At 72.9% G+C, this 55,859-nt stretch carries 50 protein-coding genes and 1 tRNA gene (1 of these 51 running past the window's edge); 20 read left to right on the forward strand and 31 right to left on the reverse strand.

Annotation, left to right across the window (positions count from 1 at the left end; translation table 11 throughout):
• Positions 1 to 986: MFS transporter (locus tag AC07FJ_RS04890; RefSeq protein ID WP_479045318.1), on the reverse strand; the 986-nt coding region annotated here is incomplete at its 3' end.
• Positions 987 to 1,235: 249 nt separating this feature from the next.
• Between AC07FJ_RS04890 and AC07FJ_RS04895 the strand changes: the two genes are divergently transcribed.
• Positions 1,236 to 2,159, forward strand: a complete 924-nt coding sequence (locus tag AC07FJ_RS04895) for a helix-turn-helix domain-containing protein (RefSeq protein ID WP_479045321.1) — start codon at positions 1,236 to 1,238, stop codon at positions 2,157 to 2,159.
• A 51-nt stretch (positions 2,160 to 2,210) separates the two neighbouring features.
• Here the strand turns inward: AC07FJ_RS04895 and AC07FJ_RS04900 are convergent, their stop codons facing one another.
• Both AC07FJ_RS04900 and AC07FJ_RS04905 read right to left on the reverse strand, forming a co-directional pair.
• Positions 2,211 to 3,362, reverse strand: coding sequence for a baeRF2 domain-containing protein (locus tag AC07FJ_RS04900; RefSeq protein ID WP_479045323.1), 1,152 nt, complete (start codon positions 3,360 to 3,362; stop codon positions 2,211 to 2,213).
• A gap of 149 nt (positions 3,363 to 3,511) precedes the next feature.
• Positions 3,512 to 4,681: a hypothetical protein gene (locus tag AC07FJ_RS04905; RefSeq protein WP_479045325.1), complete on the reverse strand. Its 1,170-nt coding sequence runs from the start codon at positions 4,679 to 4,681 to the stop codon at positions 3,512 to 3,514.
• A gap of 175 nt (positions 4,682 to 4,856) precedes the next feature.
• On the opposite strand from AC07FJ_RS04905, the gene AC07FJ_RS04910 reads away from it, so the two are divergent.
• Entirely contained in the window at positions 4,857 to 6,137 is a 1,281-nt protein-coding gene (locus AC07FJ_RS04910; RefSeq protein WP_479045328.1) for an alpha/beta hydrolase family protein, read from the forward strand.
• Positions 6,138 to 6,159: 22 nt separating this feature from the next.
• Here the strand turns inward: AC07FJ_RS04910 and AC07FJ_RS04915 are convergent, their stop codons facing one another.
• From AC07FJ_RS04915 to AC07FJ_RS04950, 8 genes are all read right to left on the reverse strand, one after another.
• Entirely contained in the window at positions 6,160 to 7,161 is a 1,002-nt protein-coding gene (locus AC07FJ_RS04915) for an arabinan endo-1,5-alpha-L-arabinosidase (protein ID WP_479045330.1), read from the reverse strand.
• 33 nt (positions 7,162 to 7,194) lie between these two features.
• Positions 7,195 to 8,094, reverse strand: coding sequence for a carbohydrate ABC transporter permease (locus AC07FJ_RS04920; protein WP_479045332.1), 900 nt, complete (start codon positions 8,092 to 8,094; stop codon positions 7,195 to 7,197).
• Positions 8,052 to 8,954, reverse strand: coding sequence for a carbohydrate ABC transporter permease (locus AC07FJ_RS04925; protein ID WP_479045335.1), 903 nt, complete (start codon positions 8,952 to 8,954; stop codon positions 8,052 to 8,054). The genes AC07FJ_RS04920 and AC07FJ_RS04925 overlap by 43 nt, the downstream gene beginning before the upstream one ends.
• Positions 8,951 to 10,288 (reverse strand): extracellular solute-binding protein, encoded by a 1,338-nt coding sequence (locus tag AC07FJ_RS04930; RefSeq protein WP_479045338.1) that lies wholly within the window; start codon positions 10,286 to 10,288, stop codon positions 8,951 to 8,953. Before AC07FJ_RS04930 ends, AC07FJ_RS04925 begins: the two co-directional genes overlap by 4 nt.
• A 75-nt stretch (positions 10,289 to 10,363) precedes the next feature.
• Positions 10,364 to 11,899 (reverse strand): arabinosylfuranosidase ArfA, encoded by a 1,536-nt coding sequence (gene arfA / locus AC07FJ_RS04935; RefSeq protein ID WP_479045341.1) that lies wholly within the window; start codon positions 11,897 to 11,899, stop codon positions 10,364 to 10,366.
• Between the two features lie 52 nt (positions 11,900 to 11,951).
• Complete coding sequence (locus tag AC07FJ_RS04940; protein ID WP_479045343.1) at positions 11,952 to 12,965, reverse strand: arabinan endo-1,5-alpha-L-arabinosidase; 1,014 nt, start codon at positions 12,963 to 12,965, stop codon at positions 11,952 to 11,954.
• A 224-nt stretch (positions 12,966 to 13,189) separates the two neighbouring features.
• Positions 13,190 to 13,627 carry an ATP-binding protein gene (locus AC07FJ_RS04945; protein WP_479045346.1) on the reverse strand — a complete coding sequence of 146 codons (438 nt, stop codon included), beginning with the start codon at positions 13,625 to 13,627 and terminating at the stop codon, positions 13,190 to 13,192.
• A gap of 100 nt (positions 13,628 to 13,727) precedes the next feature.
• Entirely contained in the window at positions 13,728 to 14,177 is a 450-nt protein-coding gene (locus AC07FJ_RS04950) for a flavin reductase family protein (RefSeq protein ID WP_479046878.1), read from the reverse strand.
• A gap of 150 nt (positions 14,178 to 14,327) precedes the next feature.
• On the opposite strand from AC07FJ_RS04950, the gene AC07FJ_RS04955 reads away from it, so the two are divergent.
• The 4 genes from AC07FJ_RS04955 to AC07FJ_RS04970 all read left to right on the forward strand — a co-directional run bounded on the left by AC07FJ_RS04955 (position 14,328) and on the right by AC07FJ_RS04970 (position 19,085).
• The gene (locus AC07FJ_RS04955; protein WP_479045348.1) at positions 14,328 to 15,893 is read left to right on the forward strand and encodes an amidohydrolase family protein; all 1,566 of its coding nucleotides are present in this window, start codon (positions 14,328 to 14,330) and stop codon (positions 15,891 to 15,893) included.
• 181 nt (positions 15,894 to 16,074) lie between these two features.
• The gene (locus AC07FJ_RS04960; protein ID WP_479046880.1) at positions 16,075 to 17,550 is read left to right on the forward strand and encodes an AlkA N-terminal domain-containing protein; all 1,476 of its coding nucleotides are present in this window, start codon (positions 16,075 to 16,077) and stop codon (positions 17,548 to 17,550) included.
• 21 nt (positions 17,551 to 17,571) lie between these two features.
• Entirely contained in the window at positions 17,572 to 18,069 is a 498-nt protein-coding gene (locus tag AC07FJ_RS04965) for a methylated-DNA--[protein]-cysteine S-methyltransferase (RefSeq protein ID WP_479045351.1), read from the forward strand.
• Positions 18,070 to 18,167: 98 nt separating this feature from the next.
• On the forward strand, positions 18,168 to 19,085 hold the full coding sequence (locus tag AC07FJ_RS04970; RefSeq protein ID WP_479045353.1) for a PhzF family phenazine biosynthesis protein: 918 nt from the start codon (positions 18,168 to 18,170) through the stop codon (positions 19,083 to 19,085).
• A 36-nt stretch (positions 19,086 to 19,121) separates the two neighbouring features.
• Here AC07FJ_RS04970 and AC07FJ_RS04975 read toward each other — a convergent pair whose 3' ends face one another.
• Both AC07FJ_RS04975 and AC07FJ_RS04980 read right to left on the reverse strand, forming a co-directional pair.
• A complete protein-coding gene (locus AC07FJ_RS04975) occupies positions 19,122 to 19,844 on the reverse strand; it encodes an SIR2 family NAD-dependent protein deacylase (protein ID WP_479045356.1) in 723 nt (240 codons plus the stop codon).
• A gap of 62 nt (positions 19,845 to 19,906) precedes the next feature.
• Positions 19,907 to 20,398 carry an NUDIX domain-containing protein gene (locus AC07FJ_RS04980; RefSeq protein ID WP_479045359.1) on the reverse strand — a complete coding sequence of 164 codons (492 nt, stop codon included), beginning with the start codon at positions 20,396 to 20,398 and terminating at the stop codon, positions 19,907 to 19,909.
• Positions 20,399 to 20,497: 99 nt separating this feature from the next.
• Between AC07FJ_RS04980 and AC07FJ_RS04985 the strand changes: the two genes are divergently transcribed.
• The 3 genes from AC07FJ_RS04985 to AC07FJ_RS04995 all read left to right on the forward strand — a co-directional run bounded on the left by AC07FJ_RS04985 (position 20,498) and on the right by AC07FJ_RS04995 (position 23,640).
• Positions 20,498 to 20,567, forward strand: a tRNA-Asn gene (locus tag AC07FJ_RS04985).
• Positions 20,568 to 20,777: 210 nt separating this feature from the next.
• Positions 20,778 to 22,385 carry a TROVE domain-containing protein gene (locus AC07FJ_RS04990; protein WP_479045362.1) on the forward strand — a complete coding sequence of 536 codons (1,608 nt, stop codon included), beginning with the start codon at positions 20,778 to 20,780 and terminating at the stop codon, positions 22,383 to 22,385.
• 100 nt (positions 22,386 to 22,485) lie between these two features.
• Positions 22,486 to 23,640, forward strand: a complete 1,155-nt coding sequence (locus AC07FJ_RS04995) for a glycerate kinase (protein ID WP_479045365.1) — start codon at positions 22,486 to 22,488, stop codon at positions 23,638 to 23,640.
• 137 nt (positions 23,641 to 23,777) lie between these two features.
• Here AC07FJ_RS04995 and AC07FJ_RS05000 read toward each other — a convergent pair whose 3' ends face one another.
• Together AC07FJ_RS05000 and AC07FJ_RS05005 are read right to left on the reverse strand one after the other, a co-directional pair.
• Entirely contained in the window at positions 23,778 to 24,071 is a 294-nt protein-coding gene (locus tag AC07FJ_RS05000; protein WP_479045368.1) for an SCO0607 family lipoprotein, read from the reverse strand.
• Between the two features lie 86 nt (positions 24,072 to 24,157).
• Entirely contained in the window at positions 24,158 to 25,345 is a 1,188-nt protein-coding gene (locus AC07FJ_RS05005) for an RsbRD N-terminal domain-containing protein (RefSeq protein ID WP_479045371.1), read from the reverse strand.
• Between the two features lie 179 nt (positions 25,346 to 25,524).
• On the opposite strand from AC07FJ_RS05005, the gene AC07FJ_RS05010 reads away from it, so the two are divergent.
• Genes AC07FJ_RS05010 through AC07FJ_RS05035 form a run of 6 tightly spaced genes read left to right on the forward strand, consistent with a single transcriptional unit; the run spans position 25,525 to position 30,934 of the window.
• Entirely contained in the window at positions 25,525 to 26,322 is a 798-nt protein-coding gene (locus AC07FJ_RS05010; protein ID WP_479045374.1) for an ABC transporter ATP-binding protein, read from the forward strand.
• Positions 26,319 to 27,089 (forward strand): ABC transporter ATP-binding protein, encoded by a 771-nt coding sequence (locus AC07FJ_RS05015; protein ID WP_479045376.1) that lies wholly within the window; start codon positions 26,319 to 26,321, stop codon positions 27,087 to 27,089. Before AC07FJ_RS05010 ends, AC07FJ_RS05015 begins: the two co-directional genes overlap by 4 nt.
• Entirely contained in the window at positions 27,086 to 27,976 is an 891-nt protein-coding gene (locus AC07FJ_RS05020) for a branched-chain amino acid ABC transporter permease (protein ID WP_479045378.1), read from the forward strand. Before AC07FJ_RS05015 ends, AC07FJ_RS05020 begins: the two co-directional genes overlap by 4 nt.
• On the forward strand, positions 27,969 to 29,063 hold the full coding sequence (locus tag AC07FJ_RS05025) for a branched-chain amino acid ABC transporter permease (protein ID WP_479045380.1): 1,095 nt from the start codon (positions 27,969 to 27,971) through the stop codon (positions 29,061 to 29,063). The genes AC07FJ_RS05020 and AC07FJ_RS05025 overlap by 8 nt, the downstream gene beginning before the upstream one ends.
• A 2-nt stretch (positions 29,064 to 29,065) precedes the next feature.
• Positions 29,066 to 30,328, forward strand: a complete 1,263-nt coding sequence (locus tag AC07FJ_RS05030; protein ID WP_479046882.1) for an ABC transporter substrate-binding protein — start codon at positions 29,066 to 29,068, stop codon at positions 30,326 to 30,328.
• A gap of 54 nt (positions 30,329 to 30,382) precedes the next feature.
• The gene (locus tag AC07FJ_RS05035; RefSeq protein WP_479045382.1) at positions 30,383 to 30,934 is read left to right on the forward strand and encodes a GNAT family N-acetyltransferase; all 552 of its coding nucleotides are present in this window, start codon (positions 30,383 to 30,385) and stop codon (positions 30,932 to 30,934) included.
• 67 nt (positions 30,935 to 31,001) lie between these two features.
• On the opposite strand, the gene pssA is transcribed toward AC07FJ_RS05035, so the two are convergent.
• The 9 genes from pssA to AC07FJ_RS05080 form a co-directional block, all read right to left on the reverse strand.
• Complete coding sequence (pssA, locus tag AC07FJ_RS05040; RefSeq protein ID WP_355363306.1) at positions 31,002 to 31,865, reverse strand: CDP-diacylglycerol--serine O-phosphatidyltransferase; 864 nt, start codon at positions 31,863 to 31,865, stop codon at positions 31,002 to 31,004.
• A complete protein-coding gene (locus AC07FJ_RS05045) occupies positions 31,858 to 32,514 on the reverse strand; it encodes a phosphatidylserine decarboxylase (RefSeq protein ID WP_355363238.1) in 657 nt (218 codons plus the stop codon). The genes pssA and AC07FJ_RS05045 overlap by 8 nt, the downstream gene beginning before the upstream one ends.
• A 168-nt stretch (positions 32,515 to 32,682) precedes the next feature.
• Positions 32,683 to 33,888: an acyl-CoA dehydrogenase family protein gene (locus AC07FJ_RS05050; protein ID WP_355363236.1), complete on the reverse strand. Its 1,206-nt coding sequence runs from the start codon at positions 33,886 to 33,888 to the stop codon at positions 32,683 to 32,685.
• A 2-nt stretch (positions 33,889 to 33,890) separates the two neighbouring features.
• Entirely contained in the window at positions 33,891 to 34,403 is a 513-nt protein-coding gene (locus AC07FJ_RS05055) for a MaoC family dehydratase (protein WP_361416820.1), read from the reverse strand.
• A 5-nt stretch (positions 34,404 to 34,408) separates the two neighbouring features.
• Positions 34,409 to 35,371, reverse strand: a complete 963-nt coding sequence (locus AC07FJ_RS05060; RefSeq protein WP_356645562.1) for an HpcH/HpaI aldolase/citrate lyase family protein — start codon at positions 35,369 to 35,371, stop codon at positions 34,409 to 34,411.
• Positions 35,368 to 37,389, reverse strand: coding sequence for a protein meaA (locus tag AC07FJ_RS05065; RefSeq protein ID WP_479045385.1), 2,022 nt, complete (start codon positions 37,387 to 37,389; stop codon positions 35,368 to 35,370). Before AC07FJ_RS05065 ends, AC07FJ_RS05060 begins: the two co-directional genes overlap by 4 nt.
• A gap of 17 nt (positions 37,390 to 37,406) precedes the next feature.
• On the reverse strand, positions 37,407 to 38,744 hold the full coding sequence (gene ccrA / locus AC07FJ_RS05070) for a crotonyl-CoA carboxylase/reductase (protein ID WP_479045388.1): 1,338 nt from the start codon (positions 38,742 to 38,744) through the stop codon (positions 37,407 to 37,409).
• A gap of 421 nt (positions 38,745 to 39,165) precedes the next feature.
• On the reverse strand, positions 39,166 to 39,999 hold the full coding sequence (locus tag AC07FJ_RS05075) for a TetR family transcriptional regulator (RefSeq protein ID WP_479045390.1): 834 nt from the start codon (positions 39,997 to 39,999) through the stop codon (positions 39,166 to 39,168).
• A 103-nt stretch (positions 40,000 to 40,102) separates the two neighbouring features.
• Positions 40,103 to 41,884: a 3-hydroxyacyl-CoA dehydrogenase family protein gene (locus AC07FJ_RS05080; protein ID WP_479045392.1), complete on the reverse strand. Its 1,782-nt coding sequence runs from the start codon at positions 41,882 to 41,884 to the stop codon at positions 40,103 to 40,105.
• Positions 41,885 to 42,266: 382 nt separating this feature from the next.
• On the opposite strand from AC07FJ_RS05080, the gene AC07FJ_RS05085 reads away from it, so the two are divergent.
• Positions 42,267 to 42,857 (forward strand): adenylosuccinate lyase, encoded by a 591-nt coding sequence (locus AC07FJ_RS05085; protein ID WP_479046885.1) that lies wholly within the window; start codon positions 42,267 to 42,269, stop codon positions 42,855 to 42,857.
• Positions 42,858 to 42,882: 25 nt separating this feature from the next.
• Here the strand turns inward: AC07FJ_RS05085 and AC07FJ_RS05090 are convergent, their stop codons facing one another.
• Positions 42,883 to 44,454 (reverse strand): alpha/beta hydrolase, encoded by a 1,572-nt coding sequence (locus AC07FJ_RS05090; protein WP_479045394.1) that lies wholly within the window; start codon positions 44,452 to 44,454, stop codon positions 42,883 to 42,885.
• Between the two features lie 114 nt (positions 44,455 to 44,568).
• On the reverse strand, positions 44,569 to 45,576 hold the full coding sequence (locus AC07FJ_RS05095) for an Rv2578c family radical SAM protein (protein WP_479045396.1): 1,008 nt from the start codon (positions 45,574 to 45,576) through the stop codon (positions 44,569 to 44,571).
• Positions 45,577 to 45,717: 141 nt separating this feature from the next.
• On the opposite strand from AC07FJ_RS05095, the gene AC07FJ_RS05100 reads away from it, so the two are divergent.
• Positions 45,718 to 46,161 (forward strand): SRPBCC family protein, encoded by a 444-nt coding sequence (locus AC07FJ_RS05100; RefSeq protein WP_361415829.1) that lies wholly within the window; start codon positions 45,718 to 45,720, stop codon positions 46,159 to 46,161.
• A gap of 242 nt (positions 46,162 to 46,403) precedes the next feature.
• Positions 46,404 to 48,737: an MFS transporter gene (locus AC07FJ_RS05105; protein WP_479045398.1), complete on the forward strand. Its 2,334-nt coding sequence runs from the start codon at positions 46,404 to 46,406 to the stop codon at positions 48,735 to 48,737.
• A 13-nt stretch (positions 48,738 to 48,750) separates the two neighbouring features.
• On the opposite strand, the gene AC07FJ_RS05110 is transcribed toward AC07FJ_RS05105, so the two are convergent.
• The 4 genes from AC07FJ_RS05110 to AC07FJ_RS05125 form a co-directional block, all read right to left on the reverse strand.
• The gene (locus AC07FJ_RS05110) at positions 48,751 to 49,170 is read right to left on the reverse strand and encodes a peptidoglycan-binding domain-containing protein (protein WP_479045400.1); all 420 of its coding nucleotides are present in this window, start codon (positions 49,168 to 49,170) and stop codon (positions 48,751 to 48,753) included.
• A gap of 33 nt (positions 49,171 to 49,203) precedes the next feature.
• Entirely contained in the window at positions 49,204 to 50,256 is a 1,053-nt protein-coding gene (locus tag AC07FJ_RS05115) for a peptidoglycan recognition protein family protein (protein WP_479045402.1), read from the reverse strand.
• Positions 50,256 to 50,507, reverse strand: coding sequence for a hypothetical protein (locus tag AC07FJ_RS05120; protein ID WP_479045404.1), 252 nt, complete (start codon positions 50,505 to 50,507; stop codon positions 50,256 to 50,258). The genes AC07FJ_RS05115 and AC07FJ_RS05120 overlap by 1 nt, the downstream gene beginning before the upstream one ends.
• 80 nt (positions 50,508 to 50,587) lie before the next feature.
• Positions 50,588 to 50,959, reverse strand: a complete 372-nt coding sequence (locus AC07FJ_RS05125) for a peptidoglycan-binding domain-containing protein (protein WP_479045406.1) — start codon at positions 50,957 to 50,959, stop codon at positions 50,588 to 50,590.
• A gap of 335 nt (positions 50,960 to 51,294) precedes the next feature.
• Here AC07FJ_RS05125 and AC07FJ_RS05130 point away from each other — a divergent pair, with 335 nt between their 5' ends.
• Complete coding sequence (locus tag AC07FJ_RS05130) at positions 51,295 to 55,104, forward strand: WD40 repeat domain-containing protein (protein WP_479045408.1); 3,810 nt, start codon at positions 51,295 to 51,297, stop codon at positions 55,102 to 55,104.
• A gap of 49 nt (positions 55,105 to 55,153) precedes the next feature.
• Here AC07FJ_RS05130 and AC07FJ_RS05135 read toward each other — a convergent pair whose 3' ends face one another.
• Positions 55,154 to 55,714 (reverse strand): hemerythrin domain-containing protein, encoded by a 561-nt coding sequence (locus tag AC07FJ_RS05135; RefSeq protein ID WP_479045411.1) that lies wholly within the window; start codon positions 55,712 to 55,714, stop codon positions 55,154 to 55,156.
• Positions 55,715 to 55,831: 117 nt separating this feature from the next.
• On the opposite strand from AC07FJ_RS05135, the gene AC07FJ_RS05140 reads away from it, so the two are divergent.
• Positions 55,832 to 55,859, forward strand: partial view of a hypothetical protein gene (locus tag AC07FJ_RS05140; protein ID WP_479045414.1) — the 5' end (the start) only. Its footprint extends 497 nt past the window's final position; 28 of the gene's 525 nt are visible here — the first part of the coding sequence; its start codon is at positions 55,832 to 55,834; the stop codon falls past the right edge of the window.

Genomic DNA, 55,859 nt, shown 5'->3' on the forward strand with positions numbered 1-55,859 from the left:
AGGGTCTGCTTGGTGCCGATTTTGCCGATGACCTTCGCGGCGATGGATCCGCCGATGACGGTGCCGATGCCCAGGACACCGAAGGACAGCCCCGCCGCGAGGGGGGAGAAGCCGAGGACTTCCTGGAGGTAGAGGGTCATCAGGAAGACCAGGGATGTTTCGGTGACGAAGGCGATCAGTCCGGCGATGTTGCCCCAGGCCACGGTGCGGCGCTTGAGGACGGTGACCGGCACCAAAGGAGAAGCCGACTTCGCTTCGACGGCGTAGAAGACGACGAGGAGGGCGAGTCCGGCGAGCAGGAAGCCGGCGGCGACGGGCGAGGTCCAGCCGTGTTCGCCGGCCTGGGTCAGGCCGAAGACCAGGGCGAGCAGACCCGCGGTGACGGTGATGGCACCGGGCGCGTCGAGCTTGGGACGCTCGGTGGGACGGGACTCAGCGATGATCGCGGGGGCGATGAGCAGGACCGCCAGGGCGACGGGGACGTTGATGAAGAACGCCCAACGCCAGGAGAGCAGGTCGGTCAGGACGCCGCCGAGGATGGCGCCGGTGGTGAACCCGGCCGACATCAGTGCGCCGTTCAAACCGAGGGCTTTGTCGCGCAGGGGGCCTTCGGGGAAGGAGGTGGTCAGCAGGGACAGGCCGGCCGGGGTGACGGCGGCGGTGGCAAGGCCCTGGGCGACGCGGGCGGCGATCAGCACCTCTGGGGTGGTGGCAAGACCACCCACCAGGGACGACACACCCAGCAGGGCCAGGCCGAACAGGAACAGCCGGCGCCGGCCGAACAGGTCGGCCACCCTGCCGAACAGCAGCGTGAACCCGGCCGCGCACAGGGCGAACGCGGTCGCGATCCACTGCAGGTTCGCCAGCGAGAACCCCAGCCCGTTACCGATCACCGGCAACGCCACGTTCAGGATCGAGAAGTCCACCGCCAGCATGAACTGCGCGACCAGCAACACCACCAGCACCAACCGCTGCCGCCCCGTCATCCGGGACGGACCAACCCTCCTCCCCTCACCAACCGACTTCACCTCTTCGACAACGGCCGACATGTCCGGGCTCCCTTCGCTTCGTCTCGTCCAACCAGGCGGTGACGGAACAACCTTGGCGCCGGCGCCACCGGCTACCCAGACCTCTCTTCTGGCTAGGCGGGGGGAGACCACGAGGCCGGAGACTACTCATGACGTGAGTAGCCTCAGCGCTCGCAACCGGCGTGCCCGGCGGGGAGACTGGACGGCATGGGTACTCAATCGGAACTCGGAGCCTTCCTGCGCAGCCGCCGCGCCCGACTGCGCCCGGAGGACGTCGGCCTGCCGCCGCACGGCACCCGCAGGCGCGTGCCCGGCCTGCGCCGCGAGGAGCTGGCCCTGCTCGCCGGTGTCAGCGTCACCCACTACACCCGGCTCGAACAGGGCCAGAGCACCAACGCCTCCGAGGCCGTCCTGGACGCCATCGCGCGGGCGCTGCGGCTCAGCGACGACGAGTGCGCACACCTGAAGGACCTGGCCCGCCCCGCCCGGCCCCGCCGCCCCCAGGTCCCGCGTCCCGAGCACGCCCGCCCCGGCCTCCGGAACCTGCTGAACGCGATGGGCGAGGTGCCGGCCGTCGTCCTCGACCGGCGCAACGACGTCCTGGCCTGGAACCCCCTGGGACACGCGCTGCTCGCCGGGCACATCGACCCCGACAGCCCCGACAGCCCCACGCAGCGGCCCAACCTGACCCGCATGCTCTTCCTGGACGCGCACACCCGCGAGCTCTACACGGAGTGGGAGGAGGAGGCGAGGACGGCGCTCGCCGCGCTGCGCCTGACCGCCGGCCGCCACCCCGACGACCGGCATCTCGCCGAACTCATCGGCCAACTGGCCATGAACAGCCCCGAGTTCGCCGCGCTGTGGTCCCGCCACCCGGTGCGCAACTGCACCTCCGGCGCCAAGCGGTTCCACCATCCCCTCGTCGGCCCGATGGAGCTCGAGTTCGAGAGCATGCACCTGTCCGACGCCTCGGGCCAGCGGCTGCTCGCCTACAGCGCCGAGCCGGGTACGCCGTCGGAGGCGGCGCTGCGCCTCCTGTCCGCCGCCACCGCCACCGCGGCCACCGCCGAGGCCGGTGGCCGGGGCGGGGCCGACGTACCGTCCGGCCTGCGCGGCAGCGGCACCGCGTAAGACAGGGCGGCGAGGCCGTACGCGTGCACGGCCGCGCCGCCCGGGATGGCGTCACATGCTCCAGCGCAGCACCGCACCCAGGCCGCCCGCCGGGCCCCGCATCCCGTCGGGGACGGTGAGCACCTCGCAGGCGGCCGCCGCGGCGGACCGCAGCAGGGCGTCGTCGGCGCGCGCACGCTCGGGCCTGGCGACCCCCATCGCCCGCACCTGGGAGCGCTGCACGGCGACCTGGTCGACGCCCGGCCCGATCCACACCTCCCGGCGTGCGTCGGAGGCGTCCGGCGTCAGCAGCAGGGTGGCCACCTGGTGTCTGCGTACGGCGTCGACGACCGCCGGCATGCCTTCGGCGGCCTGCCCGGGGCCGGTGTCGACGGAGGCGGTCTCCCGGTGTTCACCCGGCCTGCCGCGCCCCGTGTAGAAGCGTTCGAGGGCGTCCTGGAGCCGGGCGCGCGCGAACCTCTCGCACGCTTCGGCGATCTGCTGGTCGAGCACCCGCTTCGAGGCCCCCGGCGACCTGCCGCCGTTCCCGGCCTCCGCGGTGACGGCCCGGACGCGCTCCGGCAGCCGGTTGTGCACGGCCCTGCGCTCGCGCGGATCCCCGGTCAGGACCAGCAGATCGGCGCCGCACTCCTGCCAGGCGTGGACGACCTCCGCCGCGATGATGTCGGCGGTCTCGTTCCAGCTGTTCTCGATCTTGTTGCGGTAGTGCCACTCGTAGCGGTCCTCGGGGATGCTGCGGTGCCCGCGTCCCTGCCACTCCTTGCCCTGCGCCTGGCCCACGACCCGCCGGTCCTGCGCGTCGCGCAGCTCCAGATCGGCGCCGGTGTGGTCGATGTAGGCGACCAGACACCGCGGCTCGTCGCCCCGCAGGCCGGTGAGCGGCGCGATGTGCGGCAGGATCGACCAGGTCGCCTGGGTGGACGGCGGCGGCACCGAGAGCGGGACGTCCAGCACGACCTCGGCGCCCGTGGCGAAGAGCGCCCGGCCGGGTGGCGCGCCCGAGACCGGTTCACGGGCGAGCGTGTCCGTCACCGCCCGCACGGTGTAGGCGTCGGCACCCGCGTCGATGAGCTGCGACGCGGCCGCGCGGTTGCGGAGCTCCTGCATCTTCGCCGCGTCCTCGGTCGCGCGCGAGGTGTCGAGGTAGACGGAAGCCCATGGGCCTGGCCGGTCGAAGAGCGGTTTGAGGAAGCCGAGTTCCATGATTCCCCCAGGCTCTGGAGAGTGAGTACCACCAGGTTAAGTCGATATCCACCATTTCGTCCGGTGAAGCGGTCGCCCCCGGCCGGACGGGCGCCGCCCATGCCCGCGCCCTGTTCGCCGTACGCACCCGTCCGGTCGCGCAGCGTGTCTCACCGGGGCGGCGGAAGGACGATCCCGGCCGCCTGGGCGGTCTTCCCCGGGCGCAGGGTCCACGGCACGGGGGAGGTGTCGGTGAGCCATCCGTCCGCCAGCAGCCGCTCCACGACGACGGTGCGCACATGCCGGGACAGCTTCCAGCGCAGGCCGGCGCACAGCTGGGTGTAGGAGGGGCCGTGGCCGTGCTCCGCGCGGAACGCGACGGTGAACCGCGCGGCCAGCGGGCCGCGGTCGGGGTGCTTCTCCTGCCAGGCGTCGTAGGCGTCGCGTACGGACCGCGGCGCCGGGACCGAGGGGCGGGTGGCGACGAAGGCGGTCGCCACCCGCCCGAGGGGCATCCTGCACACGGCGCAGTGCTCGACGGCCTCGGCGTGCCGCCGCAGGGCCGGGCTGGCTCCGGCCTTCCACTTCTCCCACTCGGCCGGGCCGACCTCCGGCACCTCGGGGGCGCGCTGCGACGGCACCGCGGCGGGCTGATCCTGGTCGTCGGGGTGGGGCAGCAGGCCGGCGAGGTGCCGCACCCCCGGGGCGAGGCGGTAGCGGTCACCCACGAGCTCGGCGAGGAACGCCCTGCTCAGCAGGTCGGGCAGGGCGGCACGGCACGCTTCGGGCAGGTCCTCGGGCACCGTCCCGTGGAGCTCGGCGGAGGCGTGGGCGGCCAGGAACAGGGCGGCGAGCCGCGCATCCGGCGCCGTCTTCTTGACCGGCTTGGAGTTCATGGTGCGGACGGTCCAGCCCGACACCCGGGAGCGCATGAACTTGCCGAACGGCAGGGGCCGATCCGTCCCGTCGGCGAGGCCCGGCACCGTCACGGGGACGGGAACGTCCGGGTCCCCGTCGAGGAGCCGGTCGGGCACCTGCCACCCGAGGCCGCTCAGCGCGGCGACGGCCTCGGCGGGGTCGGCCAGCCTCAGCGACCGCAGGTCCATGCCCGTGATGTTGCCGATGCCGGTGCGGGCGGCCCGGATGGCGAGGACGACCGCGAGCAGCCGGGCATCGGGTGACGGCAGGGGCAGCGCGGCCACGTACGACAGGAGGGTGCGCGCCGCCCCGCCCTGCGGTGTCGTCAGCAGGAACGGCGGCGGAGCGGGCGGCGCGTCGGCGTCGCCGGCAGGAACGGCGGTGGTGGTGACGGTGGTTGTGGTGTTGACGGTCTTCGACACAAACGGCTTAACGCGCTGCGGCGGCGTGCGTCACTCACCCCCGCGGGGAAGGCCCGCCGCCACGCCATCCTTTCGGGCAGGGACTGAACGATGGCCCGCGCTCCTCTCCGGCGCGCAGCATGCGGTCATGCCCCCGCGCTCGCGCGGGACGTGACCGAGAGGACAGAGGAGAGACATGTCGCAGAACACGCCAAGGCCCGGAGGCCCCGCCGCGGTGAGCCGCCGTACCGTCTCCGCCTCGGCCGTACTGGCCACCGCGCTCATGGCCCTGGGCGGCACCACCCGGGCCCGGGCCCGGGCAGGGACGGGGACGGGGGCCGAGGGCGGCGATGTGGTCCCGCGGCTGCCGGCGCCGACCGGCCCGTACCGGATCGGGGCCGTCACGCTGCATCTCGTCGACCGCTCCCGGCGCGACCCGTGGGACCCGGGCATCCCCGTCCGGGAGCTGATGGTCACGGTGTTCTACCCGGCCCGCACCGTCCGCGCGTATCCCCGGGCCCCGCACATGACGCCGGGCGCCGCGCGGTCCTTCGCGGAGCTCGCCCCCGCGATGCGCCCGCAGCTGCCGGGCGCCGGGGTGGACTGGGCGGCCACCACGACCCACGCCCACCTGGGCGCGCCCGCGCTGCCCGTACCGCGGCCGGTGCTGCTGTACAGCCCGGGCGGCGGCGACCCCCGCACCCTCGGCACCGGGCTCGCCGAGGAACTGGCCTCGCGCGGCCACGTGGTGGTGGCCATGGACCACCCGGGCGACGCGAGCGAGGTCGAGTTCCCGGCCCCGGCCGCGTACCGGGACGACGTCCTGCGCCAGACCGTCTTCACCGGGGACCCCCGCACCGATCCCGCGCTCTTCCGGACCGTGATCGGCACCCGCGTCGCGGACACCCGGTTCGTCCTGGACCGGCTGGCGGAGCTGGCGGCCGGGCGGAACCCCGACGCGGCGGGCCGCGCGCTGCCGCCCCACCTCGGACGCGCCCTGGACCTGCGCCGCGTGGGGATCTACGGCCACTCCGCCGGCGGCACCACCGCGGCCCAGGCGCTGTACGAGGACGCCCGCCTCGGCGCGGCGGTCAACCTGGAGGGCTACCTCGACCACCCGGCCGGGGCACCCGGCCGCGAAGGGGAGCTGTTCCCGGTCGCCCGGGACGGCGTCGACCGCCCGCTGCTCCTGCTGGGGACCGACGGCTTCACCGACCGGAAGGCGCTGGAACGCTCCTGGTCGGCGATGCTCGCGCACCCGCGGGGAGGCACCGTGCGACGGCAGCTGGACGGTGCCGCACACGGCGTGTTCACCGACTACGCCGCCTTCGCGCCCCTGCTGCAGGCCGCCGGGCTGATGACCGCCGAGGGCCGGGCCGAACTCGTCGGAACGATCGACCCGGCCGTGTCCGTGCCCGCGGTGCGCCACCACGTGGCCGCCTTCTTCGGCCGGCACCTGGGCGCACGCCGGGCTTAGGGCCTGTCTTTCGGATCAGGCCCTAGTAGGCCGTCGGCCAGCCGCCGCTCCAGTTCAGCAGGTTGACGCCCAGTTTGGAGCGACCGCCGTCCTGGCCGTCGTAGTAGTGGTACACGAGCAGGTCGCCGTCGACGTCCCGCATCACCGACTGGCCGCCGGGGCCGATGTACCGGCCCTGGGTCTCCATGACCGGCGTGCCGCCGCCGTTCGTCAGCGGCGTGCCGGTCCGGTCGACGTACGGGCCCGTCACGGCGGTCGCGCGCCCCACCTTGATCCGGTAGGTGGAGTCGACGCCGGCGCAGCAGCGGTCGTATGACGCGAAGAGGTAGTAGTAGCCGTTCCGCTTCACGATGAACGGCGCCTCGATGCCGCCGCCGCCCGGCCGCGCCGCGATCGGGCGGAGCGCGGTGTCGCCCGCGAGCCGCTTGCCCGTGGCCGGATCGATCCGGATCAGCTTCAGACCGCTCCACCACGAGCCGAACGACAGCCACCACCTGCCGTCGTCGTCCACGAACAGGTGCGGGTCGATGGCGTTGTGGTCGTCGCCCGTACGGGAGGCGATGACGACGCCCCGGTCCGACCAGCTGCCGGGGCGGCCGGTCGACGACACCGCGAGCCCGATCGCGGAGGTGTTGGAGCCGAAGGAGGAGACGGAGTAGTACATCCAGTACCGCCCGCCCTGGTACGACACGTCGGGTGCCCACGCCTCCGGGACGGAGGAGTACTCCTTCCACCAGCCGGGCCGGGTGGTGAAGGCCTTCCCGGCCCGGCCGAAGGCGACCCGGTCGGTGGACGTCCGCACCTGGAGTCCCTCCCCGGTGGAGTGCAGCAGGTACCGGCCGGACGGGTCGCGCAGCATCGACGGGTCGTGGACGGCGATGTCGCCGGTGACGTGTCCGGGCGCGGGGTAGGCGGAGGCCGTCCCGGGGACGAGGGCGAGCAGCACCGCGAGGGGGAGGGTGAGCAGGGTGCGGCGCGGGCGGCGGCGGTACGGACGGGGAACGTGCGGAGAAGTGCGGCTCATGCGTTTCTCCTTGAGGGGGATGGTGAGGCGGCGTCACTGGCCGGCGAGGCCGGTGTGCGCGATGCCCCGGACGATCTGCCGCTGGAACAACATGAAGATCACCAGCAGCGGCAGTCCGGCGATCACCACGGACGCCATGATCTGCGCGTAGCGCACACCGAACGACGACTGGACGTTGACCAGTCCCACGGGCAGCGTCATGCCGTTCGGGTCGGTGGTCACCAGGAACGGCCAGAGGAAGTTGTTCCAGGTGGAGATGAAGGTGAAGACGGCCACGGCCGCCAGCACCGGCCGCGACAGCGGCAGCACGATCGTCCAGAAGACCCGCCACCGCCCGGCTCCGTCGACGAAGGCCGCCTCCTCCAGCTCGCGCGGCAGGCCCTCGAAGAACTTCACCAGGATGAAGACCATCGCCGGCACGGCCACCTGCGGCAGGATCACGCCCCAGTACGTGTCCACGAGCCCGAGCTGCACCATCTCCGCGAACAGCGGCGCGATCAGCACCTGCGGTGGGACCATGATGCCGGCGAGCACCAGCCCGTACAGCAGCTTGCGGCCGCGGAAGTCGGTGCGCGTGAAGCCGTACGCGGCCATGGCGCACAGCACCACGGTGAGCAGGGTCGTCATCACGGAGACGTACGCGGAGTTGAGCGTCCAGCGCAGCAGGTCGCCGGACTCCCACACCTTGGCGTACGCGTCGAGGGTGACCGTGGAGCCGAACCACTCCAGCGGGGTGCGGGTCGTCTCGCCCTCCGGTTTGAGGGAGGTGGCGACGGCCCAGGCGAGCGGCAGCAGCCACGCCACCGCGAGCAGCAGGCCGACGGCGAACAGGGCGGTCCGGCCCGCGGACCAGCGGGTACGGGGGCGGGGGCGGGGAACGGCGGGTGCGCTCACGTGGCGGCCTCCTCGGCTCGGCGTCGCCGGGACAGCCATGGCTGCACCAGGGAGACGGTCAGGATCAGGGCGAAGAAGAGGTAGGAGACCGCCGACGCGTAGCCGATCCGGTAGCCGGTGAAGCCCTGTTGGTAGACGTACTGCAGGATCGGCCGGGTGGAGTCGTCCGGGCCGCCGCCGGTCATCAGGTACACCTGGTCGAAGATCTTCAGCGAGGCCAGCACCTGGAGGACGACGACCAGTCCGGTGGTCCGGTGCAGCATCGGCAGCGTGATGTGCCACAACCGGCGCCACGCGCCCGCGCCGTCCAGCTCGGCCGCCTCGTACAGGTGGAGCGGGATGGCCTGGAGGGCGGCGAGGTAGAGCAGGAAGTTGAAGCCGACGGTCCACCACACGGTGGTCAGGACGATGGAGAGCATCGCGTAGCGCTCGTCGGTGAGCCAGCCGATGCCCGGCTCCAGGCCGGCCGAGGCCAGCAGCTGGTCGGCGAGCCCGAAGTCCGACGGGTAGATCATCTGCGCGAAGAGCAGGCACACCACGCCGGACGGCAGCAGGAACGGCGCGAACCAGCTCAGCCGCCACAGCCACTGCACCACCTGCAACTGGTGCGCCAGCAGCGCGAGTCCCAGGCCCACGACGACGAGTGGCACCGTGGACAGCACGGTGAACCACACCGTGTTCCACAGCGAGGACCACACCGCGGGGTCCCGCACCGCCTCCGCGTAGTTGTCCAGGCCCACGAACGCGGCGCCCGACGCGGTGATGTTCTCGCTGGTCAGGCTCATCCCGACGCCCGAGACCAGCGGCCACACCAGGAACAGCCCGTAGACGGCGAGGAAGGGCGCCACGAACACGAGCCCGTGTTCGGTCCAGCGGCGGCTCACTCCGACGGTGCTCATGAGGCCGCTCCGGAGAGGGGGTCGCGGGTGTCGAGCAGCCGCCGCAGCCGCCGCTTGGCCTCGGCCAGCGCGCCGCGCGGCGTGCGGGACCCGGTGAGGACGCCGGAGAAGACGCCGCCCAGCTCGATCCACATGCGGGAGGCGGAGCCCGTGAACCACGCCGGGTCGTCGAGCACCACGTCGTCCACCACGTCGCGGTAGGCGGACTGCGGGTGCAGCGCCAGGTACTCGGGGTCGTCCAGCACCGGCAGGTAGGCCGGTACGTGGCCGCCCTGCGCCCAGGCGACCGAGTGTTTCAGCATCCAGGCGACGAGCGTGTGCGCCGCCTCGTCGGGGGCGCCGCCCCGGCCCGCGATGTGCGGCAGGACGAAGGCGTGGCAGTCGGCCTGGGCGGTGGGCCGGCCGAAGAGCCCCGGGACGCGGGTCATCGAAAACTTCAGACCGGTGATGCGGAAGGACGTGACCTCCCACTCCCCGTTGAGGTGGAACGCGGTCTTCCCGCCGTTGAAGATGCCGACGGACGCCGCGTAGTCGGCGCGCCGCACCCACAGCCCCTCCTCGACGAGCCGGGCCATGAACTCCAGCACCGTCAGCGCCTTGGCGTCGTCCAGGACGAGCCGCCTGCCGTCCTCGGAGAGCACCCGGCCGCCGGTCTGCGAGTAGAACGTGGCGAACAGCCGCCACGGTGTGATGCAGTCCGGACCCAGGGTCTCCGTGACGAGCCCGGGCTGCCCGGTGGCCTTCTTCGCCGCCCGCAGCGCGTCGGCGAACTCGGCCGCGCTGCGGAGGGGCTTGAGCGTGCGCCGGTCACCGCCGCCCTCCAGCAGGCCCGCCTTCTCGCACACCTCGGTCTGGTAGTAGAGGACCACCGGGTGGGTGTCCAGGGGTACGGCGTACTGCTTGCCGCCGGCCTGGCCGCGCCGCCAGATGTCGGACGGGAAGTCGGCGGCGCGGACGCCGAGTTCGCCGAGCAGGTCCAGGTCGAAGGGGTCGAGCAGCCGCCCGGGGGCGAACCCGGCGAGGCGGGCGAGGTGGAGGACGGCCAGCTCGGGGGCGCGGCCGCCCGCCCCCGCCATGCCGAGCTTCGTGTAGTACGGGGCACCCCATTGCAGGGTCGCCGCCTCCAGGGCTATCCCGGGGTGGTCGGCGCGGAAGGCGTCGAGCATGGCCTGCATGGTGACGCCGTCGCCGCCGCCGAACAGGTGCCAGAAGCGCAGCCGGGTCCGGCCCCCGGCCGCGGCGGAGGGTGCGGCACAGCCGCCGGCCAGCGCGGCGGTCGTGGCGGCGGCCGCCGCTGCCAGGGCGCCGCGCCGGCTGAGGTGAGGTGGTCTCATGAAGCTCGTCTCTCGGGAACGGGACAGGGGGGACGGGGGACGGGGGACAGGGGGCGCGGGGGAGGGGGGACGAGCTCAGGCGAGCCGGAGCATCGTCCAGGACAGCGGCTCGAGGGTGACCTCCAGTGCGCCGTCGGCCACCCGGGCGCCCTCGCCCGCGTGCGGGACGACCCGCTCGGGCTCGGCGAGGGTGTTGCGCGCGTCCGGGTCGGCGTCGGCGAGCACGCTGTGCTCCACGACCCCGCCGACGCCCAGCCCGCCGAGCGCGACCCGGAGCGGCAGCGGCGCGCTCTGGCTCCGGTTGACGGCGAAGACGGTGACGGCCCCGGTCTCCGGGTCCCGTACGGCGGTGGCGTGCAGCAGCGGCACCTCGCCGTACTTCGCCGTCCGCTGGCGCGGCGCGTCCACCCGTACGTCCAGCACCTCGCCGCGCCCGTGGCGGGCGGCCTGCGCGAAGGGGAAGAAGGTGGTCTGCCGCCAGGCCGGCCCGCCCGGCTCGGTCATGATCGGGGCGATGACGTTCACCAGCTGGGCCAGGCACGCCACGGTGACGCGGTCGGCGTGCCGCAGCAGGGTGATCAGCAGCGAGCCGAACACCACCGCGTCGGTGACGCTGTAGGAGTCCTCCAGCAGGCGCGGCGCCTCGGGCCAGTCCAGCGGACTGGCGTCCGCCTCCTCCTGGAAACGGCTCATGTACCAGACGTTCCATTCGTCGAAGGAGAGGTTGATCCGCTTCGGCGACTTCAGCCGGGCGCCCACGTGGTCGCAGGTGGCCACGACGTTCTCGATGAAGGACTCCATGTCGACGGCGGAGGCGAGGAACGAGTCGCGGTCACCGTCCACTTCCTCGTAGTACGCGTGCAGGGAGATGTAGTCGACCAGGTCGTACGTCTCCTGGAGCACCGCCGCCTCCCAGGCGGCGAAGGTCGGCATGGCCCGGCTGGAGGAGCCGCAGGCGACGAGCTCCACGTCGCGGTCGATCTGGCGCATGGCGCGCGCCGTCTCGGCGGCCAGTCGGCCGTACTCCTCGGCGGTCTTGTGGCCCGTCTGCCAGGGGCCGTCCATCTCGTTGCCCAGGCACCACAGCCGGATGCCGAAGGGGTCCTTGTCCCCGTGGGACACGCGCAGGTCCGAAAGGGCCGTACCGGAGGGGTGGTTGGCGTACTCCTGGAGCGCGAGGGCGTCGGCGACCCCACGCGTCCCGAGGTTGACGGCGAGCATCGGCTCCGCCTGCGGGCCGACCTTCTGCAGGAACGCCATGAACTCGCTGAGCCCGAAGCGGTTGGTCTCGGTGGAGCGCCACGCGAGGTCGAGGCGGCGCGGCCGCGCCTCGACCGGCCCGACCGAGTCCTCCCAGCGGTAGCCGGAGACGAAGTTGCCGCCGGGGTAGCGGATCGTGGTGACGCCCAGTTCGCGGATCAGCTCCAGGACGTCGGTGCGCAGCCCCGCCTCGTCGGCGCTGGGGTGGCCGGGCTCGTAGATGCCGGTGTAGACGCAGCGGCCGAGGTGCTCGACGAAGGAGCCGAAGAGCCGGGAGCTGACCTCGCCCACGGTGAAGGCGGGGTCCAGGGTGAAGCGCGCGGTACCGGGGGCGGGGGCGGAGCGGGACATGGTGGCCTTTCGATGTCGGGGAAGGGAGGGGGAGGGAGGAGGAGAGCGGTGGTCAGCGGCCGACGGCGGGCCAGCCGGCGTCGTCCCAGCGCAGGGTGCGCAGGGCGAGCTTGGGGACACCGCCGTCCTCGCCGTCGTAGTAGTGGTGGACGAGCACGTCCCGGCCGCCCGGTTCGCGCAGGACGGACTGCCCGCCGGGCCCGACGTACCGCCCCCGCGAGGCGAGCAGCAGCTCGCCGCCGCCCTCGGTCATCGGCGTACCGTCCCGGTCGGTGTAGGGGCCGGTGGGCGAAGTGGCGCGCCCGACACGGATGTTGTACGTCGAGTCGGTGCCGGCGCAGCAGCGGTCGTACGACACGAAGAGGTAGTAGTACGGGCCCCGTTTGACGATGGCCGGGGCCTCGACGGCGTACGGCGCGTCCGGGCGGGTCGCCAGGTGGTGCACCGGGGCGCCGGGGCGCGCCTTGCCGGTGCGCGGGTCGAGTTCGACCATGCGGATGCCGGTCCAGTGCGAGCCGAAGGACATCCACAGCCTGCCGCCGCCCTGGATGACACCCGGATCGATGGCGTTGTAGTCGTCCGCGGTGCTGGACGAGAACACCACTCCCCGGTCCTCCCATGTGCCGGGCCGCCCGGTGGGGGAGGTGGCCAGGCCGATGGCGGAGTGGTTGGAGCCGAACGACGAGACGGCGTAGTACAGCCAGTACGTGCCGCCCCGGTGGAGGACCTCGGGCGCCCAGGGGTCGCTCTCGGCGGAGTACGCGCGCCACCACGCGGGCGTCGAGCGGAAGGCCGCGCCCGCCCGCCGCCAGTGGCGGCCGTCGGCGGAGGTGCGGGCCTCGATGCCGTTGTGCGTGGAGTAGACGACGTACGTGCCGTCTTTCAGCCGTATCGCGGACGGGTCGTGGACCTCGATGTCACCCGTGACCGAACCCGTCACGAGGTGGCGTGCGGTGCGGTGGTCCGCGGCGTGCGCGGTGGGCGGCGGGCCCAGCAGCAGGGCGGCGCACGCGGCGGCGGTGAGGGCGGCGCGCGGGCCGGGGGAGTGACGACGGCGTCCGGGCATGGGCAGCGACTCCTTGGGCACGGGGACGCGTCCCGGCGCCCCCGGATGTTCGATATGACGAATGCTGCTCGCGAATTCGAACGGGACCGTAGACCGGCTGAAAATGCGCCGTCAATGGTCCTGACAAAATTACGAACGATGTGCGACATACCGAACGGAGCTGCCCTGTCGAGGGCTCCTCCTCAGCCCCTCAGCCTTGGATCTCCGCCGTCACGCGCCCCGCGTCACACGCCCCCGTCCCGCGGCCCGGCGGAAGGCGGGCTCGGCGGGGTGAAACACGCCGTGATGGTCTTTCCGTCCTCCCGGGCGTGGGAGTGCCAGTGGTCGCAGACCGCGTCGACGAGCGCGAGGCCCCGGCCGCCCGGTGACGTGGTGTCAGGCGAGCGGGGCGTCGGCACGCCGCCGCCGGAGTCGTGGACGCTGACGTGCAGGCAGCGGTTGTCCCAGGTCAGGACGAGGTGCGCGGTGCTGTGGGCGTGGACGTGCGCGTTGGTGATCAGCTCCGACACGGTGAGCAGGATGTCGTCGACCGTCTCGGCGGCGTACTCCGTCCACCCCAGCGTCTCCAGGTGCTCGCGCGCCCAGCGCCGTCCCGCGCGGACGCCTCCCGTGATGGGAAACGACCTGGCCCAGCCCACCGCCCTCATCGAGGAGTCCTTCATGGTGTCTCCTTTCGCCGGTTTGTCCTCCCGCCAGCGCGCGTACCCGCGAACGCCGAGGACACCGCTCGGAACACCGACCGGAAAGCCCGAGGGTGCGGACTCAGGCCGGGTGGCCCGGCTCCAGTCCCTTCGTGTCGCCGAACATCAGCGGGCGCGGCCGGCCGCCCGGCACCGACGGCGACTCCTCCACGGGGTCCAGGAGGAAGCCCACATGGTCCCCGCCGTCGAGCCGCTCCCGCACCCGGCCCACGAACCACGCGGGGGCGTCCCGCAGCACGGGTGTGTCACCTTGCCGGGCCTCCCACGCGACCCGCGCGAACTTGTCCACGTCGTCGTCGCCCGTCCGGCTCCCGAACAGCCGCGCCAGTTCGAGCTGTTCGCGGTCGAGCAGATGCACACCGAGGTGGGTCGCGTGGCGGGCCACCCGGTACGTCCGGTTGGCGGTGGACAGCCACACCATGAAGCGAACCGGATGGATCGAGCACTGCGAGGCGAAGCCCACCAGACAGCCGGCCCGCTCCCCGTGTGCCGCGGCCGTCACCACGTACATCGGATAGTCGAGCAGGTCCGTGAAAAAGCCGAGGTCCGAATCCGCCACACGCGCGACTCTAGCCACCAACCGTCACGCGGCCGGGTAAGACGCGTCCCCCCGGCCGGAATTGGGCTTTTCCGCGCGGTGCCGGCGCGGGATATAACCCCCATGACGGAATCCCCCCGCCAGGAATCCCCCCGTCCCGCATCCCCCCACTCCGAACCCCTCTCCGCCGACTCCCTCTTCGCCGACTCCCTTTCCTCGGAGTCCGCCCACCCCGAGTCCGCCCACCCCGAGTCCCCCCACTCCGCATCCGGCCACCCGCGTCGCCGCACCGTCCTCGCCGGTCTCGGCACCGTCCCCCTCATGGGCGGACTGACGGCAGGTCTGACCGGCGCCGCCCGCCCCGCCTCCCGCAGACAGCCCCAGCAGGGAGAGCAGAGACCCGACCGGCCGCACACCACCCTGCTCCGCGGCGCGGAGCTCGTCCTCACCATGGACCCCGGCATCGGGGACGGCCCCCTCGGCACCCTCCGCCACGCCGACGTGCTGCTGCGCGACGGCGCCATCGCCGCCGTGGGCCGGCGGCTCGCCACGCCGACCGGGGCGCGCGTGATCGACGTGACCGGCCGCATGGTGCTGCCCGGATTCGTCGACATCCACAACCACCTGTGGCAGTCCAGCATCCGCGGCGGCTGCTCCAGCCAGGACCTGTACGGCTGGCTCGCCGACTGCAACAGCGCGACCCTCGCCCGTATCGGCCCCGACGACATGTACCGCTTCGTCCGCCTCGCCGCCCTCGACGCGCTCCAAGCCGGTGTCACCACCCTCGTCGACTGGGTCCACCCCATCCCGTACGCCACCAGCGAGCGCTACGTCCAGGCGCTCGACGACTCCGGGCTCCGCTTCGTCTACGCGATGATGCAGAGCGAGGCCAACGCCGACCTCGTACCCCGCGTGAAGAAGGAGCTGCTCGACCCGCTGCCGCTCGCCTCGGCGCAGGTGTCCGTCCACGCGGGCATGTACGCGGTCAACCGCCTGCGCCGCTTCCACGAGATCGCCCGCGACCTCGGGGTGATGTTCAACTCCCACGTCCTCGAACACCCCGTCGACCGCAGGGACGACCCGATCGGCGCCCTCCGCCTCGCCGGGGCCTTCGGCCCCGACCTGCTGATGAACCACGCCATCCACCTCACCGACGACGAGATCGGCCTCATCGCCGAGCACGACGTCCGCGTGGCCCACTGCCCCCTCAGCAACATGCGCCTCGCCTCCGGCATCATGCGCCTGCCCGCCCTCCACGCGCGCGGCGTGAAGGCCGGGCTCGGCCACGACGGCGGCACCAACGACACCTCCGACATGTTCAACGTGATGAAGGCGGCCGTGGGACTCCAGCGCGCCCTGCACCAGGACGCCGGGGTACACCCCACCATCCCGGCGGTGCTGCGCATGGCGACCCTGGGCGGCGCCGAGTGCGTCGGCATGGACGACCGCGTCGGCTCCCTGACCCCCGGCAAACGCGCGGACGTGGTCGTCCTCGACCCGGGCACCCTGAACTTCGCGCCCCGCTTCGACTGGATCAGCCAGATCGTCCTCAACGGCCAGCCCCCCAACGTCAGCCACGTCTTCGTGGACGGCCGCCTGCGCAAGGCGCACGGCGCGCTCGTCGACGTCGACACCGACACCGTGATCAGGGAGGCCGAGCTGGCCGCCGCACACGTACGCGACAAGTAACCCGGCGACGAGTAGCCCGGCGACAAGTCACCCGGCGACGAGTAGCCCGGCGACAGGAACCCGGGCCGGCAGCTGACCCGGAGCAGGCGACGCGCGAGCGTGCAGGCAGTGCGAGGATGGTGTCGTATTCCCGCCAGCCCCGCGCGCTCCGCTGCTGAATGCTTGGACCATGCACACCGTCATGCACACCGACACCGATCGCTGCGTGCGGGCCGTCCGCTCCAAGGACGCCCGGTTCGACGGCTGGTTCTTCACGGCCGTCCTCACCACCCGGATCTACTGCCGGCCGAGCTGCCCGGTCGTGCCGCCCAAGCCCGAGAACATGACCTTCTACCCCAGCGCCGCCGCCTGCCAGCAGGCCGGCTTCCGCGCCTGCAAGCGGTGCCGCCCCGACACCAGCCCCGGATCTCCCGAGTGGAACGCCCGCGCCGACACCGTCGCCCGTGCCATGCGCCTCATCCAGGACGGGGTCGTCGACCGCGAGGGCGTGCCCGGGCTCGCGGCCCGGCTCGGCTACTCGACCCGGCAGATCGAGCGCCAGCTCCTCGCCGAGCTCGGCGCCGGACCGCTCGCCCTCGCCCGCGCCCAGCGCGCCCAGACGGCGCGGCTGCTCATCGAGACGACCGAGCTGCCCATGGCGGACGTGGCGTTCGCCGCCGGGTTCGCCTCCATCCGCACCTTCAACGACACCGTCCGCGAGGTCTTCGCCCTCGCCCCGAGCGAGCTGCGCGCCCGGGCGGCCCGCAGCGCGGCGAAGACGCCCCACACCCCCGGCGTGATCGCGCTGCGGCTGCCCTACCGTGCCCCCCTCAACCCCGGCAACCTCTTCGGGCACCTGGCCGCCACCGCAGTCCCCGGCGTCGAGGAGTGGCGCGACGGCGCCTACCGCCGCACCCTCGCCCTGCCGCACGGCCACGGCATCGTCGCGCTCGCGCCCCGCCCCGACTACATCGCCTGCCGCCTCTCGCTCACCGACCCGCGCGACCTCACCCTCGCCATCAGCCGCTGCCGCCGCCTGCTCGACCTGGACGCCGACCCCGTCGCCATCGACGACCAACTGCGCACCGACCCGCTGCTGGCGGCCCTCGTCGACAAGGCCCCCGGCCGCCGGGTCCCCCGCACCGTCGACGCCGCCGAGTTCGCCGTACGCGCGGTCCTCGGCCAGCAGGTCTCCACCGCCGCCGCCCGCACCCACGCCGGACGGCTCGTCACGGCGCACGGCACCCCCGTCGACGACCCCGAAGGCGGCCTCACGCACCTCTTCCCCGGCCCCGAGGCGCTCGCCGCCCTCGATCCGGAGGCCCTGGCCCTGCCGCGCAGCCGCCGCGCCACGCTCACCACCCTGGTCGGCGCCCTCGCCGGCGGCTCGCTCCGGCTCGGCCTGGACACCGACTGGGACGAGGCCCGCGCCCGCCTCGCCGCGCTCCCCGGCTTCGGCCCCTGGACGGTCGAGGCCATCGCGATGCGCGCCCTCGGCGACCCGGACGCCTTCCTCCCCACGGACCTCGGCGTCCGCCGCGCCGCCGCGGGGCTCGGCCTGCCCTCGACCCCCGCCGCGCTGACGGCACGCGCCGCCGCCTGGCGTCCCTGGCGCGCGTACGCCGTCCAGTACCTGTGGGCCACCGACAGCCACCCGATCAACCACCTGCCCGCGTAACGACTCGAAGGAAGCCATCCGATGCACCGCCAGCACACCGTGGTCGACAGCCCGTACGGCCTCCTCACCCTCGTCGCCACCGACGGGGTCCTCAGCGGGCTCTACATGACCGACCAGCGCCACCGCCCCCCGGAGGAGAACTTCGGCGACCCGGACCCGCGCCCCTTCGCCGAGGCCGTCCGCCAACTCGACGCCTACTACGCGCGCGAGCTCACCGTCTTCGACCTGCCGCTGCACCTCGACGGCACACCGTTCCAGCGCAGCGTCTGGGAGCAGCTGCGGAAGATCCCGTACGGCGAGACCCGTTCGTACGGCGAACTGGCCGTGGCCCTCGGCAAACCCGGAGCCTCCCGCGCGGTCGGCCTGGCCAACGGCAAGAACCCCATCGGCATCATCGTCCCGTGCCACCGGGTCATCGGCGCGAGCGGCGGCCTGACCGGCTACGGCGGCGGCCTGGAGCGCAAGCAGCGCCTGCTCGCGTTCGAGAGCGGTGTCCTCGAGCCCGACGCGCTCTTCTAGCGGCCGTCCCCGTGGCGGCTTCGGCGTCCAGGCCCCTGTTCGGCGTCGTCGGAACAACGGTGTGGAACCTCCGCTGTCGGAGCACTAGCGTCCCTCGCATGCGCTATCTCCACGTCGACGTCTTCAGCGGCCGCCCCTACAGCGGCAACAGCCTCGCCGTCTTCCCCGACGCCTCGCGGCTGAGCGGTGATCAGATGCAGCGGATCACCAAGGAGTTACGGCACTTCGAATCCGTCTTCCTCGCCCCGGACGACACGGCGGACGGCGGCTGGACGGCGCGGGTCTTCGACCTCGTCGAGGAGCTCGACTTCGCCGGGCACCCCGTGATCGGGGCGGCCTGCGTCCTGCACGCCCTGCACGGCGCCGGCGACAGCGAGACCTGGTCGCTGCGGCTGAAGGCCCGCACCGTGGAGGTCGCGACGCGGCGGCGCGGGGCGACGCGGTACGCGAGCGTGTTGGACCAGGGGCCGGCCGCGTTCCTCGGCCGACCGGCCGTGGCGGCTGAGGCGGCTGTGGCGGACGCGGCGGCTGAGGCGGACGCTGCGGTCGCGCACGACCTCGCGTCGTGGTTCTCGCTGGACGCCGGCGACCTGGATGCGGACCTGCCGCCGGAGGTCGTGTCGACCGGCCTGCGCTACCTCGTCCTGCCGGTCCGCCCCGGCGCACTGGCCCGCGCCCGGATCGACGCGGACCTCTCGGCCCGACTGGCCGGGCTCGGCGCCCAGTACGCCTACCTCATCGACGCGGCCGCCCTGGAGGCCAGGCACTGGACCAACGACGGACGCACCGAGGACGTCGCCACCGGCAGCGGCGCCGGCTGCGCCGCCGCCTACCTGCGCCGCCACGCCCGGACCGGCGACGGCGAGGAGGTGGTCCTGCGGCAGGGGCGGTTCACCGACCGGCCCAGCCGCATGCTGGTCAGCGCGCACGGCCACGGGGAGCACATCCACTCGGTGAAGGTCGGCGGCGACGTCGCGTTCGTCGCCGAGGGCCGCCTGTTGGCGCTGCCCGACTGACCGCAGATTTCCCCCGGCTCCGCAGGACATCCCTCCTCAGCTCGGCAGCCGCCCCAGCAACTCCGGCAGCGCCGTGCCGATCGGCTCCCGTACGACCTCGTCGGCGAGTGCGTCGTACGGCGTCGGCTCGGCGTTCACGATGATCAGCCGCGCCCCGTGCTCGGCCGCGATGCCCGCCAGCGAGGCGGCCGGCTGCACCTGGAGCGTCGAACCGACCGCGAGGAAGACCTCGGCCGCCTTGGCGATCGACATCGCCTCGCCCAGCACCACCGGGTCGAGCCGCTCCCCGAACATCACCGTCGCCGACTTCAGGATCCCGCCGCACGCCTCGCACGCCGGGTCCTCCTCACCCGCCTCCACCCGCGCCAGCGCGTCCGCCATCGAGGAGCGCGCATGGCAGCGGGTGCACACCACCGCCCGCGCGGTGCCGTGCAGTTCGAGCACCTTGCGGTCGGGCATCCCGGCCAGCTGGTGGAGGCCGTCCACGTTCTGCGTGAGCACCCGCACCGCGAAGCCGGGGGTGCGCTCGAGCTCGGCGACGGCCCGGTGGGCGGCGTTCGGCTCGGCCCGCAGGGCCGCGCTGTCGCGGCGCATCCGCCACGAGCGGCGCCGGATCTCAGGATCGGCCATGTAATAGTCGTACGTGACGAGCTTCTCCGCATCCGGATCGCGCCGCCACAGGCCGTTCGGGCCCCGGTAGTCACTGATGCCCGAGTCCGTGGAGATGCCGGCACCGCTGAGGATCGCGACGAGAGTCATGCCGCGAGCGTAAGCAGCACCCGGCCGCCCCCGCGAACGCCTTTTCCGGCGGCGGTCAGCGGCTACCTCGCGCGCGGCGGGCGCCCGTGCTCCAGCTCCACCGGGCCCCCGCCGTCCGCCAGCGCGTCGAGGGCGTGCAGCACGCGCGGACCGAGCGCGCCCAGCAGGTACGTCGGCAGCTCCGCGCGCTCCACCAGCTTCCAGGAGACCAGCTCCTCCTCCTGGAGGCGGATCGCCCGGAACTGCTCCCCGCTGAGCACACCCCCGTCGTACACGTACGACACGATCGGCGGCCGCCCGGGCCCCGGCACCCAGTCCACCGCGAGCAGCGCGCCCAGTTCCACGTCGAGGCCGATCTCCTCCAGCGTCTCCCGCCGGGCCGCCTGCCGCGGGGTCTCGCCCGCGTCCGACTCGATGGTGCCGCCGGGCAGCGTCCACCCCTCACGGTAGTTCGGCTCGACGAGCAGCACGCGCCCCTCCGCGTCCCGGAAGAGCGCGGCGGCCCCGGCCAGAACGCGGGGCAGACCGGCGATGTACGTTGCGTAGTCGCTCACGACGGCCAGCCTAACCGCCGTCGACCAGGCGAAACGTTCCCGGAACCGGCTCGCGGATAATCCGTGGCGCTCGAACAGGTGACTGCCTACAGTGATCAACGTCCAGGTGCGAAGGCAGGACCTACTTCCACTGTTAATGGGGCGGCCGCGGGTTCGAGTCCCGTCACCGGCTTCGGGCCGGTGTAGCTCAGTTGGTAGAGCACCACTGTCGGTTCCGCCGACCTCGATCTCTGGACACCTGTACGTCACGCACCTCCCGGTGCGCCGGACCGCGGCTCCTTCCTGTAGAGAACGCACGCCGCGGCCACTTTGATCTCGGGAGGCGCGGCGGTGCGCTCTGCCGCGCGTCCCCACCGAATTCGGGGGGATTCACCACATCATGGCCCGCTTCAACACCCGTGCCTCGGCCGCCGTGGCCGCCGCGGTCGCCGTGGCCCGCGCGGTCTCGCCCGTGCGCTCCACCGGTAGCGCCACCACCCACCAGGGCGGCACCGGCGTGCTGCGCGACCCGCGCTCCGAGCTGTTCCTGCTGGCCGTCGCCAACTTCGTCACGCAGAACACCTTCTACGAGTCCGCCGAGGACCGCGACGACCGGTTCGCCGCGCTCGTCCGCACGCTCGCCGTCGAAGACCCCGAGTGGACCGCCGGACTGCTGGGCTGGCTGCGCGGCGAGGGCAACCTGCGGACCGCCTCCCTCGTCGGCGCCGCCGAGTACGTCAAGGCACGCCTCGACGCCGGCGCCACCGAGGGCCCCACGGGCCGCCAGGTCATCGCCTCCGTCCTGCAGCGCGCCGACGAGCCCGGCGAGCTCCTCGGCTACTGGACCTCCCGGTACGGGCGCAACGTGCCCAAGCCGGTCAAGCGGGGCATCGCGGACGCTGTCCGGCGCCTCTACACCGCCCGGTCGCTGCTGAAGTACGACACGGCCGCCAAGGGCTACCGCTTCGGCGACATCCTCAACCTCGTGCACGCCGCGCCCGACCCGGCGAAGCAGCCGTGGCAGGGCGAGCTGTTCCGGTACGCCCTCGACCGCCGCCACCACCCGGAGACCGCGCTCCCGCCCGCCTCGCACCGCATGCTCACCGCCCACCGGGCGCTGATGGAGCTGCCGGTCGCCGAGCGCCGCGCCGTGGTCACCGGGCCGGGCGGGGCCGAGCGGCTCGCGGAGGCGGGCATGACCTGGGAGGCCCTCGCCGGCTGGCTCCAGGGCCCGCTGGACGCCGCCGCCTGGGAGGCGGTCATCCCCTCCATGGGCGTGATGGCCCTGCTGCGCAACCTGCGCAACTTCGACCAGGCGGGCGTCAGCGACGAGGTCGCCGCGCGCGTCGCGGCGAAGATCTCCGACCCGGAGACCGTCGCCGCCTCCCGGCAGTTCCCGTTCCGCTACCTCGCGGCGTACCAGCACGCGCCCTCGCTGCGCTGGTCCTACCCGCTGGAGCAGGCACTCGGCCACTCGCTGGCCAACGTGCCGGCGCTGCCCGGCCGCACCCTCGTCCTGGTCGACCGCTCCGGCTCGATGTGGGAGCCGCTGTCCGCCCGCTCGGAGCTGAACCGCGCGGACGCGGCCGCCGTCTTCGGCACGGCGCTGGCGCTGCGCGCCGCCGACGCGGACCTGGTGCAGTTCGGCACCACCAGCAGCCGCGTGGAGTGCCGCGCGGGCGAGTCCGTGCTGAAGGTGCTGGACCGCTTCGGCGACCTGGGCGGCACCAACACCACCGAGGCCGTACGCGCGCACTACCGCGGCCACGACCGGGTGCTGATCGTCACCGACGAGCAGGCCACCTACAGCCACTACGGCGACCCGACCGCGCAGGTCCCGGCGGACGTGCCGGTCTACACCTGGAACCTCGCGGGCTACCGCCCCGGCCACGCGCCCTCCGGCCGGGACAACCGGCACACCTTCGGCGGCCTGACGGACGCGGCTTTCCGGATGGTGCCGCTGCTGGAGGCCGGGCGGGCGGCCCACTGGCCCTGGTCACGGGCCTGACCAGCGGGTCCGTACGCCGGACAGGGGTGGCACAGCCTCCGGCAGTACGGATAGGGTCGGCCTCGGCGCGACTGCCTGTTCGATAGCAAGGGATGCAAGGGTGACGGACGGAGCAGTAACTGAGGCCGCGCGTGTACTCGTCGCGGCTGACAAGTTCAAAGGTTCGCTCACGGCCGTACAGGTCGCGGAGCGGGTGACGGCCGGGCTCCGGCACGTCGTCCCCGGGCTCGAGGTGGAGACCCTGCCCGTAGCCGACGGCGGCGACGGCACGGTCGCGGCCGCCGTCGCGGCCGGGTTCGAACGGCGTGAGGTACGGGTCACCGGCCCGCTCGGCGAGCCGGTGACCGCCGCGTACGCGCTGCGCGACACCACGGCCGTGGTGGAGATGGCGGAGGCCTCCGGCCTCCAGCTGCTGCCCGAGGGTGTCTTCGCGCCGCTGACCTCCACCACGTACGGCTCCGGCGAGCTGCTCGCCGCCGCGCTCGACGCGGGCGCGCGCACCATCGTCTTCGGCGTGGGCGGCAGCGCCACCACCGACGGCGGCGCCGGCATGCTCGCCGCCCTCGGCGCGCGCTTCCTCGACGCGGACGGCAAGCCCGTCGGCCCGGGCGGCGGCGCCCTGCGCGACCTCGCGACCGCCGACCTGTCGGGCCTCGACGCCCGCTTCAAGGACGTGGAGCTGGTCCTCGCGAGCGACGTCGACAACCCGCTGACCGGCCCGAAGGGCGCGCCCGCCGTGTACGGGCCGCAGAAGGGCGCCTCGCCCGAGGACGTGGCCGAGCTCGACGCGGCCCTCGCCCACTTCGCCGAGGTCCTCGCCGACGCCATCGGCCCCCGGGCCACCGAGCTCGCCGCCTCCCCGGGCGCGGGCGCGGCCGGCGGCATCGGCTACGGCGCGCTGGTCGGCCTCGGCGCGAGCTTCCGCGCCGGCATCGAGGTCATGCTGGACGTCCTCGGCTTCGGCCCCGCGCTCGACCGCGCGACCCTCGTCATCACCGGCGAGGGCTCCCTCGACGAGCAGACCCTCCACGGCAAGGCCCCCGCCGGTGTCGCGGCGGCCGCCCGCGCCGCCGGCATCGAGGTCGTCGCGGTCTGCGGCCGCCTCGCCCTCCAGCCCGAGGCCCTCGGCAGGGCCGGCATCCGCCGCGCCTACCCGCTGACGGACCTGGAGCCGGACACGGCGAAGTGCATCGCGGAGGCGGGACCCCTGCTGGAGCGCCAGGCGGCGAACATCGCCCGCGACTTCCTGTCGTAACCCCTCACCGCACACGTACCGCCCCCGGACCGGCAGCCGCCGGCCCCCGGGGGCGGTGGCGTATCCGGGGGAGGGGGCGGGGGCTGGCACGACGAAGCGATCGCCGCGTTCGCCGACCTCCGGGTAGCCCTCGAACTTCAGACCGCGGGCTGCGGGACGATCCGGCCCCGCTCGTCGAGGGTCTTGTCGTCCCAGTAGCGGTCCCACTCGTCGCCTACGTACTCGGGGACCTTGCCCTCCGGGTAGCGGGCCCAGCCCTCCCCGGGTTCCTCGCCGTCGGGGACGCAGTCGCCGCCCGAGTTGTTCACCGCGAGCACGGGGTAGTGGTCGGGCGGGCAGACCCGCTCCCGGTACGCGCAGCCGGTCAGCAGCAGCGCCGCGACGGCGCCGGTGAGGGCGAGGCAGGGGAGGGAGCGGCGGTACGGCGGCATGGTGCGGGAGCCTCTCTCGTCGGTGTGCGCCCAGTGTGGCCAACCTGCCCGTCCGCGGGGTGAGTACGCGTACTCACATGGCGTACTCACCCCGCCGTCAGGCGGAACGCGTCCAGCGCCAGCGTCATCTCCGTCAGGTCCCTCGGCCGCGACAGCGACCGCGAGGTGAGCTGCTCCAGGCGGCGCAGCCGGTTGAAGACCGTGTTCCGGTGGCAGTACAGGCGGCTCGCCGCCCGCCCCGCCGAGCCCTCGCAGTCGAGCCACACGTCGAGGGTCTCCAACAGCACCGCCCGGTCCGCCGGGTCCAGCTCCAGCAGGGCGCCCAGGACCTCGGAGACCAGCAGGGACGCCAGCTCCGGCTGGCTGACCACCAGCGCCCCGGCCATCCGCCGGTCCAGCCGGACGATGGACGGGGCGTCGGGCGGGCAGGTGCGCAGCGCCAGTTCCGCCAGGCGCCGCGCCCTGCCCAGCTCCGTCAGGCCCGACACCACCGGGCTGACGCCACCGGGGCCCGGGCAGCGGCCCTCCATCAGCTCCACCAGGGCGTCGAGCCCCGTGTCGTCGGCCAGCGACACCACGCCGATCTCGCAGTCCGTCCGCATCCGCCAGACGAACCGCAGCCCCGGCCCCGCCAGCCGCCGGTGCGCCACGTCCCGCCGCTCGGTGCGCAGCACCACCACGGCGTAGCGCCCCCGCTCGGGCAGGTCCAGGCCCGCCGCGGCCCGCGCCGAGACCTCCGGCGACCGGCCGCCGTCCAGCAGGGCGTCGAGCAGCGCCTGGAGCTGTTCGTCGGTACGGCGCCGCAGCTCCCGCTCCGTGACGCGGTACGCCTCCGACGCGGTGTCGGTCTGCGCGTCCACCGCCGACCACACCATCGTCGCGGCCTGCATCAGCGCGGCGAGCCGCCCCGCGTCCGCGCCCGCGTCCTCCAGCAGCGCGTCCCACACCAGGTGCCCGGCGAGCCGGTAGGCGTGCACCACCAGCTCCAGCGGCAGCCCCTGCTCGGCGCGCCGCCGCCCCAGCCACTCCGCGTGCTCCAGGTCGCGGCGGGGCGCGGCCCGCGGCGCCGAGATCATCTCGATGCCGATGCGCATCGCGTCGCGCGCCTCCTGCCAGTGCTGGTCGTAGCCGATGATCCGCTCGTACACGGGGGAGTGCGCGTGCAGCTCCCGCAGGTGCCGGTCCACCAGCTCCGGCAGCCGCTCCAGCAGCTCCTTGCACGCCTGGCCGAGCAGCTTCCAGTCGTCTCCGGTACGTGGTCCACGGGCTCCCATGGCCGGAGGATGCCACCTCCGCACCCCATTCGGCATGCCCCTGACACGTGGTGTTGTGCGCGTGCACAACCCGCCGCCGCGCCCGCTGGGCACCGGCAGCGATTCGGACGGCCCACGTGGACGGGGGACCCGCCCCGGTGCTGGGGTGAGCGCCACCGAACAAGCATCGAGGGGGTTCCATGAGTGCTGCCGCCCTGCGGGTGCGGGGTCTGACAGCCGGGTACGGCAAGGTGCGGGCCCTGCGCGACGTCTCGCTGGACGTACCGGAAGGCACCGTCGTCGCCGTCCTCGGCGGCAACGGCGCAGGCAAGTCCACCCTGCTGCGCGCCCTGTCGCGCACGCTGGCCTTCCACGGCGGCGCCGCCACCGCCGGCACCGTCGCCTTCGCCGGCCGCCCCCTGCACGGCCTGCCGCCCGACCGGGTCGTCGCCGCCGGGCTGTGCCACGTACCCGAGGGCCGCCAGGTCTTCACCCGCATGACCGTCGAGGACAACCTGCGCGCGGGCGCCCTCGCCGCGAGCAGAGGCACGAAGGCGGAAGCCCTGCGCCGCGTCCACGCCCTCTTCCCCGTCCTCGCCGCACGCGCCCGCCAGCGCGCCGGCCTTCTCTCCGGCGGCGAACAGCAGATGCTTGCCGTCGCCCGCGCCCTCATGGCCTCCCCGCGCCTGCTCCTCCTCGACGAGCCGTCCCTCGGCCTCGCGCCCCTGATGGCCGCCCGGATCGCCGACACCGTCCGCGAGATCCACGCCCAGGGCACCTCCGTCCTCCTCGTCGAGCAGAACGCCGCCCTCGCCCTGCGCCTCGCGACCCACGCGTACGTCCTCGAAGTCGGCGAGGTCACGGCCGCGGGACCCGCCGCCGAACTCGCCGCATCCGACGAGATACGCCGCCGCTACCTCGGCGTCGTGGACGAGCGGGCGGCCGACGGCCCGTCACCCGCCCACGCCCGGCGGCTGGCCCCCTGGGAGGGGGCGTGACCACCCTCGAAGTCCGCGACCTCACCGTACGGTTCGCCGGCCTCACCGCCCTCGACGGCGTCGGCTTCACCGTGCGCCCCGGCACCGTCCACGCCGTCATCGGCCCCAACGGCGCCGGCAAGTCCACCACCTTCAACGTGCTCTCCGGCGTCTACCGCGCCACCTCCGGCAGCGTCCGCTTCGACGGCCACGAGCTCACCGGCCTGCCCCCGCACCGCATCGCCGCTCTCGGCGTCGCCCGCATCTTCCAGAACCTGGCCCTGCCGCCCCGCGCCACCGTCGCCGACGCGCTGATGCTCGGCCGCCACCGCCTCACCCGCGCCGGGTTCCTCGCCACCGGACTCCGGCTGCCGTCCGCCACCCGCGAGGAGGCCCGCCACCGCGCCCGCGTCCGCGAGATCGCCGACTTCGTGGGACTCGCCGACCGGCTCGACCAGCCGGCCGCCTCCCTCCCGTACGGGCAGCAGAAGCTCGCCGAACTGGCCCGCGCGCTGTGCATGGAGCCCAGGCTCCTGCTGCTCGACGAGCCGGTCGCCGGCATGACCGCCGACGAACGCCGCCGCACCGCCGCCGTCATCGCGGGCGTCCGCGACAGCCTCGGCATCTCCATCGTCCTCGTCGAACACGACATGGGCGTGGTGATGCGCCTCGCCGACACCGTCACCGTCCTCGACTTCGGCCGCCGCATCGCCGACGGCGCCCCCGTCGACGTGCAGAACGACCCGGCCGTCGTCCGCGCCTACCTCGGAGAGGACACCGCCGAGTGACCACCTTCACCGAACTCCTGCTCAACGGGCTCTCCCTCGGGTCCGTCTACGCCCTCATCGCGCTCGGCTTCGTCGTCATCTTCCGCGCCACCGAGGTCGTCAACTTCGCCCACGCCTCCCTGCTCCTCGCGGGCGGGTACGTCACCGCCGTCCTCCACGAGCGTCTCGGCTTCTGGCCCGCCCTCGCCGCCGGGATCGCGGGCGCCGCGCTCGTCGGCGCCGCCGTCGAGTTCCTGGTGATGCGCCGCCACCGGGGCGCCGACCACAGCGTCCTCGCCATCGTCACCATCGGCGTGGACATCCTCCTCACCACCGAGCTCACCCGCCGCATCGGTACGGAGGTGCTCGCCCTCGGCGACCCGTGGGGCGACGCGGTGGTGAGCCTCGGCCCGGTCACCCTCGCCCAGACGCGGATCGCCGCGTTCGTCGCCGCCGCGCTGCTCATCACGGCGTTCCTGCTCGCCTTCCGGTTCACCTCCTGGGGCGTCGCCATGCGCGCCGCCGCCGAGTCCCCGTCCACGGCCGCGCTGATGGGCGTACGCCTCGGGCGGGTCTCGCTCGGCGCGTGGGCGGTGGCCGGGGGCCTCGCCGCCGTCGCGGCCCTCTTCCTCACCGTCTTCCCCACACCCGGACTGGAGCGCTCCACCTCCCTCGCCGCGCTCAAGGCCTTCCCCGCCGCCATCCTCGGCGGCCTCGACTCCACCACCGGCGCGCTCGTCGGCGGGCTGCTCGTCGGCGTCACCGAGTCCCTCGCCACCGGCTACCAGAGCGACCTGGCCTTCCTCGGCCGCGGCATCGGCGACCTGGCGCCCTACCTCGTCATGGTCGCGGTCCTGCTGATCCGCCCCGCGGGGCTCTTCGGCACGAAGGAGCTCGCCCGTGTCTGACACCCTCTCGAAAAGAAGCTCCCAGGGGCTCACCCGTCCGCGTACGTACGCGTGGGTACTCGCCACGGCCCTCCTCCTCGCCCTGCCCTTCTACCTCGACCGCTTCTGGCTGCAGGCCGGCCTCTTCGCCATGGCCGCCGCGATCGGCGCCGTCGGCATCAACCTCCTCACCGGCGCCACCGGGCAGCTGTCCATGGGGCACGCCTTCTTCCTCGCCGTCGGCGCGTACGGCTACTGCGCCCTCGCCGGGGACGGCACCGACGGGCTCGCCGGACTCGGCCTGCCCGGCTGGCTCGCCGCCGTCGGCGCGGTGGCGCTGGCGGGCGCGGCCGGCGGGCTGTTCAGCCCGATCGCGGGGCGGCTGCGCGGCCCGTACCTCGGCATCGCCACCCTCGCGCTGATCTTCATCGGCCAGCACGTGCTGTTCAACGCCCACGACCTGACCGGCGGCTTCAACGGCCGCGCCGTCCCGCCGCTCAGCCTCCTCGGCGTCACCTTCGACGACACCGAGCTCCTCGTCGCGGCGGTCCCGTTCGGCGCCGCCGAGAAGCTCTGGTACCTGGGACTGGTGCTGCTCGCGGCCTCCGCCCTCTTCGCGCGCGGCGTGCTGCGCGGCAGGCCCGGGCGGGCGCTCAACGCCATCCGGGACCACCGCATCGCGGCCGGGGTGCTGGGCATCCCGGTCGCCCGCTACCGCGCGGCGGCGTTCGTGCTGTCGTCCATGTACGCCGGGCTCGCCGGGGTGCTGCTGGCGCTGGTCTTCCAGCGGACCGTGCCCGAGTACTTCGGCATGCTGCTCTCGCTGGAGTACCTCGCCATGATCGTCATCGGCGGGCTCGGCTCGGTGGCGGGCGCGGTGGCCGGCGGCGTCTTCGTCTCCCTGCTGCCGCAGCTGCTGAACCGCTACAGCGACGCCCTGCCCCTGGTCTCCGCCCCCGGCACGGGCGGCGTCGCCCCGGGCGAGGCCGCGCGCTACCTGTACGGCGCCGCCGTCGTCGCGGTGGTGCTCTTCCTGCCCGGCGGCCTGGCCGGCCTCGCCGCCCGGCGTCCCGTACGACCCTCAGGTACTCCAGCGGAGGAACGATGACCATGCTCAGACACCGGCGGCTCGCCGCCGCCCTCACCGCGCTCGTCGCCCTGACCGCCGGGGTCGGAGGATGCAGCTCCAAGGCGAAGACCGGCACGCAGGGCGCGGCCGGCGCCGACGGCGTGAAGACCGGCGAGGGCGTCGACGCGAAGACGATCCGGCTCGGCGCGCTCACCGACATGACCGGTGTGTACGCCACCCTCGGCAAGAGCATCACCCAGGCCCAGCAGCTGTACGTCGAGCAGCTCAACGCCGCGGGCGGCGTCTGCGGCCGCACCGTGGAACTCACCGTCCGCGACCACGGCTACGACCCGCAGAAGGCCCTCGCCGGGTACACCGAGCTGGAGCCGAAGGTGCTGGGCTTCCCGCAGTTCATCGGCTCGCCGTTCGTGGCCGCCGTCAAGCAGCGGATCGACGGCGACAAGGCGCTCGTCCTGCCGCAGGCCTGGTCGGCCGAGCTGCTCGGCAGCCCGCACATCCGGGTGATCGGCACCACGTACGACATCGAGACGATCAACGCCGTCGACTTCCTGATGAAGGAGAAGGGCCTGCGGAAGGGCGACAAGCTCGGCCACGTCTACTTCGAGGGCGACTACGGCGAGAACGCCCTCGCGGGCTCGCAGCACATGGCCGGGCAGGCCGGGTTGACGGTGGTCGAGCAGAAGGTCAAGCCGACCGACAACGACATGTCGGCGCAGGTCGCGGCGCTCAAGCAGGCCGGGGTCAAGGCGGTCCTCCTCAGCACGGGCCCCCGCCAGGCCGCCTCCTTCGTGGGCGTCGCCGCGGCCGTGAAGCTCGCCGTTCCGGTCATCGGCAACAACTCCGCCTTCTCCCCGCAGCTCCTGGGCACCCAGGCCGGGCCGGCGCTGGAGAAGGCGTACTACGTCGCCACACCCAGCCTGCCCATCGGCGCCGACGCCCCGGCCGCCCGCAAGCTGGCGGCGGACTACCGCGCCGCCTACCCGAAGGACTCCCTCGACAACGGCGTCGTCGCGGGCTGGTCCGCCGCCCAGGTCTTCGGCGAGGCCCTGAAGAAGGCGTGCGCGGCCAAGGACCTGACCCGCGAGGGCGTCGGCAAGGCCCTGCTGACCCTGAAGGCCCACGACCCGGGCTTCGGCATGACGCACGACTTCTCCGACCCCAAGGCGCCGTCGTCCCGGCAGAGCGCCATCCTCCAGCCCGACAAGACCGTCCCCGGCGGGGCCAGGGTGGTCCGGCAGCCGCAGGCCGCCGAGGCCGCGCAGGGCTTCACCCCGGGCGGCTGACCGGAAGGGAGGCCCCGTCACCGCGCCGAAACCCGGGCGTGTGAAGCTCGCCCCATGAGTGATCACCCCGACCCGCAGCACCGCATCGAGCCCCTCACCGCGCGGCGGATCCACGCCGACGCGGCCGAGGGGCTCGCCGCGCTCCTGGTCGACGCCGTCGACGGCGGCGCCTCCGTCGGCTTCCTCGCCCCGCTGAGCGCCGCGGAGGCGGCCTCCTGGTGGCGCGGCGCCGCCGAGGAGACCGAGCGGGGCGTACGGACCGTCTGGGCGTCGTACGGACCCGACGGCGCGGTCTCCGGCACGATCAGCCTCGTCCGGGCGGGCCTGCCCAACCAGCCGCACCGCGCCGACATCGCCAAGCTCCTGGTGCACCGCGCGGCCCGGGGCCGGGGGCTGGGCCGCCGCCTGCTGGAGACGGCCGAGCGCGCGGCCGCCGCCGAGGGCCGCACCCTGCTGGTGCTGGACACCGAGACGGGCAGCGGCGCCGAGAGCCTCTACCGGAAGGCGGGCTGGACCCGGGCCGGCTCCATCCCCGGCTACGCCCTCACCCCGGACGGCGTCCCGCACCCGACGACGTACTACTACAAGGTCCTGGACCGGCCCTGAGCACAGCGGAAGGGCCCGGGTGCTTGGGGAAAGCACCCGGGCCCTTCTCACATCCGTACGACGGGGACTACGGCAGCTGCGCCGCCCGCGCCTCCCGGCTCACGCGCCGGTTGTCGCGGAAGGTGTTCACCCGCCGGGCCGTCGCGAAGAGGGGGATCACCGCGCCCAGCACGACCTGCAGCGCGCAGCCGGTCTGGAGCAGCAGCTGGCCGCCCGGCGCGTCGAACGCCCACGCCGCCAGCAGACCCATCGCCCCGACGATCCAGCTGAGCATCGCCACCGCGAGGATGCCCCGCGGCTTGGGGTACTCGACCCGGCTGACCATCAGCCACGCCGTGCCGATGATCGCCAGCAGCGTCGGGATGAACGGCAGCTCCAGCAGCACGATCGACACGACCGTCAGCGCGCCGAACGGAGACGGCATGCCCTGGAACATGCCGTCCTTCATGGTCACGCAGCTGAATCTGGCGAGCCTCAGCACCACCGCCAGCAGCACCACGATCGCGGCCACCGCCGAGACCTTCTGGTGGGCGTCGTCCGCGACCATCCCGTACACGAGTACGAAGTACGCCGGGGCGAGCCCGAAGCTGATCAGGTCCGACAGGTTGTCCAGCTCCGCGCCCATCGGCGAGCTGCGCAGCTTGCGCGCCACCAGCCCGTCGAAGAGATCGAAGATCGCCGCGAGGAGCATCAGGATCACGGCCGTCGCGGCGCTGTGCCGCGCCATGCCGGTCTCCTGGCTCCCGGTGAGGTGCGGGATCAGGATGCCGGTGGTGGTGAAGTACACCGCCATGAAGCCGCACGTGGCGTTGCCCAGCGTGAGGGTGTCCGCTATTGAGAGACGCAGCGACAGCGGCATCTCCTCGGCTTCCTCCACGATGTCCGCCTCGGCGTCGGCCACCCAGTCGGCCCGTGTGTCGGGATCAATCACGGTCAATTCGAGTCACCCCCGCGGTCGTGGTCTGACCGACCTCGACTGCGACGTCGACACCTTCCGGAAGGTAGATGTCAACGCGCGATCCGAAGCGGATCAGACCGATGCGCTCGCCCTGCTCGACCTTGGTCCCCTGCGGGACGTACGGCACGATGCGGCGCGCGACCGCACCCGCGATCTGCACCATCTCGATGTCACCGAGCTCGGTGTCGAAGTGCCAGACAACGCGCTCGTTGTTCTCGCTCTCCTTGTTGAACGCCGGCACGAAGCCGCCGGGGATGTGCTCCACCGACGTCACCGTGCCCGCCAGCGGGGCGCGGTTCACGTGGACGTTCAGCGGGCTCATGAAGATGGCGACCCGGGTGCGCCCGTCCTTCCACGGCATGATGCTCTGCACCACCCCGTCGGCGGGCGAGATGACCCTGCCCTGCGCGATCTCGCGCTCGGGGTCGCGGAAGAACCACAGCATGCCCGCCGCGAGCGCGGTGGTGGGCACGGCGATGGCCGCGGCACGCTTGGAACGGCGCGCGCGGGCAAGACTGAGTGCTGCGGTGGCGACGGTCGGCAGAAGCCACGGCGATGCTCCGCGAGCGATACGCACGCCAAATCGGCTGTCGCGAGGTGCAGAGGTTTGGCTGTGGGGCATGGATGACCTTCGTAGCGGATGATGCCGCGCGGATGCGGGGGACGGCGGCTTTTCGGCGATGCTATCGGTTGCGGGCCGCAACTGGGCAAGCCAGAAGCCGAGTCGGCGGCCGGAAGAAGATGACAGGGTGTGATCTTCTTCGCGGCCGAACCGACCGAAAAGCGACAATCACCCCTGGAACCGGTACTCCTCGAGCAGCCGACGCCCAATGATCATTTTCTGGATTTCGGCGGTACCTTCACCGATGAGCAGCATCGGAGCCTCTCGGTAGAGACGCTCGATCTCGTACTCCTTCGAGAACCCGTAGCCACCATGGATACGGAAGGCATCCTCCACGACCTCTTTGCAGTACTCGGAGGCGAGGTACTTCGCCATCCCTGCTTCCAGGTCGTTTCGCTCCCCGGAGTCCTTTTTGCGAGCTGCGTTCACCATCATGGCATGAGCGGCCTCGACCTTGGTAGCCATTTCGGCCAGCTTGAACTGGATCGCCTGGTGCTGAGCGATCGGCTTCCCGAAAGTGTGACGTTGCTGGGCATACGAGACACCCAGCTCGAAGGCACGCTGAGCGACGCCACAGCCACGCGCCGCCACGTTCACGCGCCCCACCTCGACGCCGTCCATCATTTGGTAAAACCCTCGGCCGGTGACCCCGCCGAGCACACGATTGGCCGGAATGCGCAGTCCGTCCATGATGAGCTCGGTGGTGTCGACCCCCTTGTAGCCCATCTTGTCGATCTTCCCCGGGATGGTCAGGCCGGGCCGGACCTCTCCGAAGCCGGGCTCCTTCTCCACGAGGAAGGTCGTCATCGACTTGTGGGGGGCGGTGCCCTCGGGGTGTCCTTCATCACTTCGGACGAGGACGGCCACAAGCGTTGACGTTCCGCCGTTCGTGAGCCACATCTTCTGGCCGTTCAGGACGTACTCGTCGCCGTCCTTGACCGCCTTCGACGTGATCGCCGACACATCGGAGCCGAGCCCCGGCTCCGACATCGAGAAGGCGCCCCGCACCTCGCCGGCCGCCATCCGGGGCAGGAAGGTGTCCTTCTGCTCCTGCGTGCCGTGCTGCTTGAGCATGTACGCGACGATGAAGTGGGTGTTGATGATGCCCGAGACGGACATCCAGCCGCGCGCTATCTCCTCCACGCACAGCGCGTACGTGAGCAGGGACTCGCCCAGCCCCCCGTACTCCTCCGGGATCATCAGGCCGAAGACACCCAGCTCCTTCAGACCGTCGACGATCGCCTGCGGGTACTCGTCGCGGTGCTCCAGCTCCGTGGCGACCGGGATGATCTCCTTGTCGACGAAGTCACGGACCGTGGAGAGGATCTCCTGCTGGACATCGGTCAGACCGTGGGTCTGGGCGAGTCGGGCCATGGCTACTTCTCCTGCACCTTCGGTTCCGGGCGGCCGGGCTGCTCGCCGCCGCGCTCCTTGATGTACTGCTCCGTCGGCACCATCACCTTGCGGCGGAAGACGCAGACCAACGTGCCGTCCTGCTTGTAGCCCTTGGTCTCGACGTACACGATCCCGCGGTCGCTCTTCGACTTCGACGGCGTCTTGTCGAGGACGGTGGTCTCGCCGTAGATGGTGTCGCCGTGGAAGGTCGGCGCCACGTGGCGCAGCGACTCGATCTCCAGGTTGGCGATCGCCTTGCCGGAGACGTCCGGCACGGACATGCCCAGCAGGAGCGAGTAGATGTAGTTGCCGACGACGACGTTCTTCCCGAAATCCGTCGTCTTCTCCGCATAGTTCGTGTCCATGTGGAGGGGGTGGTGGTTCATCGTCAGCAGGCAGAAGAGGTGGTCGTCGTACTCGGTGACCGTCTTCCCGGGCCAGTGCTTGTAGACGGCACCGACTTCGAACTCTTCGTACGTACGGCCGAACTGCATGGTGCTCACGCCTCCGGGGCTTCGAACTTCGACGTACGGGTCATGCCGGCGGCGCGGCCCTTGCCGGAGATGACGAGCGCCATCTTGCGGCTGGCCTCGTCGATCATCTCGTCGCCGAGCATCGCGGAGCCCTTCTTGCCGCCCGCCTCGGACGTGTAGTACTCGTACGCGTCCAGGATCAGCTCGGCGTGGTCGAAGTCCTCCTGGGAGGGCGAGAACACCTCGTTCGCCGCGTCGACCTGACCCGGGTGGAGCACCCACTTGCCGTCGAAGCCGAGCGCGGCGGCGCGGCCGGCGACCGCGCGGAAGCCGTCCACGTTCTTGATCTGAAGGTACGGGCCGTCGATCGCCTGCAGATCGTTGGCGCGGGCCGCCATCAGGATCTTCATCAGGATGTAGTGGTACGCGTCCGCCGGGTAGCCGGGCGGCTGTTCGCCGACGACCAGCGACTTCATGTTGATGGAGGCCATGAAGTCCGCCGGGCCGAAGATGATCGTCTCGATGCGCGGCGAGGCCTGCGCGATCGCGTTGACGTTGTTGAGGCCCTGGGCGTTCTCGATCTGCGCCTCGATGCCGATCCGGCCGACCTCGAAGCCCATCGTCTTCTCGATCTGGGTGAGGAGGAGGTCCAGCGCCACGACCTGCTCGGCGGTCTGCACCTTCGGCAGCATGATGCAGTCGAGGTTCGGGCCCGCGCCCTCGACGACCGTGACCACGTCGCGGTACGTCCACTCGGTGGTCCAGTCGTTGACCCGCACGACCCGGGTCTTGCCCGTCCAGTCGCCCTCGTTGAGGAACTTGACGATGGTGTGCCGCGCCTCCGGCTTGGCGAGCGGCGCGCACGCGTCCTCCAGGTCCAGGAAGACCTGGTCGGCGGGGAGGCCCTGGGCCTTCTCCAGGAACCGCGGGTTGGAACCGGGGACCGCCAGGCACGAGCGGCGCGGGCGGAGACGGTTGACGGTCGTCATGCGGGGACCTCCGAGCTTTCTACGGGGTTGAGCTTGTTCGCTTTCCGGATCTCGTCGACGATACGGCCGATGATCTCGGTGATACCGAAGTCCTTCGGGGTGAAGACGGCGGCCACCCCCGCCCGCTTCAGTTCGGCGGCGTCGGCGTTCGGGATGATCCCGCCGACGATCACCGGGATGTCCGACGCGCCGGCCTCACGCAGCCGGGCCAGTACGTCGGGGACCAGCTCGGCGTGCGAGCCGGACAGGATGGACAGTCCCACGCAGTGCACGTCCTCCGCCAGGGCGGCGTCCACGATCTGCTCGGGCGTCAGCCGGATGCCTTGGTAGACCACCTCGAAGCCGGCGTCCCGCGCACGCACCGCGATCTGCTCGGCGCCGTTGGAGTGCCCGTCCAGGCCCGGCTTGCCGACCAGCAGCCGCAGCCGCCCCGCGCCCAGCTCGGACGCCGTCCGCGTCACCTTCTCGCGTACGGCGGCGAGCGGGGTGCCCTCCTCGGCGGCGACCGCCACCGGCGCGGACGACACACCCGTCGGCGCCCGGAACTCGCCGAAGACGTCCCGCAGCGCCCAGGCCCACTCCCCGGTGGTGACGCCCGCGCGGGCGCACTCCAGGGTCGCGGGGAACAGGTTCTCGTCCCCGGCCGCCGTCGCCTTCAGCCGGGCCAGGGCCTCCTGGGCCCGGCCCTCGTCGCGGTTGTCGCGCCACTCGTGCAGCTTCGCGACCACGCGCGCCTCGTTGGCCGGGTCCACCGTCATGATCGCGGTGTCCAGGTCGGCGGTGAGCGGGTTGGGCTCGGTCGTCTCGAAGATGTTCACGCCGACGATCTTCTCCTCGCCGGCCTCGATCCGGGCCCGCCGCTCGGCGTGGGAGGAGACCAGCTGCGACTTGAGGTAGCCCGACTCGACGGCGGCCATCGCGCCGCCCATCTCCTGGATCCGCTCGATCTCCGCGAGGCACTCGGTGACCAGGGCGTCCACCTTGGCCTCGATGACGTGCGAGCCGGCGAAGATGTCGTCGTACTCCAGCAGGTCGCTCTCGTGCGCCAGCACCTGCTGGATGCGCAGGGACCACTGCTGGTCCCAGGGGCGGGGCAGGCCCAGGGCCTCGTTCCACGCTGGGAGCTGCACGGCACGGGCGCGGGCGTCCTTCGACAGCGTCACGGCCAGCATCTCCAGGACGATGCGCTGGACGTTGTTCTCCGGCTGCGCCTCGGTCAGCCCGAGCGAGTTGACCTGCACGCCGTAGCGGAAGCGGCGCTGCTTGGGGTCCTCGATGCCGTACCGCTCGCGCGTGATCGTGTCCCAGATGCGGCCGAAGGCGCGCATCTTGCACATCTCCTCGATGAAGCGGACGCCCGCGTTCACGAAGAAGGAGATCCGCGCGACGACGTCGCCCTTCCGCTCCTCGGGCACCTGCCCGGAGGCGAACACCGCGTCGAGGACGGCGATCGCCGTGGACATGGCGTACGAGATCTCCTGGACCGGAGTGGCGCCCGCCTCCTGCAGGTGGTAGCTGCAGATGTTGATCGGGTTCCACTTCGGGATGTGGTTCACCGTGTAGGTGATCATGTCGGTGGTCAGGCGCAGGGACGGACCCGGCGGGAAGACGTGCGTCCCGCGCGACAGGTACTCCTTGACGATGTCGTTCTGCGTCGTCCCCTGGAGCCTGGTGATGTCCGCGCCCTGCTCCTCGGCGACCACCTGATAGAGCGCCAGCAGCCACATGGCGGTGGCGTTGATGGTCATGGACGTGTTCATGCGCTCCAGCGGGATGTCCTGGAACAGCCGGCGCATGTCACCGAGGTGCGAGACCGGGACCCCGACCCGGCCCACCTCGCCGCGGGCGAGGATGTGGTCGGGGTCGTACCCGGTCTGCGTCGGCAGGTCGAACGCGACCGAGAGGCCGGTCTGGCCCTTGGCGAGGTTGCGCCGGTACAGCTCGTTCGACGCCTCCGCCGTGGAGTGACCGGCGTACGTCCGCATGAGCCACGGCCGGTCCTTCTGACGCTCTGTCATCTAGGAAACCTCAGACCTCAGACGTTACGGAAGCGGTTGATGGCGTCGATGTGCTGGTCCCGCATCTCCTGGTTCTTCACGCCCAGGCCCTCCTCGGGCGAGAGGCACAGCACGCCGACCTTGCCCTGGTGGAGGTTGCGGTGGACGTCGTACGCGGCCTGGCCGGTGTCCTCCAGGGAGTACACCTTCGACAGGGTGGGGTGGATCTTGCCCTTGGCGATCAGGCGGTTGGCCTCCCACGCCTCGCGGTAGTTGGCGAAGTGGGAGCCGACGATCCGCTTCAGCGACATCCACAGGTAGCGGTTGTCGTACTCGTGCATGTAGCCGGAGGTGGAGGCGCAGGTGGTGATGGTGCCGCCCTTGCGGGTGACGTAGACGCTGGCGCCGAAGGTCTCCCGGCCGGGGTGTTCGAAGACGATGTCGATGTCCTCGCCGCCGGTGAGCTCGCGGATGCGCTTGCCGAAGCGCTTCCACTCCTTGGGGTCCTGGGTGTGCTCGTCCTTCCAGAACTTGTAGCCTTCGGCGTTGCGGTCGATGATCGCCTCGGCGCCCATGGAGCGGCAGATGTCGGCCTTCTGGTCGCTGGAGACGACGCAGATGGGGTTGGCGCCGCCGGCCAGGGCGAACTGGGTGGCGTACGAGCCGAGGCCGCCGCTGGCGCCCCAGATGAGCACGTTGTCGCCCTGCTTCATGCCGGCGCCGTTGCGGGAGACCAGCTGGCGGTACGCGGTCGAGTTGACCAGGCCCGGTGCCGCCGCCTCCTCCCAGCTGAGGTGGTCGGGCTTGGGCATCAGCTGGTTGGACTTGACCAGCGCGATCTCCGCCAGGCCGCCGAAGTTGGTCTCGAAGCCCCAGATGCGCTGCTCGGGGTCCATCATCGTGTCGGAGTGGCCGTCGGGGCTCTCCAGCTCCACGCTCAGGCAGTGCGCGACCACCTCGTCGCCCGGCTTCCAGGCGTTGACGCCGGGGCCGGTGCGCAGGACGACGCCCGCCAGGTCGGAGCCGATGATGTGGTACGGCAGGTCGTGCCGCTTGGCGAGCGGCGAGACCTTTCCGTACCGCTCCAGGAAGGCGAAGGTCGAGACCGGCTCGAAGATCGACGTCCACACGGAGTTGTAGTTGACCGAGGACGCCATGACGGCCACCAGGGCCTCGCCCGGGCCCAGTTCGGGCAGCGGCACGTCGTCGAGGTGCAGCGACTTGCGCGGGTCCTTCTCGCGCGTGGTGAGACCGGCGAACATCTCGGTCTCGTCCTTGTGCACGGTCACCGCGCGGTACGACTCGGGGAGCGGCAGTGCGGCGAAGTCGGCGGACGTGGTGTCCGGCGACTGGATCGCGTCCAGGATTTCCTTCACGGTGTTGCCTCCGGCGAAGAAGCGTCTTGAGGGGAGACGCTGGGTTGAACGTCGGGGAAGTGCTGCTGCTGGGGGGTGTGTGCCGTCGGTTCGGCGGGTGGTGCTCGGCTTGGCAGCGCTGGGTGGTGCGCGAAGAGTGCCTGTGACGCAGGCGTCCGGGCGCGCGACAACGATGTTGTGCGGGGACAGCCGGCGTGCGAGGAGTTCTCTGCACGCCGGCCGCCCGGACAACATCAACGTATGACACCGCGTGCCAGGCCGCAAGACACTGAGTGCCAACAATTTCTCTCAGATGTCATCTGCCGGTCACAGATGAGCGATGATCGATCGGAAGGCGGTTCTCCAGGCGGTTTCGGCACGCCAAACGCCCGCCGGGCTCGACGGTGACGTCGAGCCCGGCGGGCGTGGGGAAGGGGAGCGGCTAGCCGTGTTCCTTCAGGGTGCGCTCGATGCTGCGCATGATCTCCTCCAGCGGCGCGTCCGTGCGGGCCACCGTCACCAGCACGTCGCCGGTGGTGCTCGCCGTCGCGGCCGGTGCCGGGGCCGGGGTGCTCCCGGCGCCCGAGCGGCCGGCGCCTATGCCGGTGCCGAAGGTCTCCCGCACGATCGCGAAGGCGTGGTCCAGCTGGGCCTCCACGTCGCCCTGGCCGCCGGCCCGCAGCCAGCGGCGCAGCACGTGGTTGTGCGCCGTGACCACCGCCGACGCGGCCACCTCCGCCAGCAGCGGGTCGTCGTTGCCGTCGTGGTGGTCGCGTTCGTCGAAGTGGCCCAGCAGATAACGCGTGAACAGCCGTTCGTAACGGGCCACCGAGGCGATCTCGCGCTCCCGCAGGGTGGGCACCTCGCGGGTGAGGCGGTAGCGCGCGACCGAGACCGAGGGGGACGCCGCGTACATCTTCATGACTTCCTTGATGCCCCGGCAGACCGTGTCCAGCGGGTGCTCGTGCGGCGGGGCGGCGTTCAGCACCGCCTCGGCGCGCACCAGGGTGTCGTCGTGGTCGGGGAAGATCGCCTCTTCCTTGGAACGGAAGTGGCGGAAGAAGGTCCGGCGGGCGACTCCCGCCGCGGCGGCGATCTCGTCGACCGTCGTCGCCTCGTACCCCTTGGTCGCGAACAGTTCCATGGCCGCGGCCGCGAGCTCGCGGCGCATCTTGAGCCGCTGCGCGGCGGCGCGGCTGCCCGCGGCACTCTCCGGGGCGTCGGACGAGGAGGCGGCACGAGGGGGTCGGCGGGCGGCATCAGCGGGCTGGGACATGACCTGAACGTACTGCATCGGTGCAGGAGACCGCGCCTGTGGGGCCGGGCTGCCCGACCGCTCGGCCGCCCCGCCGAGCAGCCCGCCCCACTCCCCGTACGGCTCAGCGCCGGGCATATTCGCGGAAACCGCGCCCCGTCTTCCGGCCCAGGCAGCCGGCCGCCACCAGGTGCTCCAGGAGGGGGGCCGGCGCCAGGCCGGGGTCGCGGAACTCGCGGTGCAGCACCCGCTCGATGGCGAGCGAGACGTCCAGGCCCACCACGTCCAGCAGCTCGAAGGGCCCCATCGGGTAGCCGCCGCCCAGCCGCATCGCGGCGTCGATGTCGTCGAGCGAGGCGTAGTGGTTCTCGACCATCTTGATCGCGTTGTTCAGGTACGGGAAGAGCAGCGCGTTCACGATGAAACCGGCCCGGTCGCCGCAGTCCACCGGGTGCTTGCGGATCTTCGCGGTCACCTCGCGCACGGTGGCGTGGACGTCGTCGGCGGTCAGGACCGTACGGACGACCTCCACCAGCTTCATCGCGGGCGCCGGGTTGAAGAAGTGCATCCCGATCACGTCCTGCGGGCGCGAGGTGGCGCGTGCGCAGGCGACCACGGGCAGGGAGGAGGTGGTGGTGGCGAGCACCGCGCCCGGCTTGCAGACCTTGTCGAGCGTGGCGAACAGCTGCCGCTTGACCTCCAGGTCCTCGGCCACCGCCTCCACGGCGAGGTCGACGTCGGCGAAGGCGTCCAGGGAGCCGGCGGGGGTCACGCGGGCGAGCGCCTCGTCGGCCGCCTCGGCGGTCAGCCTGCCCTTCTCGACGGAGCGCGCGAGCGACTTCGCGATGCGCCCCTTGGCCGTCTCGGCCTTCTCGAGCGAGCGGGCGGCCAGGACCACGGCGTACCCGGCCTTCGCGAAGACCTCCGCGATGCCGCTCGCCATGGTGCCGGAGCCCGCGACGCCGACGGAGCGGACCTCGCGGACCTCGCCGGTGGCGGCGGTCTCCGAGGGAGTGAGCGCGTCGCGCACCACGACGCCGCTGCCCGGCTCCTCGTACGTGTAGAAGCCCCGGCCCGCCTTACGGCCCGTCAGGCCCGCCTCGCTCAGGTGCCGGAGGACCGGCGCGGGGGCGTGCAGGCGGTCGCCGGACTCGGCGTACATCGCGTCCAGGACCGTACGGGCGGTGTCGATGCCGATCAGGTCGAGCAGGGCGAGCGGGCCCATCGGCAGGCCGCAGCCCAGCCGCATCGCGGCGTCGATGTCCTCGCGGGAGGCGTACCGCGACTCGTACATCGCCGCGGCCTGGTTCAGGTAGCCGAAGAGGAGGCCGTCGGCGACGAAGCCGGGCCGGTCGCCGACGGCGACGGGCTCCTTGCCGAGCTGATGGGCGAGGTCCGTGACGGCGGCGACGGCCTGCGGGGCGGTCAGCACCGAGGACACCACCTCGACCAGCTTCATCGCCGGGGCCGGGTTGAAGAAGTGCAGGCCCAGCACGCGCTCGGGGTGCGCGGAGTCGGCGGCGAGCCGCGTGACCGACAGGGCGTTGGTGCCGGTGGCAAGGATCGCGTCCGGGCGGACGATGCCGTCCAGCTCCCGGAAGACCTGCTGCTTGAGCTCGTACGACTCGGGCACGACCTCGATCACGAGGTCGGCGTCGGCGGCGGCCCGGAGGTCGGAGAAGGTGCGGAAGCGGGCGAGGATGTCGCGCCGCTCCTCCTCGGTGATCCGCTCACGGGCCACGGAGCGGGCGGTGGCGGCCTCCAGGCAGCCGACGGCACGGCGGGCGGCGGCCTCGCTGACGTCGATGCCGATGACCTCACGGCCCGCCCGGACGAGAACCTCGGCGATGCCGGAGCCCATCGTGCCCAGACCGACGACGGCGATGGTGGAGAGAGGGGTGTCCATCACGGGACTCCAGGGATGAGTGACGACTGAATGAGGGGCGCGGGCGCGCACGGCGGCGATGCGTGCGGTGCGGTGCCTCGCGGAGCGCGTGCGTTCTCGGCGTGAGCGCGCGTGCACATGAGGTGCGTTCGCGCTGCCGCGCGTCGCGCGCGGGTCGCGGTGAAGAAGCGACGGACCCTGTCCCGGAGCCACGTCGTACAGAGGTGCCAGGTGTGCCGAACCGACGGACACGGCGCTCGCGGCGGCTGCGTCACCAGGCCGCCGTGAGTGCGTTCGCGGGTGTGTCCCGCTCACTTGAGATTAACTGGCGGGTAACGAGCGCGCCAGTCCTGGGAACTCCCCGGTCAATGTGATGCTCGCTACGCTGACGGCCATGACGGCCGTGGATGAGGAGTTCCGCTCGCTCGTGGACCGGTTGCGGGGCGAGGCGGAGGGGGCGGGCGCGTCGGACGCGTACGAACGGCTCGTCGCCGTCGACGACCCGGAGGAGCTCGCGGCGGTGCTCACGCGGGGCGGCCAGCCGCTGTGGGCGCGCGAGCTCGCGGCGTTCCGGCTGGGGCTCGCCGGTGACCGGCGCGCGTTCGAGGCGCTGGTGCTGCTGCTGAACCACCGGGACCCGGAGCGCTGCGTCTCCGCCGCGTACGCGCTGGCGCGGCTGGGCGACCCGCGGACGGCGCGGGCCGCCGCCGCCCTCGCCACCAACGAGCTGCGCGTCGCCTACGCGCTCACGCCGGTACGGCTGTTGGCCCGGCTGCGGGCACCCGAGTCCGTACCGGCGCTGGTCACGGTCCTGGAGCGGCGCCTCGCCGATCCGGCCGACCCGTACTGGCGGGTGGCGGTCGCCTGCGCGGAGGGCCTGGGCGCCTTGGGCGACGCCCGCGCCCGGCCGGTCCTCGAAGCGGCCCGCCTCCGCCCACGCCTGGCCCCGGCCGCCACGGAGGCGCTCACGCGCCTGGGGCGGCCGGGGCCGTAGAAGGTGTCTTGTCGACCAGCCCCCGTCAGACGCGGTGGGCCGGGTGGGGGAGCGGGGCGGCCGCGCGGGCCGTGCGGGGGCTCGGCTCCGGTGTCGCCGCGCAGACCGCGTCCGCGTCGGCGGCCGCGCCGGTGCCGGGGGCCGTGGCGCGGGGGACCTCGCCGGTTTGCAGGTAGCGCGCCAAGTGACCGTCGAGGCAGGCGTTGCCGGCCAGGGTGATCGCGTGGTTGCCGCCGCCCTGTTCGACGACCAGGCTGGAACCGCGCAGGGCGCGGCGGACGCTGACGCCGCCGCCGTACGGCGTGGCGGCGTCCTCCGTCGCCTGGAAGAGCAGTACCGGGGGCAGCGCGTCGTTCGCGACCTCCGGCGGGGTCTCCGACCCGACGGGCCAGAAGGCGCACGGCGCGTTGTACCAGGCGTTGTTCCAGGTGGAGAAGGGCGCCTTGGCGTGGACGGCCCAGTTGTCGCGGTGCCACACGCCCCAGTCGCGGGGCCAGGCGGCGTCCCGGCACTGCACCGCCGTGTAGACCGAGTAGCCGTTGTCGTCCGTGGGGTCGGACGCCGCCAGCGACTCGAAGGCCGACACGAGGGGCGCGGTGTCCTTCTCGTTGGCGTACGCGGAGAACGCCTCGGCGAGCGTCGGCCAGAAGCCGTTGTAGTAGCCGCCCGGCAGGTAGGTGTCCTCCAGCTCGGCCGGGCCCACCTTCCCCGCCGCCGGGGCCTTCGCCAGCGCGGCGCGCATCGCGTACCAGCGCGCCTCGACCTTCGCCGGGTCGGTGCCCAGGCGGTACGTCGCGTCGTGCCGCGCGACCCAGGCCAGGAACGCCTTGTGGCGGGCGTCGAAGGCGAGGTCCTGCGCGAGGTTGGCGTCGTACCACACCGCCCGCGGGTCGACGACGGAGTCCAGCACGGCCCGCCGCACCCGCTGCGGGAAGAGCTTGGCGTAGACGGCGCCGAGGTACGTGCCATACGAGTAACCGAAGTAGTTGATCTTCTCCGCGCCGAGGGCCCGCCGGATCACGTCCAGGTCCTTCGCCGCGCTGACCGTGCCCATGTGGCGCAGCAGGGAGCCGTACTTGTCGTCGCACGCCCGCGCGAAGGACGCGGCCCTGGTGAGGTTGGTGCGCTCGGTGTCGAAGTCGCGGGGCAGGGAGTCGGGGCGTACGGGTGCGAAGTAGCCCGGCTTGCAGTCGAGCGCCGGCTTGCTCGCGCCCACGCCGCGCGGGTCGAAGCCGATGACGTCGTACTGCGCGGCGACCTCGGCGGGCAGCGACGCCGCGACGAACCCGGCCATGGTGAGCCCGCTCGCGCCCGGGCCGCCCGGGTTGACGAGCAGCGGGCCCTGCGAGGTCTTCGCGGTGTGCGGGATTCGCGACAGCGCCAGCGTGATCTGCTCGCCGCCCGGGTCGTCGTGGTCCAGCGGTGCCCGGACCGTGGCGCACTGGAGCTTGGGGTACTGCTTGGTGGCGCACGCCTTCCAGCTGGGGGCCGCGGCTCTCGGCTCGGGGGTTCTGGGTTCCGCCGTGGAGGGGACGGCGGTGACGGCGCTCGCCATCACCGCCCCGGCGGCGATCAGCACTGCGGCGCGTTTCTGCATATGGCCTCCCGAGCCGGACGGAACGGTCCCTCGGCGGATCGTCCCCGCATTCCGGCCCGGAAGTCGGCTTCCGGTCAGACTTGACCCGATCAGAGGATCTGATCAGCAGTCCGTTCACAACAGGGTGAGCTGGGTGGGCTCCTCCGCGACCGGGACAGGGGGTACCTCACCCCGGCGACGGCCGGGCCCGATGCCGAACTCGTCGGCGAACTCGTGCACCTGACGGGTGATCCGGCGCTGGTACCACTTCGGGGCGTAGGCCCCGTCCGCGTACAGCCGCGCGTACCGACCCACCAGGTGCGGGTGGTGGCGGTGCAGCCAGGACATGTACCACTCGCGTGCGCCGGGCCGCAGGTGCAGGGCGAGCGGGGTCACGGAGACCGCCCCGGCGGCGGCGATCGCGCGGACGGTGGCGCGCAGCTGGTCGGGGTGGTCGCCGAGGAACGGGATGACCGGGGCCATCAGCACCCCGCACTCGATGCCGTGGTCCGTGAGGGTCCGTACGACGTCGAGGCGGCGTTCGGGCGCGGGCGTGCCCGGCTCGACGGTGCGCCACAGCTCGTGGTCGGTGAAGCCGACCGAGACCGAGATGGAGACGTCGGTGACCTCGGCGGCCTGGAGGATGAGCTCCAGGTCGCGCAGGAGCAGGGTGCCCTTGGTGAGGATCGAGAACGGGTTCGCCCGGTCGCGCAGGGCGGCGATGATGCCCGGCATGAGCCGGTATCTGCCTTCCGCACGCTGGTAGCAGTCGACGTTCGTGCCCATCGCGATGTGGGCGCCCCGCCAGCTCGGGGCGGCGAGCTGACGGCGCAGCAGGTCGGGGGCGTTGATCTTCACCACGATCTGCGAGTCGAAGCCGAGTCCCGTGTCGAGGTCGAGGTAGCTGTGCGTCTTGCGCGCGAAGCAGTACACGCAGGCGTGGGTGCAGCCCCGGTACGGGTTGACCGTCCATTCGAACGGCATGCGGGAGGCGCCGGGCACCCGGTTCACGATCGAACGGGCCCGCACCTCGTGGAACGTGATGCCCCGGAACTCGGGGGTGTCGAAGGTACGGGTGGTCACGGCGTCCGTGCCGAACAGCACGGCGTCGGCGGAGCGGTCGCTCAGATGGTCCCAGCGCATGGGCCAGAGAATAGAACAACTGTTCCCATGATCGCTTGCCCCGGTCGCTTGCCGGGCCCGTGGAGCCCCTCGATTTGGGCGTGTCCGGTCCAAGTGGTTGGCTGGGTCCCCCCTTATGGAACGAGTGCTGGAGGACAAGGCATGGCGCAGGTCGAGGCCACGACGGAGCGGGTCATCGCGGCGGACGCGGAGACGGTGTTCGACGCGCTGGCCGACTACAAGGACACCCGCGCGAAGCTGCTGCCCCAGCACTTCAGCGAGTACCAGGTGCGCGAGGGCGGCGACGGCGAGGGCACCCTCGTCCACTGGAAGCTCCAGGCCACCAGCAAGCGCGTCCGCGACTGCCTGCTGGAGGTGACCGAGCCCAGCGACGGACGTCTGGTGGAGAAGGACCGCAACTCCTCCATGGTCACCACCTGGACCGTCACCCCGGCCGGCGAGGGCCGCTCCCGGGTCGTCGTCACCACCGTCTGGAACGGCGCCGGCGGCGTCGGCGGCTTCTTCGAGCGCACCTTCGCCCCCAAGGGCCTGGGCCGCATCTACGACGAGGTGCTCGCCAAGCTGGCCTCCGAGGTCGAGAAGTAGGGCCTCCGGCGCAGATCGCTGATCGAGGTCACCGATTCGGGTGATCTTGCCGTCCGCTCCTCGGCGTTGCGTACGCCGGGGAGCGCGGCAAAGCCCCTGATGGCCGGGGGCCGCCCCCTCTTCCACGCCCGCCGTCACCCCAATTGAGCGGCTTGCTCCCGCTGAGCGCGCAATGCGAAGAATGGCGCCGCGTAGGCGTCCGAGCGGACGCCGGAGCGGACGCGACGGAGGGGAGCAGGTTCGTGGGTGGGATCACGCTGACCGATGACGAGCAGGCGGCCGCTCCCGAGGACGCGCCGCCACCCGGTCCGGACCACCCGGCCGACGCCCCCGCGCAGCGGCACGTCCGCCTCGTCTTCGCCGCGCTCGTACTCGCGCTGCTCCTCGCGGCGCTCCAGCAGACGGCCGTCGTCCCCTTCCTGCCGCGCATCGTCGACGAACTCGGCGGCGGCGCGCGGTCGGTGTGGGTGGCCGTAGCCCCCGTGCTGGCCGTCGCCGTGACCCTGCCCGTCCACGGCAGGCTCGGGGACCTGCGCGGCCGCAAGGGCGTCTTCCAGGCGGCCCTCGTCCTCTTCGTGGCGGGGTCCGCGCTGGCCGGCTGGTCCCGCACCATGGACCAGCTCATCGCCTGCCGCGCCCTGCAGGGCGTCGGCGCCGCCGGGTTGCTGGCCGGCGCGCACGCGATCACCGCCGACCTCGTTCCGGCCCCGGCCCGCGCCCGCTTCCTGGGCGTGCTCGGGGCGGCGCTGGGGGCCGCCGCCGTGGCCGGGCCGGCGGTCGGGGAGGCCGTGCGGGTCTCCTGGCGCTGGATCTTCTACGCCAACGCCCCCCTCGGTCTGCTGGTGCTGATCGTCGTCGGCGCCGGGCTGAGGCCGCTCCGGCCGCTCCGGCCGTCGTACGCGGACGAGCGCCGCCGCTTCGACGTCCTCGGCGCGCTGCTGCTGGGCGCCGCCTCCACCTGCCTGGTGCTGCTGGCCACCTGGGGCGGTACGCGGTACGCCTGGGACTCCCGCGTCATCCTCGGCCTCGCCTGCGGCGCCGCCGGAACGCTGCTGCTCTCCTTCGTCGCCGAGCACTACGCCGCCGAACCGCTCGTGCCGCTCGGGCTCGCACGCCCCCTCCTCGTCAGCGGACTCGTGGGCGCGCTGACCGGCACCGTGCTGTACGCGGCCGCCGCCTGGCTGCCGGCGCTCCTCGGGCCGCGGGGCGCGCTGCCGCCGCTCGTCCCGCTCGCGGGCGGCATCGTGCTGGGCTCGCTGGTCTCCGGACAGCTCATCGCCCGCACCGGGCACCACCGGATCCACCCGGTGTTCGGCTGCGCCGTCGCCGCCGTCGGCACGGGGCTGCTCTCCCGCCTCGAACCCGGCACTCCGGTCCTCGACCACAGCGTCTGGCAGGCCGTGCTCGGCACCGGCGCCGGCCTGGCGCTGCCCGCGCTCGTCGCCGCCGTCCAGCAGGCCGCGCCCCGCGCCGACCTCGGCGCCGCCACGGCCGCGCACTTCCAGGTACGGCTGCTCGGCGGCTGCCTGGGCGCCGCCGCCGTCTCCACCCTGGCCGGCGACGGAGGCGTCCAGGGACACGGCGGTGTGCCGCCGCGGTTCTTCGTCGTCGTCCTGGTGCCCGTACTCGTGCTGGGCCTGTTGTTCGCCTGCTTCCTCAAGGAGAAACCGCTGGTGTCCCAGAACGCCCCCACCGCGTCGACGGCCTCCGTTCCCGCGGCCCGCACCGCCGCTCCCGACCTCGCCCCCGCTCCTGCTCCTGCTTCCGCTTCCGCTTCCGACGGAGCCGGGTGGCCGTCCTCGCCGTACGGCTCCGGCGTGCCCGTCTGCGGCGCCGTCCAGCACTACGACGGCAGCTGCGTGCCGCGCGCCGCCCTCACGCTCGTCGACGGGCAGGGCCGGCAGATCGGGCGCGGGGCGAGCGGCGACGACGGCCGGTACGCGCTCAGCGTGCCGGGGCCCGGCGCGTACGTGCTGATCGCCGCGGCCCCCGGACACCAGCCGCAGGCCGTCAGCGTCACCGTCACCGCGGGCGACCGGCCCGTCGAGCTCGACATCGCCCTCGGCGGCGCCGGGCGCCTCGCCGGAACCGTGGTCACCGCCGACGGCACGCCCGTACGGGACGCCGCCGTCACCCTGACCGACGTACGCGGCGAGGTCGTCGCCGCCACGCGCAGCGGCCGAGACGGCGGCTATGTGATGGCCGCGTTGGTGGCGGGGGAGTACACCCTGGCCGCCAGTGCCCCGGACTTCCGGCCCGTCGCCCTGCCGGTGAGCGTCCACGCCTCCCGCGAGACCCGGCAGATCATCGAGCTGGCCGGCGGCGCGATGCTGCGCGGCACCGTACGGACCACCGGCGGCCGCATCGTGGAGGACGCGCGCGTGACGCTGCTCGACGCCGCGGGCAACGTGGTCGACACGCTCACCACGGGCCCCGACGGCGTCTTCCGCTTCGCGGACCTGTCGTCCGGCGCGTACACGGTCATCGCGTCCGGCTACCCGCCCGTGGCGACGGTGCTCCAGGTGGCGGGCGGCGGGCGCACCGAACGGGACCTCCAGCTCGGGCACGGCGACTGACGACAGGTCCGGATCAGGCGGCGGCCGGGTCGCCGCACTTCCGCAGCTCTCGCCAGGTGTTCGGGCCGACTTTCCCGTCGGGGGTGATGCCGTGGTCGCGCTGGAAGCGCTTGACGGTCGCTTCCAGGCCCGGCCCGAACACGCCGTCGAGGTCTGCGGCGTAGCCGCATTGCCGCAGCAGGCACTGGATTTCCAGGACCTTCTTCCCGGTCTCTCCCCGGATGGCCATGTCGCTGCCGGAGTAGTGGCCGCAGTAGCCCGGCAGGCTCGGCGCGGCGGCGACCGTCGGCCGGGGCGCGGCCGGGGGCGCGGTGGAGGCGCGGGCGGGCGTGGCCGTGACCGTGAGCGCGGCCAGGGTCGCGACGGCGAACGTGCCGATCCAGGTGCTGATCCGCGCGTGACCACGGCCGCGGGGCGTGGGCGAGGGGAGCAAGGCGGTCTCCTTTCGGTGTCAGGTGACTCGGTGTCAGGTGACGGGGGCGGACCAGGCCGCCTGCCAGGTCGCCGGCCCGACGATGCCGTCCGCGGTGAGCCGCTTCTCCCGCTGGAAGGCCAGGCACACCTCCCGCGACCGGCTGCCGTACACCCCGTCCGCGTCGAGGGACCAGCCCCTCTCGCGCATGCGGGCCTGCCACGTGGCCACCCCGGGGTGCCGGGTGAACGGCGGGTAGCTGAAGAGCACCCCGGGCCAGGGCGGTGCGTCCCGGTGGGAGCTGTCGCCGTCCGCGGGGGCGGTCACGGGGGCGCGCCAGGCCGCCTGCCAGGTGTCGCGGCCGACGACGCCGTCGACGGTGAGGCCCTTCTCCCGCTGGAAGGCGAGGCACACCCGGCGCGACTGCTCCCCGTACGCGCCGTCCACGTCGATGGTCCAGCCGCGCTTGCGCATCTGTTCCTGCCACGTCCTCGCGCTCCAGTGCACGGTGACGGGCGGGTACTGCAGCAGCACGCCCGGCCAGGGCACCTCCTGCCCGGGCGGAGGCGGTTCCTCCCCGCCCGGCCCCGGGGCCGTTCCCGGCTCGAACCGCCCGTCGCGCACATACGCGTAGAGGGCCCCGGGGCATTCCGTGGCCGTGAGATCGCGGTGCCCGACGATGCGGGCCCCGGCGCCGCCGAGGGAACGCAGGCCGGCGATGGCGGTACGGACCGCCTCGACCAGCCCCGTGGTGACGGGGTCGTAGCCGCCGGCCGTCCCGCCGGTCAGCGCGCACACCGCGTAAAAGCGGTCATTCGCGTCCTTGGTGCCGTTCGCCCCGGTCCTGACGCCGTATCCGCGCCCCTCGAACACATAGCCGTGCGGGCACGCCAGGAAGGAGTAGGCGATGTCGTCGTACTCCCCGCTCATATGGGTGTCCTGCACACTGCGCACCAAGGGAGCGCACTGGGCATGGCTTGCGAGGGCCAGCGGCCATTCGCCGATGTGGTGGACGGCCACACCGCCGTCCCCGGGCCGTATGTCGTGGGACACCTTCTTCGGGGCCTTGGCGCCCCATGCCGCACGGGTGACCAGCCGGGACGCCATCAGCGCTCGCCCCCGCCCGTGCAGTGGACCCAGCCGTTGAGCGGTTCGCGGGACACGCCCTCGGCGTACCAGTGGTCGGAGACGACCGGAATGATGGCGTCCGGATCCGTGGGCTTGAGCATGTCCCGCGTGCCGGGTCCGGCCGGAGAAGGCGTGGCGGCGGCAGAGGTCCGGGCGCCGCTCAGCGAGAACGCCGTGGCGGCGGTCGCCGAGCAGGCCGTCAGGAGGACGTGTCTTCGGGAGAGTCGCATGTGTCTCCTCGTGTCGAGGCGGGCTGGTCGAGGGCCGGGACCGGCCGGGGCAGCGCCCCGGCTGGTCCCGGCTCGTGTCGTCAGCCGCGCAGCGCCCGCCAGGTGTTCGGCCCGACCTTGCCGTCGGCGGCGAGCCCGCGGTCACGCTGGAACTTCTTGACCGCGCTCTCGGTGGACGGCCCGAAGTCGCCGTCGATGCCGGACGAGCCGATGCCGTAACCCCAGTAGTCACGCAGGAGGCACTGGATCTCCTTCACGTGGTTGCCCCGGTCACCGCGGTCCGCGTACTTGGTGCCGCTGTGGTAGCCGCAGTAGAACGCGGCGGCCGCCACCTGCTCACCGGAGGCCGAGGCGGGGGCCGGAGCCGGGGCGGCCATGGCCGAGGCGGCGCCGCCGAGGAGGAGCGCGCCGGCGAGGGCGGCGGGGACGAGACCACGCATCGTCTTGGTCATGAGTGCGTATCCCTTTCCATGCAAGAGGTGTCGTAGTACCGGAGGCACGCGACCGCGCTCCGGGTACCGCATGCCGTCGGACGACGGGCGGACGCTGCCGCGCCCCGTCCTCCGGCTCGACCGATCTTGTCGGGGCGGTTTTTGTTAAGCACCCCCTCACCTGGGGCTTTTCAATTCCGGGACGGCTGTCGGACAGGGGGTGGTCGAGCCGGGGCGGCCGGAAACGGGCCTTGTCACCGCTCCGCGCACCTTCGTACGGTGGCGGTCGATCTTGGGCCTGGCCGCTTCCCACAGGACGGCGGCGCGGCCCGGCACCGGGGGCCGAGGGGGCGGACGTGGGGCGTCGGGAGAAGCCGCTGGACCCGAACGCGGGGCCGGTGGAGCGGTTCGCCGCGGAGCTGCGGGCGTTGCGCGCGGCAGCGGGCGGGCCGACCTACCGGGCGATGGCGCAGCGAACGACCTACTCCGCTCCGGCCCTGTCCCAGGCCGCCTCGGGCGAGAAGCTGCCCACCCTCGCCGTGACGCTGGCGTACGTGGCCGCCTGCGGCGGTGACGCGGCGCGGTGGGAGAAGCGGTGGCGCGCGGCGGCGGAGGACGCGGCCGCGTCGTCCCGCGCCGAGGACGACGGCGAGGAACCGCCGTACCGGGGGCTGACCCGGTTCGAACCGGCCGACAGCGACGTGTTCTTCGGGCGCGAGGAACTGGTCGACGGGCTGATGGAGCTGCTGCGCACGCACCGGTGCACAGCGGTGCTCGGCCCCTCCGGCAGCGGCAAGTCCTCCCTCCTGCGCGCCGGTCTGATACCCCGTCTGCGCCAGGCCGACCTGCCGGAGGACCGCCCTGCCGCCCTGCGCATCCTCACCCCGGGCGACCGTCCGGCGCGCACGCACACCGACGCGCTGGAGCCGGCCGCCGGCGCGGGGGACACCTTCCTGCTGGTGGACCAGTTCGAGGAGGTCTTCACCCTCTGCACGGATCCCGCCGAACGAGCCGAGTTCCTCCGCCGTCTCCTCGCCGCCCGGGAACCGGGCAGCCGGCTGCGCGTGGTGCTGGGCGTGCGCGCCGACTTCTACGGCAGGTGCCTGGAGTACCCGGAACTCGTGTCCGTCCTGAAGGACGCCGCCCTGCCCGTGGGGCCCATGAGCCCGGCGGAGCTGCGGGAGGCGATCGTCAGACCCGCGACCGTACGCGGCCTGATCGTGGAACGTGCCCTCACCACCCGGTTGGTGTCCGAGACCGCCGGCGAACCGGGGGGCCTGCCCCTGCTGTCGCACGCCCTGCTGGAAACCTGGCGCCGGCGCTCCGGGCGCGTGCTGACCTTACGGGCGTACGAGGCGGCCGGCGGGGTGCACGGGGCGATCGCCAAGACGGCGGAGGACCTGTACGGGCGGCTGACCGCCGGGCAGCGCGCCGTGGTGCGCAGGATCCTGCTCCGGCTGATCACCCCGGGCGACGGCACCCCCGACACCCGCCGGCCCGCGGACCGCGCGGAGCTGCGGACGGACGGCCCCGGACGCACGGCCGATACGGCCGATACGTCCGGGGGCGACGGGGTGGACGAGGTACTGGAACGCCTGGCTCGCGCCCGGCTGATCACCCTGGACGGCACCGCCGTCCAGCTCGCGCACGAGGCGCTGATCACCGCATGGCCCCGCCTGCGGACATGGATCGAGGAGGACCGGCACCGCCTGCGGATCCTGCGCCGCCTCACCCAGGCGGCCGTCGCCTGGGACGACCTGGGCCGCGACGCCGGAGCGCTGTACCGCGGGGCGCGGCTGGACGAGGCGGAGGCACACTTCGGCGGGCCCGGCACGAGCGAGCTGACGGCGCTGGAGCGGGAGTTCCTGAAGACCAGCCGCGTCAGCCGGGCCCGGGAGCGCCGCCGCCTGCGCGGACTGGCCGGGAGCGTGTCCCTGCTCGTCGTCCTCGTCCTCGTCGCGGGCGTCGTCGCCTGGCAGCAGAACCGGACCAGCGAGCAGCAGCAGGCCCAGCTCACGGCCCGGCGCGTCGCCGCCCTCGCCGACAGCATGCGCCGCAGCGACCCCCGTACGGCGGTGCGGCTCAGCGTCGCCGCGTGGCGGATCGCCCGGACCCCGGAGACGTACGCCGCGCTGATGCGGGCGGCCACCCAGCCCGAGACCGACCTCTTCACCGCTCCGGCCTCCGGCGCGGCCACCCCCAAGGACATCTTCCTCAGCCCCGACGGCCGCACCCTGCGCCTGCACCGGGGCGACCGGCTGGAGGAGTGGGACGTCTCCACCCGGCGCCGGGCCGCCACCCGCGCGCTGCCCGGCGCCGGACCGAACCACTCGGTCACCCCCAGTCCGAGCGGCCGCTATGTCCTCGGCACCGATCCGATGGACGACGAGATCCTCGCCTGGGACACCGCCACGGGCACCCGCCGGGTCCTCGCCCACCTACCGGAGCGGCCGGTCGCGTTCCGCGCGTCGTGGGAGGGCTCCGACCACCTCGCCGTCCTGCTGCTGGACGCGGGCGTGCAGCTCTGGGACGTACGCGACGGACGCCGCGTCCTCGACCACTTCCCGGCCCCCGCCGTGGACGCGACGGCCTCCGTGCGCGTCGCCGTCAGCCCCGACGACCGTGCCGCCGCAGTGTGCGTCGGCAGCGCCCTGACACTGTGGAACCTTGCCCCTCCGGGACGCCCCGCCACCCCCGCGAAGACGCACACGATGCGGGCCGACTGCGCAGAGCTCTCCCTGGGCTTCACCCCCGACGCCAGGGCCCTGGCCCTCCTCGACCCCGAGGGCATCCGGCTGATCCACCCCGCGACGGGCCGGCTGCGGGCCCGCGTCCTGCGAACGGGCCTCCGCGAGTTCTCCTTCAGCGCCGACTCCCGCTACCTGGCGGCGCTCGGCGAGGACGAAGCGCTGCTGTGGCGCACGGACGCCCTGACTCCGCCCGTCCCGGCCTCCCCCACCAGCCTTGTGTCCATCGGGCCGGGGGCCGACCCTCCGCCCGTCTTCCGCTATCCCCTGGCCGGTGAGGCGGCCACGGCGCTCACGATCGACGCCTCCGGCGGAACCCTGCGGTACCTGACCTCCGACGGCGGCCAGGAGGCGGCCGTACGCACCCTCGTCCCCGGCCTGGCCCTGACCACCCGGACCTGGCACGCCACCCCTCTGCGGTCCGCGCGCTTCGGGCCCGGCGCCCGTCTGCTGCTGACCGAAAGCCATCAGGCGGGGACGGCACGCTTCCGGCTGCGCGACCTGGAGGGCGGGACTCCACCGGTCAGCCTGCCGAGCCTGCCCCTGCCGGCCGACCCGAGCGTCGACGAGGGCTACACGACGCGCCTCAACTCGTTCAGCCCCGACGGCACATGGCTCACGTACGGTACGACGCACACCAGCGCCCAGCCCGCGAGGCTCTGGAGCGTCCGCCACCGCCGCGGCGAGGGCACCCTCACCGAGCCGGGCGGCCGGGGACCGCTCATCGCCGTGCTCCTGGCCGGCAACCCCGGCCGGACGAAGAAGCCGCCGGCGTACGCCGCCTCCCCGAACGGAGTGTGGGACCTGGCCCGAGGGAGGAAGCTCGCCGACGGGGAGGACGCGGAGACGGGCCATTCGGCTCTCGCCCTCCGGCCGCCCGGCGACAGGCTGGCCGCCGGAACCGGGACGGTCGTCGAGCTCCCGCGCGGCGCGCTGTCGCACCAGGCATGGCGAGGAGGGCGGGACAACCCCCTCGCGTTCAGCCCCGACGGCGCACTGCTGGCCGTGGGCACGGGCGAGGGGCACGTCGCCCTGTGGGACGGCACGGGGCACCGGCGTCTCGGCGTCCTCGCCCCGCTCACGGCCGGCGCCCCGGGGGCGGTCACCACCCTGACGTTCTCGCCCGACGGCCGCACCCTCGCCGTCGGAGACACAGCGGGGACGGTGCGGCTCTGGGACGTACCGTCCCACCAGCCCGTGGGCGCCGCGCTGCCCGGGCCGGGTGACGCCGTCCTCGACCTCGCCTTCGATCCGACGGGCCGAAGGCTGCACGTCGCGGGAGCCCACACGCAGGCCCGCGTGCACGACCTGGACGCCGAGACCGTCGTCAAGGCCCTCTGCCGCCGCGCCCCCACCCCGCTCACCCCCGCGGAATGGGCGGCCCTGGTCCCCGACGCCCCCTACCGGGGAACATGCTGAGGGCCGCCCGGAAGTCCACCGGGCGGCCCAGGGCGCGAAGACGAGGGGCTCAGCTCTTGCCGCGGCCGGACATCATGTCGCGGAGGCGGTCCACCATCCCGGCGCCCGGGGCGAGGAGCTTGTTGGCCGGAGGCTTGTCCGGGGCCGAGGGGTGCGGGCGCGTCGGGGCGGTCTTCTTCGCCTGGCGGATCTTGTCGCCCAGCTCGTTCAGCATCTCGGGGGTGCAGGCGTCCCGCAGCCGCGGGAAGAGGTTGTTCTCCTCGTCCACCACGTGCGCCCGGATCTCCGTCATGAGCTTGTTCATGAGCATGTCGAAGCGGGGGTCGTCCGCCGCGCAGCCCTCCAGGTCCTTCATGGTCTGCTCGGCGGCGGCGTGGTCGCGGAGCTCCTTGTCGGCGAGGGCGTCACCCCCGTCGATGTGCTCGCGCACCGCCGGGTAGAGGTACTCCTCCTCGGCCACCGAGTGCCGGACCAGCTCCATGGTGACCTGGTCCGCGTACTGCTTCCGCTGTTCGTCACCGGACGGCAGTTCCTCGATGGTGCTGAACAGTTCCTCCACCTCCTCGTGGTCGCTGGTCAGCTCCGCGATCACGTCTCCGCCGTGTCCCATGACCTCACTCCTCTGCGCGGTGTGCGGGAATCCGGATGCCCATGATGTGGTTCAGGCCACGCACTTCCCGTGAGCCACGCCATTTGTCGCCGCGAATGGCGGCGATAGCGTTCCGGCGTGACCGCAGACCACCTCACCCCGCTCA

It is taken from the genome of Streptomyces sp. NPDC045998, assembly GCF_056430285.1.

Excerpts from the sequence above, each read along its gene's own strand:
- AC07FJ_RS05135 (WP_479045411.1), bottom strand. The coding sequence starts at position 55,714 with ATGGGACACGGCGGAGACGTGATCGCGGAGCTGACCAGCGACCACGAG.
- AC07FJ_RS04990 (WP_479045362.1), top strand. The coding sequence starts at position 20,778 with ATGGCCCGCTTCAACACCCGTGCCTCGGCCGCCGTGGCCGCCGCGGTC.
- AC07FJ_RS04895 (WP_479045321.1), top strand. The coding sequence starts at position 1,236 with ATGGGTACTCAATCGGAACTCGGAGCCTTCCTGCGCAGCCGCCGCGCC.
- AC07FJ_RS05055 (WP_361416820.1), bottom strand. The coding sequence starts at position 34,403 with ATGCAGTTCGGCCGTACGTACGAAGAGTTCGAAGTCGGTGCCGTCTAC.
- AC07FJ_RS04950 (WP_479046878.1), bottom strand. The coding sequence starts at position 14,177 with ATGTACGTGGTGACGGCCGCGGCACACGGGGAGCGGGCCGGCTGTCTG.
- arfA (WP_479045341.1), bottom strand. The coding sequence starts at position 11,899 with ATGTCCCGCTCCGCCCCCGCCCCCGGTACCGCGCGCTTCACCCTGGAC.
- AC07FJ_RS04965 (WP_479045351.1), top strand. The coding sequence starts at position 17,572 with ATGCACCGCCAGCACACCGTGGTCGACAGCCCGTACGGCCTCCTCACC.
- AC07FJ_RS04975 (WP_479045356.1), bottom strand. The coding sequence starts at position 19,844 with ATGACTCTCGTCGCGATCCTCAGCGGTGCCGGCATCTCCACGGACTCG.
- AC07FJ_RS04910 (WP_479045328.1), top strand. The coding sequence starts at position 4,857 with ATGTCGCAGAACACGCCAAGGCCCGGAGGCCCCGCCGCGGTGAGCCGC.
- AC07FJ_RS05100 (WP_361415829.1), top strand. The coding sequence starts at position 45,718 with ATGGCGCAGGTCGAGGCCACGACGGAGCGGGTCATCGCGGCGGACGCG.
- AC07FJ_RS05080 (WP_479045392.1), bottom strand. The coding sequence starts at position 41,884 with ATGGACACCCCTCTCTCCACCATCGCCGTCGTCGGTCTGGGCACGATG.
- AC07FJ_RS05030 (WP_479046882.1), top strand. The coding sequence starts at position 29,066 with ATGCTCAGACACCGGCGGCTCGCCGCCGCCCTCACCGCGCTCGTCGCC.
- AC07FJ_RS05125 (WP_479045406.1), bottom strand. The coding sequence starts at position 50,959 with ATGACCAAGACGATGCGTGGTCTCGTCCCCGCCGCCCTCGCCGGCGCG.
- AC07FJ_RS05050 (WP_355363236.1), bottom strand. The coding sequence starts at position 33,888 with ATGGCCCGACTCGCCCAGACCCACGGTCTGACCGATGTCCAGCAGGAG.
- AC07FJ_RS04940 (WP_479045343.1), bottom strand. The coding sequence starts at position 12,965 with ATGCCCGGACGCCGTCGTCACTCCCCCGGCCCGCGCGCCGCCCTCACC.
- AC07FJ_RS05115 (WP_479045402.1), bottom strand. The coding sequence starts at position 50,256 with ATGGCGTCCCGGCTGGTCACCCGTGCGGCATGGGGCGCCAAGGCCCCG.
- AC07FJ_RS05075 (WP_479045390.1), bottom strand. The coding sequence starts at position 39,999 with ATGTCCCAGCCCGCTGATGCCGCCCGCCGACCCCCTCGTGCCGCCTCC.
- AC07FJ_RS05090 (WP_479045394.1), bottom strand. The coding sequence starts at position 44,454 with ATGCAGAAACGCGCCGCAGTGCTGATCGCCGCCGGGGCGGTGATGGCG.
- AC07FJ_RS04945 (WP_479045346.1), bottom strand. The coding sequence starts at position 13,627 with ATGAAGGACTCCTCGATGAGGGCGGTGGGCTGGGCCAGGTCGTTTCCC.
- AC07FJ_RS05060 (WP_356645562.1), bottom strand. The coding sequence starts at position 35,371 with ATGACGACCGTCAACCGTCTCCGCCCGCGCCGCTCGTGCCTGGCGGTC.
- AC07FJ_RS05095 (WP_479045396.1), bottom strand. The coding sequence starts at position 45,576 with ATGCGCTGGGACCATCTGAGCGACCGCTCCGCCGACGCCGTGCTGTTC.
- AC07FJ_RS05065 (WP_479045385.1), bottom strand. The coding sequence starts at position 37,389 with ATGACAGAGCGTCAGAAGGACCGGCCGTGGCTCATGCGGACGTACGCC.
- AC07FJ_RS05005 (WP_479045371.1), bottom strand. The coding sequence starts at position 25,345 with ATGGGAGCCCGTGGACCACGTACCGGAGACGACTGGAAGCTGCTCGGC.
- AC07FJ_RS04915 (WP_479045330.1), bottom strand. The coding sequence starts at position 7,161 with ATGAGCCGCACTTCTCCGCACGTTCCCCGTCCGTACCGCCGCCGCCCG.
- AC07FJ_RS04955 (WP_479045348.1), top strand. The coding sequence starts at position 14,328 with ATGACGGAATCCCCCCGCCAGGAATCCCCCCGTCCCGCATCCCCCCAC.
- AC07FJ_RS05045 (WP_355363238.1), bottom strand. The coding sequence starts at position 32,514 with ATGCCCCACAGCCAAACCTCTGCACCTCGCGACAGCCGATTTGGCGTG.
- AC07FJ_RS05035 (WP_479045382.1), top strand. The coding sequence starts at position 30,383 with ATGAGTGATCACCCCGACCCGCAGCACCGCATCGAGCCCCTCACCGCG.
- AC07FJ_RS04960 (WP_479046880.1), top strand. The coding sequence starts at position 16,075 with ATGCACACCGACACCGATCGCTGCGTGCGGGCCGTCCGCTCCAAGGAC.
- AC07FJ_RS04930 (WP_479045338.1), bottom strand. The coding sequence starts at position 10,288 with ATGAGACCACCTCACCTCAGCCGGCGCGGCGCCCTGGCAGCGGCGGCC.
- AC07FJ_RS05000 (WP_479045368.1), bottom strand. The coding sequence starts at position 24,071 with ATGCCGCCGTACCGCCGCTCCCTCCCCTGCCTCGCCCTCACCGGCGCC.
- AC07FJ_RS04925 (WP_479045335.1), bottom strand. The coding sequence starts at position 8,954 with ATGAGCACCGTCGGAGTGAGCCGCCGCTGGACCGAACACGGGCTCGTG.
- AC07FJ_RS05120 (WP_479045404.1), bottom strand. The coding sequence starts at position 50,507 with ATGCGACTCTCCCGAAGACACGTCCTCCTGACGGCCTGCTCGGCGACC.
- AC07FJ_RS05010 (WP_479045374.1), top strand. The coding sequence starts at position 25,525 with ATGAGTGCTGCCGCCCTGCGGGTGCGGGGTCTGACAGCCGGGTACGGC.
- AC07FJ_RS04920 (WP_479045332.1), bottom strand. The coding sequence starts at position 8,094 with ATGGCTGTCCCGGCGACGCCGAGCCGAGGAGGCCGCCACGTGAGCGCA.
- AC07FJ_RS04970 (WP_479045353.1), top strand. The coding sequence starts at position 18,168 with ATGCGCTATCTCCACGTCGACGTCTTCAGCGGCCGCCCCTACAGCGGC.
- AC07FJ_RS04900 (WP_479045323.1), bottom strand. The coding sequence starts at position 3,362 with ATGGAACTCGGCTTCCTCAAACCGCTCTTCGACCGGCCAGGCCCATGG.